General features: G+C 74.7%; 42 protein-coding genes (1 of these 42 running past the window's edge). 24 read left to right on the top strand and 18 right to left on the bottom strand.

Annotated elements, in window-relative coordinates:
• The 3 genes from OSB71_RS08780 to uvrA form a co-directional block, all read right to left on the bottom strand.
• Positions 1-615 carry the beginning of a phosphodiester glycosidase family protein gene (locus tag OSB71_RS08780; protein WP_265946147.1) on the bottom strand. The gene continues 1,647 nt to the left of window position 1, outside the view, so 615 of the gene's 2,262 nt are visible here — the first part of the coding sequence; its start codon is at positions 613-615; its stop codon lies beyond the left edge, outside the window.
• A gap of 350 nt (positions 616-965) precedes the next feature.
• On the bottom strand, positions 966-1,391 hold the full coding sequence (locus OSB71_RS08775) for a Rieske (2Fe-2S) protein (RefSeq protein WP_265946146.1): 426 nt from the start codon (positions 1,389-1,391) through the stop codon (positions 966-968).
• Positions 1,388-4,297 (bottom strand): excinuclease ABC subunit UvrA, encoded by a 2,910-nt coding sequence (uvrA, locus tag OSB71_RS08770; RefSeq protein ID WP_265946144.1) that lies wholly within the window; start codon positions 4,295-4,297, stop codon positions 1,388-1,390. The genes OSB71_RS08775 and uvrA overlap by 4 nt, the downstream gene beginning before the upstream one ends.
• 270 nt (positions 4,298-4,567) lie before the next feature.
• On the opposite strand from uvrA, the gene OSB71_RS08765 reads away from it, so the two are divergent.
• The 13 genes from OSB71_RS08765 (at position 4,568) to pgi (ending at position 17,927) form a co-directional block, all read left to right on the top strand.
• Positions 4,568-5,398 (top strand): maleylpyruvate isomerase family mycothiol-dependent enzyme, encoded by an 831-nt coding sequence (locus OSB71_RS08765; RefSeq protein ID WP_265946141.1) that lies wholly within the window; start codon positions 4,568-4,570, stop codon positions 5,396-5,398.
• 38 nt (positions 5,399-5,436) lie between these two features.
• Positions 5,437-6,090 (top strand): MBL fold metallo-hydrolase, encoded by a 654-nt coding sequence (locus tag OSB71_RS08760; protein WP_265946139.1) that lies wholly within the window; start codon positions 5,437-5,439, stop codon positions 6,088-6,090.
• Between the two features lie 202 nt (positions 6,091-6,292).
• Complete coding sequence (locus tag OSB71_RS08755; RefSeq protein ID WP_265946138.1) at positions 6,293-6,592, top strand: DUF6342 family protein; 300 nt, start codon at positions 6,293-6,295, stop codon at positions 6,590-6,592.
• Between the two features lie 203 nt (positions 6,593-6,795).
• Positions 6,796-8,787, top strand: a complete 1,992-nt coding sequence (uvrC, locus tag OSB71_RS08750; protein ID WP_265946137.1) for an excinuclease ABC subunit UvrC — start codon at positions 6,796-6,798, stop codon at positions 8,785-8,787.
• A 44-nt stretch (positions 8,788-8,831) separates the two neighbouring features.
• Positions 8,832-9,899, top strand: a complete 1,068-nt coding sequence (rapZ, locus tag OSB71_RS08745) for an RNase adapter RapZ (RefSeq protein WP_416237227.1) — start codon at positions 8,832-8,834, stop codon at positions 9,897-9,899.
• The gene (locus OSB71_RS08740) at positions 9,896-10,918 is read left to right on the top strand and encodes a gluconeogenesis factor YvcK family protein (protein ID WP_265946133.1); all 1,023 of its coding nucleotides are present in this window, start codon (positions 9,896-9,898) and stop codon (positions 10,916-10,918) included. Before rapZ ends, OSB71_RS08740 begins: the two co-directional genes overlap by 4 nt.
• Positions 10,909-11,886 carry a DNA-binding protein WhiA gene (gene whiA, locus OSB71_RS08735; protein ID WP_265946132.1) on the top strand — a complete coding sequence of 326 codons (978 nt, stop codon included), beginning with the start codon at positions 10,909-10,911 and terminating at the stop codon, positions 11,884-11,886. The genes OSB71_RS08740 and whiA overlap by 10 nt, the downstream gene beginning before the upstream one ends.
• 281 nt (positions 11,887-12,167) lie before the next feature.
• Positions 12,168-13,172, top strand: coding sequence for a type I glyceraldehyde-3-phosphate dehydrogenase (gap, locus tag OSB71_RS08730; RefSeq protein WP_265946130.1), 1,005 nt, complete (start codon positions 12,168-12,170; stop codon positions 13,170-13,172).
• Between the two features lie 119 nt (positions 13,173-13,291).
• Positions 13,292-14,515 (top strand): phosphoglycerate kinase, encoded by a 1,224-nt coding sequence (locus tag OSB71_RS08725; protein WP_265946128.1) that lies wholly within the window; start codon positions 13,292-13,294, stop codon positions 14,513-14,515.
• Positions 14,516-14,520: 5 nt separating this feature from the next.
• Positions 14,521-15,297: a triose-phosphate isomerase gene (tpiA, locus tag OSB71_RS08720; RefSeq protein ID WP_265946126.1), complete on the top strand. Its 777-nt coding sequence runs from the start codon at positions 14,521-14,523 to the stop codon at positions 15,295-15,297.
• A 131-nt stretch (positions 15,298-15,428) separates the two neighbouring features.
• Positions 15,429-15,653: a preprotein translocase subunit SecG gene (gene secG / locus OSB71_RS08715; RefSeq protein ID WP_265946361.1), complete on the top strand. Its 225-nt coding sequence runs from the start codon at positions 15,429-15,431 to the stop codon at positions 15,651-15,653.
• A gap of 162 nt (positions 15,654-15,815) precedes the next feature.
• Positions 15,816-16,151 carry an RNA polymerase-binding protein RbpA gene (locus OSB71_RS08710; protein WP_265946125.1) on the top strand — a complete coding sequence of 112 codons (336 nt, stop codon included), beginning with the start codon at positions 15,816-15,818 and terminating at the stop codon, positions 16,149-16,151.
• 135 nt (positions 16,152-16,286) lie between these two features.
• Entirely contained in the window at positions 16,287-17,927 is a 1,641-nt protein-coding gene (gene pgi / locus OSB71_RS08705) for a glucose-6-phosphate isomerase (RefSeq protein ID WP_265946123.1), read from the top strand.
• Positions 17,928-17,996: 69 nt separating this feature from the next.
• On the opposite strand, the gene OSB71_RS08700 is transcribed toward pgi, so the two are convergent.
• The gene (locus OSB71_RS08700) at positions 17,997-18,623 is read right to left on the bottom strand and encodes a helix-turn-helix domain-containing protein (RefSeq protein WP_265946122.1); all 627 of its coding nucleotides are present in this window, start codon (positions 18,621-18,623) and stop codon (positions 17,997-17,999) included.
• A 738-nt stretch (positions 18,624-19,361) separates the two neighbouring features.
• On the opposite strand from OSB71_RS08700, the gene trxA reads away from it, so the two are divergent.
• Complete coding sequence (trxA, locus tag OSB71_RS08695) at positions 19,362-19,694, top strand: thioredoxin (protein WP_265946121.1); 333 nt, start codon at positions 19,362-19,364, stop codon at positions 19,692-19,694.
• A gap of 137 nt (positions 19,695-19,831) precedes the next feature.
• Entirely contained in the window at positions 19,832-21,289 is a 1,458-nt protein-coding gene (locus OSB71_RS08690; RefSeq protein ID WP_265946120.1) for an NAD(P)/FAD-dependent oxidoreductase, read from the top strand.
• A 357-nt stretch (positions 21,290-21,646) separates the two neighbouring features.
• Here OSB71_RS08690 and OSB71_RS08685 read toward each other — a convergent pair whose 3' ends face one another.
• From OSB71_RS08685 to OSB71_RS08670, 4 genes are all read right to left on the bottom strand, one after another.
• Positions 21,647-22,789, bottom strand: a complete 1,143-nt coding sequence (locus OSB71_RS08685; protein ID WP_265946118.1) for an acyl-CoA dehydrogenase family protein — start codon at positions 22,787-22,789, stop codon at positions 21,647-21,649.
• Between the two features lie 84 nt (positions 22,790-22,873).
• Entirely contained in the window at positions 22,874-23,617 is a 744-nt protein-coding gene (locus OSB71_RS08680; RefSeq protein ID WP_265946116.1) for a thioesterase II family protein, read from the bottom strand.
• Positions 23,618-23,622: 5 nt separating this feature from the next.
• A complete protein-coding gene (locus tag OSB71_RS08675; protein ID WP_265946115.1) occupies positions 23,623-25,248 on the bottom strand; it encodes a GMC family oxidoreductase in 1,626 nt (541 codons plus the stop codon).
• Positions 25,245-28,481 carry a non-ribosomal peptide synthetase gene (locus tag OSB71_RS08670; protein ID WP_265946114.1) on the bottom strand — a complete coding sequence of 1,079 codons (3,237 nt, stop codon included), beginning with the start codon at positions 28,479-28,481 and terminating at the stop codon, positions 25,245-25,247. The genes OSB71_RS08675 and OSB71_RS08670 overlap by 4 nt, the downstream gene beginning before the upstream one ends.
• 508 nt (positions 28,482-28,989) lie before the next feature.
• Here OSB71_RS08670 and OSB71_RS08665 point away from each other — a divergent pair.
• The gene (locus OSB71_RS08665) at positions 28,990-29,577 is read left to right on the top strand and encodes a flavoprotein (protein ID WP_265946113.1); all 588 of its coding nucleotides are present in this window, start codon (positions 28,990-28,992) and stop codon (positions 29,575-29,577) included.
• Positions 29,578-29,652: 75 nt separating this feature from the next.
• Positions 29,653-30,117: a group II truncated hemoglobin gene (locus tag OSB71_RS08660; protein WP_265946112.1), complete on the top strand. Its 465-nt coding sequence runs from the start codon at positions 29,653-29,655 to the stop codon at positions 30,115-30,117.
• 293 nt (positions 30,118-30,410) lie between these two features.
• Here the strand turns inward: OSB71_RS08660 and OSB71_RS08655 are convergent, their stop codons facing one another.
• Positions 30,411-31,295: a class I SAM-dependent methyltransferase gene (locus OSB71_RS08655; RefSeq protein ID WP_265946111.1), complete on the bottom strand. Its 885-nt coding sequence runs from the start codon at positions 31,293-31,295 to the stop codon at positions 30,411-30,413.
• A gap of 139 nt (positions 31,296-31,434) precedes the next feature.
• Positions 31,435-32,397 carry an NAD(P)/FAD-dependent oxidoreductase gene (locus OSB71_RS08650; protein WP_265946109.1) on the bottom strand — a complete coding sequence of 321 codons (963 nt, stop codon included), beginning with the start codon at positions 32,395-32,397 and terminating at the stop codon, positions 31,435-31,437.
• Positions 32,398-32,859: 462 nt separating this feature from the next.
• Here OSB71_RS08650 and OSB71_RS08645 point away from each other — a divergent pair, with 462 nt between their 5' ends.
• Together OSB71_RS08645 and OSB71_RS08640 are read left to right on the top strand one after the other, a co-directional pair.
• Complete coding sequence (locus OSB71_RS08645; protein WP_265946107.1) at positions 32,860-35,661, top strand: helix-turn-helix transcriptional regulator; 2,802 nt, start codon at positions 32,860-32,862, stop codon at positions 35,659-35,661.
• 73 nt (positions 35,662-35,734) lie between these two features.
• Complete coding sequence (locus tag OSB71_RS08640; protein ID WP_265946105.1) at positions 35,735-36,757, top strand: COX15/CtaA family protein; 1,023 nt, start codon at positions 35,735-35,737, stop codon at positions 36,755-36,757.
• Between the two features lie 218 nt (positions 36,758-36,975).
• Here OSB71_RS08640 and OSB71_RS08635 read toward each other — a convergent pair whose 3' ends face one another.
• Both OSB71_RS08635 and OSB71_RS08630 read right to left on the bottom strand, forming a co-directional pair.
• Positions 36,976-37,359, bottom strand: a complete 384-nt coding sequence (locus OSB71_RS08635; protein WP_265946103.1) for a hypothetical protein — start codon at positions 37,357-37,359, stop codon at positions 36,976-36,978.
• A 75-nt stretch (positions 37,360-37,434) separates the two neighbouring features.
• Positions 37,435-38,379, bottom strand: coding sequence for a heme o synthase (locus tag OSB71_RS08630; RefSeq protein WP_265946102.1), 945 nt, complete (start codon positions 38,377-38,379; stop codon positions 37,435-37,437).
• An 800-nt stretch (positions 38,380-39,179) separates the two neighbouring features.
• Between OSB71_RS08630 and tkt the strand changes: the two genes are divergently transcribed.
• Genes tkt through pgl form a run of 5 tightly spaced genes read left to right on the top strand, consistent with a single transcriptional unit; the run spans position 39,180 to position 45,775 of the window.
• Positions 39,180-41,261: a transketolase gene (gene tkt, locus OSB71_RS08625; RefSeq protein WP_265946101.1), complete on the top strand. Its 2,082-nt coding sequence runs from the start codon at positions 39,180-39,182 to the stop codon at positions 41,259-41,261.
• Positions 41,262-41,302: 41 nt separating this feature from the next.
• A complete protein-coding gene (gene tal / locus OSB71_RS08620; protein WP_265946100.1) occupies positions 41,303-42,421 on the top strand; it encodes a transaldolase in 1,119 nt (372 codons plus the stop codon).
• A gap of 5 nt (positions 42,422-42,426) precedes the next feature.
• On the top strand, positions 42,427-43,971 hold the full coding sequence (gene zwf, locus OSB71_RS08615; protein ID WP_265946099.1) for a glucose-6-phosphate dehydrogenase: 1,545 nt from the start codon (positions 42,427-42,429) through the stop codon (positions 43,969-43,971).
• Positions 43,968-44,996, top strand: coding sequence for a glucose-6-phosphate dehydrogenase assembly protein OpcA (opcA, locus tag OSB71_RS08610; RefSeq protein ID WP_265946098.1), 1,029 nt, complete (start codon positions 43,968-43,970; stop codon positions 44,994-44,996). The genes zwf and opcA overlap by 4 nt, the downstream gene beginning before the upstream one ends.
• Entirely contained in the window at positions 44,993-45,775 is a 783-nt protein-coding gene (gene pgl, locus OSB71_RS08605) for a 6-phosphogluconolactonase (protein WP_265946097.1), read from the top strand. The genes opcA and pgl overlap by 4 nt, the downstream gene beginning before the upstream one ends.
• Before the next feature lie 64 nt (positions 45,776-45,839).
• Here pgl and OSB71_RS08600 read toward each other — a convergent pair whose 3' ends face one another.
• From OSB71_RS08600 to OSB71_RS08575, 6 genes are all read right to left on the bottom strand, one after another.
• Positions 45,840-47,051, bottom strand: a complete 1,212-nt coding sequence (locus OSB71_RS08600; protein WP_265946096.1) for an MFS transporter — start codon at positions 47,049-47,051, stop codon at positions 45,840-45,842.
• An 81-nt stretch (positions 47,052-47,132) separates the two neighbouring features.
• Positions 47,133-47,339, bottom strand: a complete 207-nt coding sequence (locus tag OSB71_RS08595) for an MbtH family protein (protein ID WP_265946094.1) — start codon at positions 47,337-47,339, stop codon at positions 47,133-47,135.
• Positions 47,340-47,451: 112 nt separating this feature from the next.
• On the bottom strand, positions 47,452-49,050 hold the full coding sequence (locus OSB71_RS08590) for an amino acid adenylation domain-containing protein (RefSeq protein WP_265946092.1): 1,599 nt from the start codon (positions 49,048-49,050) through the stop codon (positions 47,452-47,454).
• On the bottom strand, positions 49,047-52,517 hold the full coding sequence (locus OSB71_RS08585; RefSeq protein ID WP_265946090.1) for a non-ribosomal peptide synthetase: 3,471 nt from the start codon (positions 52,515-52,517) through the stop codon (positions 49,047-49,049). The genes OSB71_RS08590 and OSB71_RS08585 overlap by 4 nt, the downstream gene beginning before the upstream one ends.
• On the bottom strand, positions 52,510-54,306 hold the full coding sequence (locus OSB71_RS08580; RefSeq protein WP_265946088.1) for a carbamoyltransferase family protein: 1,797 nt from the start codon (positions 54,304-54,306) through the stop codon (positions 52,510-52,512). The genes OSB71_RS08585 and OSB71_RS08580 overlap by 8 nt, the downstream gene beginning before the upstream one ends.
• A gap of 1 nt (position 54,307) precedes the next feature.
• Positions 54,308-57,671: non-ribosomal peptide synthetase (locus OSB71_RS08575; RefSeq protein ID WP_265946086.1), on the bottom strand; the 3,364-nt coding region annotated here is incomplete at its 5' end.

The following is a 57,671-nucleotide window of genomic DNA, read 5'->3' as shown; positions in this document are numbered from 1 at the left end:
GCCGATGCCGTCCTCGGGCACGTCGGCCGCGTCGTACCCGCCGAGCGGCAGCTCGGCGCCGTGCGGCAGGTGGACGGTGCCCGCGAGGAGGAGGTCGAGCACGCGGCCGCCGCTCCTGGGGCCGAAGCCGACGGCCCGGGTGTGGCCCCGGCTGCCGGAGTGCCGCAGCACGCCGTCGCGCAGGCCGGGGCCGAGCGGGGCGCCGGTGCCGCCCAGGTCGAAGAAGTCCCCGTTGAGCGCCGCGACGGTACGGCGTCCGGCCCCGGGCGCGTGCGCCGCCGCCAGCTCGCTGACGGTGCGCCGCTCGGCCACCGAGGCGGGGGCGAGGTAGTCCACGCGGGCGCCCGCGGCGAGGTCCACGGTGAGCGCGCCCGCTCGCAGCGGCGCCACCGCGTCGGGTTCGTCCCAGGAGGTGAGCGTGACGCCGGGGGCGACCGGCAGGCTGCGCCGGTCGCCGGAGCTGGAGCCGGAGGGGGCCCGGGGCCCGGGCCCGGCCTCCGGCGCCGAGGCCGGCGGCGCCGGGTGGGCCGGAGGTGCGGGGCGGGCCGGTGCGGCCGTCGCCGTCAGCAGGAGCGAGGTGGCCAGGGTGAGCAGGAGGCCGCGTAGGGCTGTCACGCCGGACAGGGTGGCAGCCGGTCCCCGCGTCCGCGTGCACGGCGTGCGGCGCGCCCGGGTGATCTCCGCGCCCCGTGGGGCGGCTTGAGGGCGAGTGGCTCCGTGCCCATCGTCGCGGGATGGGACGTGACCCGCCAGGCCGCGGGCGGAGCCGCGGAGCCGCACGCGGACGGAGGGGGACGAGCGTGCGCGCGGCCGTCTCGGGGCGGGACGCGGGCCCGGCCACCGACGGCGGGCCCGGCCGAGGCCGGGCCCGCGGCGTCCCGACGTACCGCGCGGGCGGCGGTCGGACGCCCCGGAGGACCGCACGGACGGACAGCCCCGGGGCCGCGCGAGCGCCGCGGCGTCGGCTAGCCGGCCACCAGGTCGTCGCCCTGGGCGCGGACGGGGACTTCCGGGAGGGGGTCGCGGGCCGGGCCCTGGCGCACCGCGCCCGTCGTCGCGTCGAAGCGCGAACCGTGGCAGGTGCACACGACCTCCAGGCGCTCCACGAAGGCCATCGGGCACTGCCGGTGGGTGCACACCGCGCTGAACGCGCGGTAGGCGCCCGGTTCCGGCTGCGCGACGACGACGTGGTGGTCGGGGAAGACGTGCGCCTCGCCCACCGGAACCCGGGCCGCGCGGCCCAGCGTCACCGGCTCCTCGGGCGGGGCGGGCGCCGGCTCCTCCGGGCCCGCGCAGCCTGCGGCGCCGAGCCCGGCCGCACCGGCCACCGTCGCGGCGGCGCCCCGGAGCACGGCCCGGCGGTCGGGCCGCGTCCGTGCCGGGTCGCTCATCGCCGGGCCGCCTTCTTGCGCGGGCTCCGCGCGCGCGGAGCCCGCGCCACCGGGGCGTCGCTGACCCGGTCGCCGAGCAGCTCGCGCAGGAACTTGCCGGTGTGGCTGGCCGGTACCGCCGCCACCTCCTCGGGCGTGCCCTCGGCGACGACCAGGCCGCCGCCGACGCCGCCCTCGGGGCCCATGTCGACCACCCAGTCCGCCGTCTTGACGACGTCGAGGTTGTGCTCGATGACGATGACCGAGTTGCCCTTGTCGACCAGGCCCTCCAGCACGCTGATGAGCTTGCGGATGTCCTCGAAGTGCAGTCCCGTCGTGGGCTCGTCCAGCACGTAGACCGTCCGCCCGGTGGAGCGCTTCTGCAGCTCGGAGGCGAGCTTGACGCGCTGCGCCTCGCCGCCGGAGAGCGTCGGCGCGGACTGGCCCAGCCGCACGTAGCCCAGGCCGACGTCGGTGAGCGTGCGCAGGTGCCGGGCGATCGCGGGGACGGCCTCGAAGAAGCCGAGCGCCTCCTCGATCGGCATGTCCAGCACCTCGGCGATGTTCTTGCCCTTGTAGTGCACCTCCAGCGTCTCCCGGTTGTACCGGGCGCCGTGGCAGACCTCGCACGGCACGTAGACGTCGGGCAGGAAGTTCATCTCGATCTTGATCGTGCCGTCGCCCGAGCAGTTCTCGCAGCGACCGCCCTTGACGTTGAAGGAGAAGCGCCCCGGCAGGTAGCCGCGGACCTTGGCCTCCATCGTCTCGGCGAACAGCCGGCGCACGTGGTCGAAGACGCCCGTGTAGGTGGCCGGGTTGGAGCGCGGGGTGCGGCCGATGGGCGACTGGTCCACGTGCACGACCTTGTCCACCAGGTCGTCGCCCGTCACCCGGGTGTGCCGCCCGGGCACCGTCTTCGCGCCGTTCAGCTCGCGCGCCAGGTGGGTGTAGAGGATGTCGTTGACCAGGGTGGACTTGCCCGAGCCCGAGACGCCGGTGACGGCCGTCAGCACGCCGAGCGGGAACTCGACGTCGATGTCGCGCAGGTTGTGCTCGCGTGCGCCGACGACGGTGAGCTTGCGCCCCTCGTCCACCGGGCGGCGCTTGTCGGGGGTGGGGATGCTGCGCCGCCCGGCGAGGTACTGGCCGGTCGTCGACGCGTCGTTGGCCAGCAGTTCGGCCAGCGGGCCGCTGTGCACGACCTCGCCGCCGTGCTCGCCCGCGCCGGGGCCGATGTCGACCACCCAGTCCGAGGCGCGGATGGTGTCCTCGTCGTGCTCGACGACGATGAGCGTGTTGCCCAGGTTCCGCAGCCGCACCAGCGTCTCGATGAGCCGGTGGTTGTCCCGCTGGTGCAGGCCGATCGACGGCTCGTCCAGCACGTACAGGACGCCGACGAGGCCGGAGCCGATCTGCGTGGCCAGCCGGATGCGCTGCGCCTCGCCGCCGGAGAGCGTCCCGGCCGCGCGGTTGAGCGAGAGGTAGTCCAGGCCGACGTCGACGAGGAACCGCAGCCGCTCGTTGACCTCCTTCAGCACCCGCTCGGCGATCTTCTTCTCGCGCGCGGTGAGCTCCAGCTCGCGCAGGAAGTCGGCGCACTCGCTGATGGACATGGCCGAGATGTCGGCGATCGACCGCCCGTGCACCGTCACCGCCAGCACGATCGGCTTCAGCCGGGTGCCCTCGCACGACGGGCAGGGCACCTCGCGCATGTAGCCCTCGAAGCGCTCGCGGCTGGTGTCCGACTCGGCCTCGGAGTGCCGGCGGCGCACGAACGGCACCGCGCCCTCGAAGGCGGTGGTGTAGGAGCGCTCCCGCCCGTACCGGTTGCGGTAGCGCACGTCGATCTGGGTGCGGTGGCCGTTCAGCAGGGCCTTCCTCGCGCGCTGCGGGAGCCCGGCCCACGGGATGTCGGTGCGGAAGCCCAGGGCGTCGGCCAGCGCGCCGACCAGCCGCCCGAAGTACTCCTTGTTGTGCCCGTGCGACCACGGGTGGATCGCGCCCTCGTCCAGCGACTTGTCCGGGTCCGGGACGATGAGGTCGGGGTCGACCTCCATGCGGGTGCCGATGCCGGTGCACTCCGGGCAGGCGCCGAAGGGGGAGTTGAAGGAGAACGAGCGCGGTTCCAGCTCCTCGAACGACAGGTCGTCGTGGGGGCAGTACAGGTGCTCGGAGAACATCCGCTCGCGCTGCGGGTCGTCCTCGTCCAGATCGACGAAGTCCAGGATGACCATGCCGCCGGACAGGCCCAGCGCCGTCTCGACCGAGTCCGTCAGCCGCCGCTTGGCGCTCTCCTTGACGGTGAGGCGGTCCACGACCACCTCGATCGTGTGCTTCTCCTGCTTCTTCAGCTTCGGCGGGTCCGAGAGCTGCACCGTGGCGCCGTCGACGCGGGCGCGGCTGTAGCCCTTGGTCTGCAGGTCGGCGAAGAGGTCGGCGAACTCGCCCTTGCGCTCGCGCACCAGCGGCGAGAGCACCTGGAAACGGCTGCCCTCGGCCAGCGAGAGCACCTTGTCCACCACGGCCTGCGGGGACTGCCGGGCGATGGGCCGGCCGCACTCGGGGCAGTGCGGCTTGCCGATCCGGGCGAACAGCAGCCGCAGGTAGTCGTAGACCTCGGTGATCGTGCCGACCGTCGAGCGGGGGTTGCGCGAGGTGGACTTCTGGTCGATCGACACCGCCGGGGACAGGCCCTCGATGAAGTCGACGTCCGGCTTGTCCATCTGGCCCAGGAACTGCCGTGCGTAGGACGACAGGGACTCCACGTAGCGCCGCTGGCCCTCGGCGAAGATGGTGTCGAACGCGAGCGAGGACTTGCCCGACCCCGACAGCCCGGTGAAGACGATGAGGGAGTCGCGTGGGAGGTCGAGCGAGACGTTCTTCAGATTGTGCTCGCGAGCGCCACGCACGATGAGACGGTCGGCCACGCCGGTCGGCACCTTTCGTTGCGGGGAGAGGGCACGGGCAGGCGGCCCCCCTCCCAGGGTATGGGGGCCGCCGCCGGAATGTCGTCGAGATGCCACTCGCGCGAGCTTATAGCACGCACATTCGATTCGACGCCGTCCCGCGCCCCCCGTGCCCGATATCACCCGAACGTGGCGGGCGCGGGCCCCGGCTCCCGCGCGCACCCGGCGGCCCCGCGGGGCCGGAGCGTCCCGGCATCCCCGGCCGGGGCGGGTTCGGCGTAGCGTTGGATCATGACTTCCTCCGCGTCCGAGACCCCCGAGACCGCCGGCACCCCCGGCACCCCCGCGAACGGCGCCCCAGCGAACGGCGCCACCGCGCCGGAGCACGACGTCGCCGTCCTGCGGGAGTCCACCGGCACGCTGCTCGCGGCGGTCGCGAAACTTGCCCCCGCCGACGCCGCCGGAGCGGCCCCGGAGGCGGCCGTCACCGCCCCGTCCGCCCTGCCCGGCTGGTCCCGCGGGCACGTGCTCACCCACCTCGCGCGCAACGCCGACGCGCTGGTGAACGTCCTCGAAGGCCGCCCCATGTACGCCAGCGCCGAGGCGCGCGACGCCGACATCGAGCGCGGCGCCGCCCGCCCGCTCGGTGAGCAGCTCGACGACGTCCGGGAGACCGCCGAGCGGCTGGACCGCGCCTTCGCGCGCTACCGGGGCGAGGAGTGGCAGCGCGAGGTGGAGCTGCGCAACGGCGTGCGCGACCGCGCCGCCGCCATCCCCTTCCGCCGCCAGGTGGAGATCGAGCTGCACCACCTCGACCTCGACGCGGGCCGCACCCTGGACGAGCTGCCCGCGGAGTTCACCGGCCGGCTCATCGCCTACCTGGCCAAGCGCTTCACCGGCAACTCCGAGGTCCCGGCCACCGAGCTGCGCGACGACGCCGGCCGCACCTGGCGCACCGGGCGCCCGATGAACCCCGGCGGCCCGGACGGCGAGGGCGACGCCACCGGCCCCGTCGTCGTCACCGGGTCCGCCGCCGCGCTGGCGGGCTGGCTCGCCGGGCGCACCCCCGGCACCGGACTGTCCACCGACGGCGGCCGGCTCCCGCTGCTGCCGCCGCTGTGAACCGCGCGCACCCGCCCCACCCGCCGCAAGGAGCGCACATGCCCTACACCGGAAAGGTCACCGTCGGCGGCCCCGCCGACGTGCACGAACTGGCCGACCTGATGATCTCCAAGGTCGCCGTCGGCCCCATGGACAACAACGCCTACCTGCTGCGCTGCCGCACGACCGGGGAGCAGCTCCTCGTCGACGCGGCCAACGACCCCGAGACGCTGCTGCACCTGATCGGCGGCGACGGGATCACCGGTGTGGTCACCACCCACCGGCACGGCGACCACTGGCAGGCCCTGGAGGAAGTGGTCACCGCCACCGGCGCGCGCACCTACGCGGGCCGGGAGGACGCCGACGGCATCCCGGTGCCCACCGACGAGCCGCTGGACGACGGCGCCACCGTGTCCTTCGGCGCCTGCCGGCTCACCGTCCGCCACCTGGTCGGGCACACCCCGGGCTCCGTCGCGCTCGTCTACGACGACCCGCACGGGCACCCGCACCTGTTCACCGGCGACTGCCTCTTCCCCGGCGGTCCTGGACGGACAACACAACCGGAGGAGTTCAACTCCCTGATGGATGACCTGGAAGCCAAGGTGTTCGGCGCCCTCCCCGACGAGACGTGGGTCTACCCCGGTCACGGTAACGACACCACCCTCGGGGCGGAGCGCCCCCATCTCCCGGAGTGGCGCGCACGAGGCTGGTAGCCACATGCATCCTGCTCCGCCGGCCGCACCCGCGCCCTCGGGTGGCCTGCACGCTGATTCGAGACACCTGAGGTCGAGATTCGGCCATACGCAGGCACCGTCAGGGGCGACACCTGCGTTGTCCGCATAGGTTTAGCTGCGGCGCAGGCGCCCCGCAGTACCTGCGCCGAGAGCCCACATACCAGCAAAAGGGGGAAGTCGCATGGCTGACATCGATCTCGGGGTAGCGACGGACTGGGACGAGGGAGACACCCACGGCCGCATCCGGCTGCGGCAGAACCAGGTCTACCCGAACTCGCCCAAGAAGGACGTGCTCATCAGCTCTCCCGTGAGCATCGAGCTGTCCGTGAACTCGAACTACTCCACCTCGCAGGAGGCGGACAAGATCTACTTCACGACCCATCACGGTTCGACGAAGAAGATCATCGCCGTGCTCGACTCCGAAGGCAACCTGCACATCGCCGGCCGCCTGATCACCGAGCAGCGGGACCTCCGCTACTAGTCGTCAGTCAGGGCGCGCCCGTCTCCGCGCACAGAACAAGGGCCCACGCGACCGTGCAGGTCGCGTGGGCCCTTTCAGGTCACGCGATCAGCCGCAGCCGACACAGCCTGGGGCCCGGCGCTCACTTCCCCCCCTGCGGCTGGGGTGCGGCGGACGGGGGCGGTCACCGCGGACCGTCCCCGCCCGCACGTAGGGTGTCCGACATGGCAGATCCGTCCAGCTACCGGCCCGAACCCGGCCAGGTCCCGGACTCGCCCGGCGTCTACCGCTTCCGCGACGAGCACCGCCGGGTGATCTACGTGGGCAAGGCCAAGAGCCTGCGGCAGCGCCTCGCCTCCTACTTCCAGGACCTGGCCGGGCTGCACCCGCGCACCCGCACGATGGTGACGACGGCGGCCTCCGTGGAGTGGACGGTCGTCGGCACCGAGGTCGAGGCCCTCCAGCTCGAGTACACCTGGATCAAGGAGTTCGACCCCCGGTTCAACGTCAAGTACCGCGACGACAAGAGCTACCCGTACCTGGCCGTGACGCTGAACGAGGAGTACCCCCGGGTACAGGTCATGCGCGGCGCCAAGCGCAAGGGCGTGCGCTACTTCGGCCCCTACAGCCACGCCTGGGCGATCCGCGAGACCGTCGACCTGCTGCTGCGGGTCTTCCCGGTGCGCACCTGCTCGGCCGGCGTCTTCAAGCGCTCGGCGCAGATCGGCCGCCCCTGCCTGCTGGGCTACATCGACAAGTGCGCCGCGCCCTGCGTCGGCCGGGTCAGCGCCGCGGAGCACCGCGAACTGGCCGAGGAGTTCGCCGACTTCATGGCCGGGCGCACCGGCGCCTACCTGCGCCGGCTGGAGGAGGCGATGGCGGAGGCGGCCGAGGAGATGGAGTACGAGCGGGCCGCCCGGCTGCGGGACGACATCGGGGCGCTCAAGCGCGCCATGGAGAAGAACGCCGTCGTCCTCACCGACGCCACCGACGCCGACCTCGTCGCGCTGGCCGAGGACGAGCTGGAGGCGGCGGTGCAGATCTTCCACGTGCGCGGGGGCCGGGTGCGCGGGCAGCGCGGCTGGGTCACCGACAAGGTCGAGGCCGTCACCCGGGCCGACCTGGTCGAGCACGCGCTCCAGCAGCTCTACGGCGAGGAGCGCGGGGACGCCGTGCCCAAGGAGGTGCTCGTCCCCGCCCTGCCCGACCCGGCCGAGCCGGTCGGCCAGTGGCTCACCGAACGCCGCGGCTCCCGGGTCAGCCTGCGCGTGCCGCAGCGCGGCGACAAGCGGGCGCTGATGGAGACCGTCGAGCGCAACGCGCAGCAGGCCCTGGCCCTGCACAAGACCAAGCGCGCCTCCGACCTGACCACCCGGTCCCGCGCCCTGGAGGAGATCGCCGAGGCGCTGGAGCTGGACAGCGTCCCGCTGCGCATCGAGTGCTTCGACGTCTCCCACCTCCAGGGCGAGGACGTCGTGGCGTCCATGGTCGTCTTCGAGGACGGCCTCGCCCGCAAGAGCGAGTACCGGCGCTTCCAGATCCGGTCCTTCGCCGGCCAGGACGACGTGCGCGCCATGCGCGAGGTCGTCGGCCGCCGGTTCCGCCGCTACCTGGCCGAACGCCGGGAGACGGGGGAGTGGACGGTGCCCGAGGAGGACGGCGAGGACGACCCCGCGGAGACCGGCCCGCGCACCGCCGAGGGCAGGCCCAGGCGCTTCGCCTACCCGCCGCAGTTGGTGGTGGTCGACGGCGGCCGACCGCAGGTGGCCGCGGCCCGCGCCGCGCTCGACGAGCTCGGCGTCGACGACGTGGCCGTCTGCGGCCTGGCCAAGCGGCTGGAGGAGGTGTGGGTGCCCGGCGAGCACGACCCGGTGGTGCTGCCGCGCAGCAGCGAGGGCCTGTACCTGCTCCAGCGGGTGCGGGACGAGGCCCACCGGTTCGCCATCCGCTACCAGCGCGGCAAGCGCTCGCGCGCGCTGAGGACGGGACCGCTGGACGCCGTGCCGGGGCTCGGCGAGGCCCGAAAGCAGGCGCTGGTGAAGCACTTCGGCTCGGTCAGGCGGCTGCGGTCGGCCACCGTGGAGGAGATCTGCGAGGTGCCCGGCATAGGCCGCAAGACCGCCGAGACGGTCGCCGCCGCCCTGGCCGCGCGGCCCCGCGGCGTCCCGGCGGTCAACACCGCCACGGGCGAGATCATCGACGATGATGGAACGTAGACGTGCCCGGCACGCGTACCGACACCGATCCGGGGGAGCAGAAGATGGGCAGCCACGAACCGAGAGGCGCCACGGGCGCGGCCCGTGACGCGAGCGCGGCCGGCGCCGGCACGCCGGACGGCGGACCGGGCACGGGTCACCCCACCCGGCCCGCGCCGGACCCGGCGCACGGACCGGCACACCCCACGCACGAGACGGGAGCACAGGTGGACACGGGCACGGCGGCCGAGGCGGAGGGCCCCGAGGCGGCGACGATCCCGGAGCTGGTGATCATCTCCGGCATGTCAGGCGCGGGCCGCAGCACGGCGGCCAAGTGCCTGGAGGACCTCGGCTGGTTCGTCGTGGACAACCTGCCACCCGCCCTGATCCCCACCATGGTCGACCTCGGCGCCCGCTCGCAGGGCAACGTGGCCCGCATCGCGGTCGTCGTCGACGTCCGGGGCCGCCGCTTCTTCGACAACCTCAAGGAGTCCCTGGCCGACCTGGAGGCCAAGCACGTCACCCGGCGCACCGTCTTCCTGGAGGCGTCCGACGACGCGCTGGTGCGCCGCTTCGAGTCCGTGCGCCGCCCGCACCCGCTGCAGGGTGACGGCCGCATCGTCGACGGCATCGCCGCCGAGCGGGACCTGCTGCGCGAGCTGCGCGGGGACGCCGACCTGGTCATCGACACCTCCAGCCTCAACGTGCACGAGCTGCGCGCCAAGATGGACGCCCGGTTCGCCGGCGAGGAGGAGCCCGAGCTGCGGGCCACGGTGATGTCCTTCGGCTACAAGTACGGCCTGCCCGTCGACGCCGACCTGGTGGCCGACTGCCGCTTCCTGCCCAACCCGCACTGGGTGCCCGAGCTGCGCCCCTTCACCGGGACGAGCCCGGAGGTGGCCGACTACGTCTTCGACCAGCCCGGCGCCAAGGAGTTCCTGGACCGCTACACGGAGCTGCTCGGGCTCGTGGCCACCGGGTACCGGCGCGAGGGCAAGCGCTACGTCACGATCGCCATCGGCTGCACGGGCGGCAAGCACCGCAGCGTGGCGATGAGCGAACGGCTGGGCCGCCGGCTGTCGGCCGAGGGCGTGGAGACGGTCGTCGTGCACCGGGACATGGGCCGCGAATGAGTTCGGTCACCGGCCGCTCCCTGCGCCTGCGCCGCCGCAGACTCCTGCCCGGCAAGGGCCAGCCCAAGGTCGTCGCGCTGGGCGGGGGCATGGGGCTGTCCGCCTCGCTCACGGCGCTGCGGCGGATCACCGGTGACCTCACCGCCGTCGTCACCGTCGCCGACGACGGCGGCTCCAGCGGGCGGCTGCGCGCCGAGCTGGACGTCCTGCCCCCCGGCGATCTGCGCAAGGCGCTGGCCGCGCTGTGCGGGGACGACGAGTGGGGGCAGACCTGGGCCCGCGTCGTCCAGCACCGCTTCGCCGGCGAGGGCGAGCTGCACGGGCACGCCGTGGGCAACCTGCTGATCGTGGCCCTGTGGGAGCAGCTCGGCAACCACGTCGCCGCCCTCGACCTCGTCGGCAAGCTGCTCGGCGCGCACGGGCGCGTGCTGCCCATGTCCGCCGTGCCGCTGCGGCTGCAGGCGCAGGTGCGCGGCCACGACCCCGCTCGGCCCGACCGCGTCACCACCGTCGTCGGCCAGGCCACCGTGGCGCTCACCCGGGGCGAGGTCCTCCAGGTGCGGCTGGACCCGACCGACCCGCCCGCCGTGCCGGAGGCCGTCGAGGCGGTGCTGGACGCCGACTGGGTCGTCCTCGGGCCGGGCTCGTGGTTCTCGTCGGTGATCCCGCACCTGCTGGTCCCCGAGCTGCTCCAGGCCCTGGCGGAGACGCGGGCGCGCAAGGTGCTGTCGCTGAACCTCGCCCCCCAGCCGGGAGAGACGGATGGTTTCTCCCCGCAGCGTCATTTGGAGGTTTTGGCCCGACACGCCCCTAAACTCACCTTCGACGTCGTGCTGGCGGACGAGGATGCTGTGCCCGACCAGCCGAGTCTGCGCGAGGCCGCCGAGCGGCTGGGCGGCACGGTGGAGCTGGCGCGGGTGGCCGCGGCCGGTCACACCGCCCGTCACGACCCGGAACGGCTGGCCGCCGCGTACGACCGTATTTTTCGGATGCATGGAAGGATCGGCCCATGGCGATGACGGCAGCGGTGAAGGACGAGATCTCGCGGCTTCCCGTGACGCGGACCTGCTGCCGGAAGTCGGAGGTCTCCTCCATCCTGCGGTTCGCCGGCGGGCTGCACCTGGTCAGCGGGCGCATCGTCATCGAGGCCGAGCTGGACACCGGCATCGCGGCGCGGCGGCTGCGCAAGGACATCCTGGAGATCTTCGGACACTCCTCGGACCTGGTGGTCATGGCCCCCGGCGGGCTGCGGCGCGGCAGCCGCTACGTCGTGCGGGTGGTGGCCGGCGGGGACCAGCTCGCCCGGCAGACCGGCCTGGTCGACGGCCGGGGCCGGCCGATCCGCGGGCTGCCGCCCCAGGTCGTCTCCGGCGCCACCTGCGACGCGGAGGCGGCCTGGCGCGGCGCCTTCCTCGCCCACGGCTCGCTGACCGAGCCCGGCCGCTCCTCCTCCCTGGAGGTCACCTGCCCCGGCCCGGAGGCGGCGCTCGCCCTCGTGGGCGCGGCGCGGCGGCTGCAGATCGGGGCGAAGGCCCGGGAGGTGCGCGGCGTTGACCGCGTCGTCGTCCGTGACGGTGACGCGATCGGCGCGCTGTTGACGCGGCTGGGCGCGCACGAGTCGGTGCTCGCCTGGGAGGAGCGCCGCATGCGGCGGGAGGTGCGGGCGACGGCGAACCGGCTGGCGAACTTCGACGACGCGAACCTGCGCCGCTCGGCGCGCGCGGCCGTGGCCGCCGGCGCCCGGGTCCAGCGCGCGCTGGAGATCCTCGCGGACGACGTGCCCGAGCACCTGGCCGCCGCCGGCCGCCTGCGCATGGAGCACAAGCAGGCCTCGCTGGAGGAGCTGGGCGCGCTGGCGGACCCGCCGCTGACCAAGGACGCGGTCGCCGGGCGCATCCGCCGCCTGCTGGCCATGGCCGACAAGCGCGCCTCCGACCTGGGCATCCCGGGCACGGAGGCCTCGCTGACGGAGGAGATGGTGGGCTGACCCCGCCCGGCGGGCGCGTCCGGCCCGGCGTCCCGGCCCCCGGCACGGGGCCGGTCCAAAGCCTTTCCCGGGCCAAGGGAGGGCGCCGCGCCCACGGCCCGCGCCGGGCCTCCGCGCGCCGCCCGTGCCGACCGAGGCGTGCGCCCCCGGCGCTGACGCGCTCCACCCGCCGGTCGATGTCACCGGGCCCATCCCGGCGCGGTAGGGTCGGAGGTGGTCGGGGACATCCCAAACACGCTCGCCGGAGATCTTCACCGGCGCACCAACGAGGAGATCGGTTCGTGACGATCCGCGTAGGCATCAACGGCTTTGGCCGCATCGGTCGCAACTACTTCCGCGCGCTGCTGGAGCAGGGTGCGGACATCGAGATCGTGGCTGTCAACGACCTGGGTGACACCGCGACCACCGCGCACCTGCTGAAGTACGACTCCATCCTCGGCCGGATCAAGGACGAGGTGACGCACACCGAGGACACCATCACCGTCGGCGACAAGACCGTCAAGGTCCTCTCCGAGCGGAACCCGGCCGACATCCCGTGGGGCGAGCTGGGCGTCGACGTCGTCGTCGAGTCCACCGGCATCTTCACCAAGCGCGACGACGCCGCCAAGCACCTGGCCGGCGGCGCCAAGAAGGTCCTCATCTCGGCCCCGGCCAAGGACGAGGACATCACCGTGGTGATGGGCGTCAACAACGACAGCTACCGGCCGGACGAGCACCACGTCATCTCCAACGCCTCCTGCACCACCAACTGCGTGGCGCCGATGGCCAAGGTGCTGGACGAGAGCTTCGGCATCGTCAAGGGCATGATGACGACGGTCCACGCCTACACCAACGACCAGCGCATCCTGGACTTCCCGCACAAGGACCTGCGCCGCGCCCGCGCCGCCGCGGAGAACATCATCCCCACCTCCACCGGCGCCGCGAAGGCCACCGCGCTGGTGCTGCCCCAGCTCCAGGGCAAGCTGGACGGCATCGCCATGCGCGTGCCCGTGCCGACCGGCTCGGTGACCGACCTGGTCGTCGAGCTGGACCGCGAGGTCTCCAAGGACGAGGTCAACGAGGCCTTCCAGCAGGCCGCCCAGGGTCAGCTCAAGGGCATCCTGGAGTACACCGCCGACCCGATCGTCTCCTCCGACATCGTCAACTGGCCGGCCTCGTGCACCTTCGACTCCTCGCTCACCATGGTGATGGGCAAGCAGGTCAAGATCGTCGGCTGGTACGACAACGAGTGGGGCTACTCCAACCGCCTGGTCGACCTCACCGTCTTCGTCGGCAACCAGCTCTGAGACCGCGCGCGGTCGCAGGGCACGAGAAGTGACCGGGACGGGGCCCGCGCGGCGCACCGGCGCGCCGCGCGGGCCCCGCGCCATGTCGCAGGGCTGATCTCAAGGAGCCACCCACCACCATGAAGACGATCGACGAACTCCTCGCCGAAGGCGTCGGCGGCCAGCGGGTCTTCGTCCGCGCTGACCTCAACGTCCCGCTGGACGGGGACACCATCACCGACGACGGCCGCATCCGGGCCGCCGTCCCGACGATCAGGCGCCTGGCCGACGCCGGCGCCCGGGTGGTCGTCGCCTCCCACCTCGGCCGTCCCAAGGGCGAGCCGGACCCGCGCTTCTCCCTCGCCCCGGTCGCCCGGCGGCTGGGCGAGCTGCTGGGCGCCTCGGCGCGCGGCGGCGTCGCGTTCGCGACGGACACCGTGGGGGACAGCGCGAAGGCCACCGTCGCCTCTCTGGGCGACGGCGGGGTCACGCTGCTGGAGAACCTCCGCTTCAACCCGGGCGAGACCAGCAAGGACGACGCCGAGCGCGGTGCCTTCGCCGACGAGCTGGCCGCCCTGGCGGACGCCTACGTCGGTGACGGCTTCGGCGCGGTCCACCGCCGGCACGCCTCGGTCTACGACCTGCCGGCCCGGCTGCCGCACGCCGCCGGCGGACTGATCGCCACCGAGGTCGGCGTCCTCAGGAAGCTCACCGACGAGGTCGAGCGGCCCTACGCCGTCGTGCTCGGCGGCGCGAAGGTCTCCGACAAGCTCGGCGTGATCGAGCACCTGCTGGAGAAGGCCGACCGCATCCTGATCGGCGGCGGCATGGCCTACACCTTCCTCAAGGCGCAGGGGCACGCCGTGGGCGACTCGCTGCTCCAGGAGGACCAGGTGCCGGCCGTGCGGGAGTACCTGCGGCGCGCCGAGGAGCGCGGCGTGGAGTTCGTCCTGCCCGTCGACGTCCTGGCCGCCGACGGCTTCCCCGACCTGAGGACGAAGGCGCCCGCCCACCCGGTGACCGTCGCCGCCGACGCCATCCCCGAGGGCCTGCAGGGCCTGGACGTCGGCCCCGAGACGCGGAAGCTGTACGCGGCGAAGCTCGCGGACGCGGCCACCGTGTTCTGGAACGGCCCCATGGGCGTCTTCGAACACCCCGACTACGCCGAGGGCACCCGCGCGCTCGCCCAGGCCCTGCTCGACAGCCCCGCGTTCACCGTCGTCGGCGGCGGGGACAGCGCGGCCGCCGTGCGCATCCTGGGCTACGACGAGAACGCCTTCGGCCACATCTCGACCGGTGGCGGCGCCAGCCTCGAGTACCTCGAGGGCAAGACGCTGCCCGGCCTCGCCGCACTGGAGGACTGAACCGCATGAGTTCGCGCACGCCCATCATGGCGGGCAACTGGAAGATGAACCTCAACCACCTGGAGGCCATCGCCCACGTCCAGAAGCTCGCCTTCGCCCTCGCGGACAAGGACTACGACGGTGTCGACGTCGCCGTCCTGCCGCCCTTCACCGACCTGCGCTCGGTGCAGACCCTGGTCGACGGCGACAAGCTGAAGATCAAGTACGGGGCCCAGGACATCTCCGCGCACACCTCGGGCGCCTACACCGGCGAGGTCAGCGGCCCGATGCTGGCCAAGCTGAACTGCACCTACGCCGTCGTCGGCCACTCCGAGCGCCGCCAGTACCACGGCGAGACCGACGAGCTGTGCAACGCCAAGGTGAAGGCCGCCTTCGAGCACGGCCTCATCCCGATCCTGTGCGTGGGCGAGGGCCTGGAGGTCCGCAAGGCGGGCGACCAGGTCGCGCACACCCTCGCCCAGCTCGACGGCGCGCTGGCCGGGGTGGCCGCGGAGGACGCCGCCGCCATCGTCATCGCCTACGAGCCGGTGTGGGCCATCGGGACGGGCGAGGTGGCCACCCCCGAGGACGCCCAGGAGGTCTGCCAGGCGATCCGGGGCCGCCTCGCCGAGCTGTACGACGAGGGACTGGCCGACGGCGTCCGCATCCAGTACGGCGGGTCCGTGAAGTCCGGCAACGTGGCCGCGATCATGGACCAGCCGGACGTCGACGGCGCCCTGGTCGGCGGCGCCTCGCTGGACGTGGACGAGTTCGTCAAGATCGTCCGCTTCCGCGACCAGTAGGCCCCGCCGCGCGCTCCCCCCGGCCCGGTCCGGCCGGTTCCGCGGCCGGGCTGGGCCGAGGGGGCGCCCGCGTCGTAGGCTGTCTCACCACCGTCCGTTCACCGAAGCCGAGAGTTGGTCCAACCGTGGAACTGGGTCTGTCGATCGCCCTGCTCATCTTCAGCGGGCTGCTGATGCTGCTGGTCCTGATGCACAAGGGCAAGGGCGGCGGCCTGTCCGACATGTTCGGCGGCGGCATGCAGTCCTCGGTCGGCGGCTCCTCGGTCGCCGAGCGCAACCTCGACCGGATCACGGTCGTCGTCGGCCTCGTCTGGTTCGCCCTCATCGTGGCGCTCGGCGTCATGATGAAGGCCTGATCCGGCGGTCGGCGCGGACGCGGTGCTGACAGGGGCGGCCGCTTGCTGCCTATCATGAGGACCGCGTTCCGCGCGGAGGGGTAACTCCGGCCAGGGGACGCGCGTTGGGCCCTACGTAGACTGGGGCGACTTCGCAGCACCGTGAGGCAGGGAGTGACGACCGTGGCAGGTGGCAACGCGATCCGGGGCAGCCGGGTGGGTGCCGGGCCGATGGGGGAGGCCGAGCGCGGCGAGTCCGCGCCCCGGCTGCGCATTTCCTTCTGGTGCTCCAACGGGCACGAGACGCAGCCGAGCTTCGCCAGCGACGCGCAGGTGCCCGACACGTGGGACTGCCCGCGGTGCGGCTTCCCCGCGGGGCAGGACCAGGACAACCCCCCGGCGCCCCCGCGCACGGAGCCGTACAAGACGCACCTGGCGTACGTCCGGGAGCGGCGCAGCGACGCGGACGGCGAGGCCATTCTCGCCGAGGCGCTGGCCAAGCTCCGCGGCGAGCTGTGACGCGCTCCGGGCCCTTGGCGGCGCCCGCGCGGTGGTGAGCCCCGCGCAAGGCGGGTCACGGCCCGCGGCGGCGCGCGGCGCCCTCTAGAGTCGTCACCGGCGGGGAACGACGATCACGAGGGGCTTCCACCACACATGAACGGCGAACGCCTGGACCGACTGCCGGAGTGGGCCGCACTGGCGGAACACCGCGAGCAGGTCGGCGCGCCGCACCTGCGCGGCCTGTTCGACGCCGACCCGACACGCGCGGAGCGCTACCGCCTCCAGGTCGGCGACCTGTACCTGGACTACTCCAAGCACCTGGTCACCGACGAGACGCTGGCCCTGCTGCGCGCCCTCGCGGACGCCGCCGGGGTCGCCGCGCTGCGCGACGCCATGTTCCGCGGCGAGAAGATCAACACCACCGAGGGCCGGGCGGTCCTGCACACCGCGCTGCGCGCCCCGCGCGACGCGGTCGTCGAGGTGGACGGCGAGAACGTCGTCCCGGCGGTGCACGCCGTGCTCGACGCGATGGCCCGCTTCGCCGAGCAGGTGCGCTCCGGCGCGTGGACCGGCCACACCGGCCGCCGCATCCGCACCGTCGTGAACATCGGCATCGGCGGCTCCGACCTCGGGCCCGCCATGGCCTACGAGACGCTGCGCCCCTACACGCTGCGGGAGCTCGACTTCCGCTTCGTCTCCAACGTGGACGGCGCCGATCTGCACGAGGCGGTGCGCGACCTCGACCCGGCCGAGACGCTGTTCGTCGTCGCCTCCAAGACGTTCACCACCATCGAGACGATCACCAACGCCCACGCCGCCCGGGCCTGGCTGCTCGACGGGCTCGGCGCGGGCGAGGAGGCCGTGGCCCGGCACTTCGTCGCCGTCTCCACCAACGCCGGCGAGGTCGCCGCGTTCGGCATCGACACGGCGAACATGTTCGAGTTCTGGGACTGGGTCGGCGGCCGGTACTCCTACGACTCGGCGATCGGCCTGTCGCTGATGGTGGCCATCGGCCCGGAGCGGTTCCGCGAGATGCTGGACGGCTTCCGCCTCATGGACGAGCACTTCCGCACCGCGCCGGCCGAGGACAACGCGCCGCTGCTGCTGGGCCTGCTCGGCGTCTGGTACGGCGGCTTCCACGGCGCGCAGGCCCACGCCGTGCTGCCGTACTCGCACTACCTGTCCAAGTTCACCGCCTACCTCCAGCAGCTCGACATGGAGTCCAACGGCAAGTCCGTGGACCGCCAGGGCCGGCCGGTGGACTGGCAGACCGGGCCCGTGGTGTGGGGCACGCCCGGCACCAACGGGCAGCACGCCTACTACCAGCTTCTGCACCAGGGCACCAAGCTCGTCCCCGCCGACCTGATCGGCTTCGCCGAACCCGTCGCCGAGCTCGGGCCGCTGCGCGACCAGCACGACCTGCTGATGGCCAACCTCTTCGCGCAGGGCCAGGCCCTGGCGTTCGGCAAGACGGCCGAGGAGGTGCGCGCCGGGGGCGTGCCAGAGGAGCAGGTGCCGCACCGCACCTTCCCCGGCGACCGGCCCACGACGACGATCCTGGCCTCCGCCCTCACCCCGGCCGTGCTCGGGCAGCTCATCGCGCTCTACGAGCACAAGGTGTTCGTGCAGGGCGCGATCTGGAACATCGACTCCTTCGACCAGTGGGGCGTCGAACTGGGCAAGGTCCTGGCCAAGCGCATCGAACCGGCGCTGACCGAGGGCGCCGAGGTGCCCGGGCTGGACGGCTCGACGTCGGCCCTGGTCGCCCGCTACCGCGAGCTGCGCGGGCGCTGACCGGCCGCCGGCCGCCGAGCGGGCGGGCCGGTGCGGCCCGCCCGTCCCGGCCCGCCCGCCACGGCCGGGTCAGCGGGCGGGCTCCTCGTGGCCCTGGCGCTCCTCGCGCTTGCGCGGGCGGGCGCGGGTGTGGATGCGTTCGCCCTGCCGGCCGAAGAGGCTGAGCAGCTCGACGGGGCCGTGGCCGGTGGTGCCGAACCAGTGCGGCAGCCGGGTGTCGAACTCGGCCGCCTCCCCGGGGCCGAGGACGACGTCGTGGTCGGCCAGGATCAGCCGCAGCCGCCCGGAGAGCACGTAGAGCCACTCGTAGCCCTCGTGCGTGCACACCTCGGGCGTGCTGCGGTGCGCCGGAATGATCATCTTGTAGCTCTGCAGCGGTCCCGGCTGACGCGTCAGCGGGAGCACGGTGTTGCCGTCGACCTGGTGGGACGTCAGCCGGATGCGCGGGTCCCCGACCTCCGGGGCCCCGACGAGTTCGTCCAGCGGTACCTGGTGGGCCTGGGCGATGGGCAGCAGCAGCTCCAGGCTGGGTCGGCGCTGCCCGGACTCCAGCCGGGACAGCGTGCTCTTGGAGATGCCGGTCACCTCGGAGAGCGCGGCCAGCGTCACGCGTCGCGCGGTGCGCAGCCGCTTCAGGCGAGGGCCGACCTCGGTGAGGGCGCGGGCTATGGCGGCTGAGTGATCCACGCGGTCCATTCAACGTGGCCGTCCCGGAAACGGCAACAAGAATTGCCTGGGAACCCCGTCGGTCGCACCCTGTTGACGTAGGTACGCCGTCATCCGGTACCGCGCCCCGGCCACCGGCCGCGGCGCCGCGTCCCGGGCCGGTGGACCGACACGACCCCGGAGCACCGGCCGCTCCGGGCCAGCGCACCACCCAGCACACCGGTTCCCGCGCCCGGACCGCCGACCCGGAGCCCGCGGCCACGGCGACGAGGAGTTCCGTCAGCATGTCCCCTCCCCGTGGAGCAAGCGCCGCCGAGCGGGCTCCGCACCCCGTGCACGCGGGTGCGGGCGCGTCAGCCCGCCCCGCACCGGCCCGCGCGGCCCGGGTGCCGGCGACGTGCGCGGCGGTGGCTTCGGCCCCGCCCGCGGCCCCCGCCGGGGGGCGGACCACCGCGGTGGCGCGAGCGGCGGAGGCACGGACCCGCGCGGGAACGCCGGGCGGGGCGGCGGCCGGCGCCCCGGGTGTCCGCGGGACGACCGCTCACCACCTGACCTCCACCGCGCCCGCGCCCGCGCCGCCCTCGCGCCGCGCACCCGCCCGCGCGGCGGCACCGGCGGACGGATGAGCCGTCCGACGCCCCGCCGCGCGCGGCGGCCGCCCACGCCGCGCGCCGACCACCCACACCGCGCCCGGCGACGGCCCACGCCGCTGACGGCGCCCCACGCCACCGACGGCAACGCCCACCGATGACACAGGAGGAACCACCCATGGCCCCCAACCCCGTGGACAGCGTCACCGAGGAGACGTTCTCCGACCGCGTGCTGCACTCGGACAAACCCGTCCTGATCCAGTTCTGGGCCCCCTGGTGCGCCCCGTGCCGCATGGTCACCCCGATCGTGGAGCAACTGGCCGCCGAGCAGGCGAAGGTCCTGGACGTGGTCAAGGTCAACGTCGACCAGGAGCCCGGCGTCGCGGCGCAGCACGGGGTCTCCTCCATTCCGGCCTTCGTGATCTATTCCGGGGGAGAAGCCCGGGAAGGCTGGGTCGGTGCCGCTCCGAAACCCGCCCTGGAAAAGAAACTGGCTGCATACCTCGGGTAATTGCCGTTTCCGGGAATTCTCTTGGCGCGCGGTCTCCGGCCGTGCCATTCTCCCGCTAGCCGCGAACATGCCGGCCCGGCGTCGCAGACGCCGGGCCGACGTGTGCGTGGAAACGACCTCGGGAGAACGGATACGGAATGAGTGTCAGACAAGGCGCAGAATCCCGCTCTTTTGATGTTCTCGTCGTCGGAAACGGAGCCTTGGGCCTGTCCCTGGCGCTGGTGCTGACGCGGCGCGGGCAGCGCGTCGGGCTGCTGGGGCAGCCGCACCGCCCGTGGGCGGGCTCGACGGCCGCCGGGGCGATGCTCGGCAGCTTCGGCGAGGTCACCACGTCCCTGGTGGCCAGCCAGTACGGCAGGCAGAAGCTCGAACTCGGCATGAAGGCCACCGCGATGTGGCCGGAGTGGCTGGCGGCGCTGGAGGCGGAGGTCAGCGGCGCCGACATCAAGACGGCCGAGGGCACCACCGTGATCCTCAACGCGATCGGCACCTCGGAGATCGACGACGCCAACTTCGCCGTCATCCGCGAGGAGCTCGACCGCTACGAGCAGCCGTTCGAGGACATCGACCCGGTCGACCTGGACTGGGTGGACGCCGAGCCCATCTCCCGGCCGCTGCGGGCGTTCCAGATACCCAACGAGCACGCGGTGAACTCCGCCGCGCTGCTGGAGCGGCTGGAGGCGGCGTTCGTCAAGACGGGCGGCACGCTCGTCACCGAGCTCGCGGCCGAGGTCACCCACACCGGCGACCAGGTCACCGGCGTCACGCTGGCGAACGGGGAGCGGCTCACCGCCGGGCAGGTCGTCCTGGCCGCCGGCGCCCGCACCCAGAAGCTGCTGGACACGCTGCCCGTGGGGCCCCGCATCCCGCGCCTGGTCAGCGGCTACGGCGTCTCCGCGCTGATGCGCACGGCGGACGGGACGGCGCCGCGCAGCGTCATCCGCACGCCGAACCGCTCCTTCGCCTGCGGCCTGCACGTCGTGCCCCGCGGCGAGGGGCAGGTCTACCTGGGCGCCACCAACATCCTCTCCCCGGAGCCCCGCGTCGACCCCGAGATGCGGGACCTGGTCTTCCTGCTCCAGTGCGCGCACCGCCAGGTCCGGCGCGGGCTGTGGGACAGCGAGGTCGCCAAGGTCCAGGTCGGCAACCGGCCGGTGTCCGTGGACGGCTTCCCGCTGCTCGGCGAGGGCGGCATGGAGAACCTGTGGATCATGACCGGCACCTACCGGGACGGTCTGCACCTCTCCCCGCTGCTCTCCCAGGAGATCGCCGCCCGGATGCTGGGCGAGGAGCCCACCGTCGACCTCGACACGTTCACCCCGGTGCGCCAGCCGCTCCAGGCGTGGACCCGCGAGCAGGTCATCCAGGACGTCGTGGACCACACGATCGGCATCGGCTACGAGCAGGACTGGACGATCCCGGTCGACTGGCACGGCTGGATCGAGAAGGACCTGCACCCGGCCACCGCGGCGTGGGCCGAGGAGCTCGACGCGGAGTTCACCCCGCCCGCCGAGCTGCTGTTCCTCTCGCGCCTCAGCCCCGAGGTGGCGACCCTGCTGCGGGACTACTACGCCGTGTGCCGCAAGAACCGCTGACCGGCCCGCGGTGCCCGCGCGACCTGGTGTCGTGCGGGCACCGCACCGGCCCGCACCGGCCCGCACCGGCCCGCACCGGCCCGCACCGGCCCGCACCGGCCCGCACCGGCCCGCACCGGCCCGCACCGGCCCGCCGGCCGCGTCCGGCGGCCGGCGTCCCGGGACGGGCGTTCGGCGGTCGGTGGGCCGACGGCGGGCGTCCGGCGCCCGGCGGGGGCCCGGCGCGACCGGGCGGCTCCCGCCCGGCGCCCGCGCGCCCGTCCGCGGGCTTCGTCCCGACCCGTACACGGCGAACGCCGCCGCCGCACCCCCTCGGTGCGGCGGCGGCGTTCGCCGTGTACGGGACCGGCCGGCGGGTCACAGCCCCAGCGAGCGGCCGATCATCTCCTTCATGATCTCGGTGGTGCCGCCGTAGATCGTCTGCACCCGGCTGTTGGCCCAGTCCTTGGAGATCCGGCTCTCCTTGAGGTAGCCGTAGCCGCCGAAGAGCTGGAGGCAGTGGTGGGCCACCTCCACCTGCAGCTCGGTGGTCCACCACTTGGCCTTGGCGGCGTCCACCACGGTGAGCTTCCCGGCGTTCAGTTCGCCCATGCAGTGGTCCAGGAACACCCGGGCGATGGTGACCTGGGTGTCCATGGTGGCCAGCTTGAACCGGTTGTGCTGGTGGGAGCCGATGGCCTGGCCGAAGGCCTGGCGCTGCCGCGCGTACTCCAGGGCGTCGGCCAGCATGCGCTCGGCGGCCGCGACGGCCACCGTGGCGATGCTGAGCCGCTCCCGGGGCAGGCCGGCCATCATGTACGCCATCCCGGCGTTCTCCCGGCCGACGAGGTTGTCCACCGGCACCCGGCACTCGTCGAAGAACAGCTCGCAGGTGTCGCTGGCCTGCCAGCCCAGCTTCTCCAGCCGCCGGCCCCGCTCGAAGCCCTCGGTGCCGCGCTCCACCACCAGCAGGCTGATGCCCTGCGCGCCCCGCTCGGGCGCGGTCTTGGCGGCCACGAGCACCACGTCGGAGTTCTCCCCGTTGGTGATGAAGGTCTTCTGCCCCTTCAGCACGTAGCTGTCCCCGTCGCGCACCGCGGTGGTGCGGATGTCGGCGACGTTGGACCCGGCGTCCGGCTCGCTCATCGCGATCGCCGCGACCAGCTCCCCGGAGCACAGCCCGGGCAGCCAGCGCTCGGCCTGCTCGGGCGTGGTGCGCGTGGCCAGGTAGGAGGCGACGACGTCGTTGTGCGCGATGAGCCCGGGCGCGGTCACCTGGGCGCGCACCAGCTCCTCGGCGAGCACCGCGTGGTAGCGGAAGTCCGGCTCCCCGCCGCCTCCGTACTCCTCCGGCACGCCCATGCCCAGCAGCCCGGTCTTCCCGGCCTTTCGCCAGAATTCCCGGCTGATGATCCCCTCCTTTTCCCACGCGTCGTGGTACGGCACCGCCTCACGGGCCAGGAATTCCCGGCACATACTGCGGAAGTCCTCGTGCTGGGACGTGTACACGCCGTTTCCCACGGTCACACTCCTCGTTTTCGCGTTGTGTCGCGCTGAATTCCGCACAGCCGCACGGCCGGGCGGCGGTGCGGCTGTGCGGTGGATTCAGCCCCGGCCCGGCCACACGGCGTCGGCCACGATTCCGAGGGTTTTCCGCGGGTCGCGCATCGCGGCGAAATGCCCGCCGTCGATCTCCACCCGGCGGCAGTCGGCCGTGGTGTGCTCCGACCACCGCCACACCTCCTCGGGGCGGGCGTGGACGTCCTCCCGCGCGGCGACCAGCGTCAGCGGGTAGTCCACCCACGGTGTGTCGTCGCGCGGGAACTGGCCCCGGATCACGTAGTCCTCGCGCATCATGCGGACCACCATCTGGGCCATCGTGGCGTTGGCCAGCAGCCCGGGCGGGGTGCCGCCGTCGGCGATGATCTTCGCCAGCAGCTCCTCGTCGCTCAGTCCGATCGTGTCGTCGTCCGGGCGCAGCCGGGGCGGGACGGCGGCCGACAGGACGGCCGCGGCCGGCGGCTCGCCGAGCGTGCGGGCCACGGCGGCCCCCACGACCAGGCTGAGCGTCGCGCCGAAGCTGTGTCCGAACGTCGCGTAGGCCAGGTCACCGCGCTCCTGCCGCGCCTTGGTCACGTCGGCGATCACCTCCTCGGCCAGCGACCGCACCAGCGCGGGGAAGTCCGCGATGCGCGGCTCGCGGGCCCGGGGCCCGCGGCCGGGCTGGTCGACGCCCACCACCTGGAGCGGTGCTCCCTCGGGCGCCGTCCAGTTGCGGTAGACCATCGAGCTGGACCCGGCGTGCGGGAAGCAGTACAGCCGCACCGGAGGGCGGGAGGCGTGCGGCACGGCGCTCACCCCTTCCCGCCGGAGGCCACGCGCTCGGCCAGCATCAGCGTCGTGAGGTTGGTCGGCACGCTGGGGATGGAGGGGAAGACGGAGGCGTCCACCACGCGCAGGTTCTCCACGCCGTGCACCCGGCAGTCCTGGTCGACGACGGCCATGGGGTCGGAGTCCGGGCCCATGCGGCAGGAGCCCACCGCGTGCCAGCCGGGGTTCATGATGTTGCGGACGCCGTTGCGCAGCACGATGTCGTTGCCGATCATCGAGTCCGTCCAGAACTGGGTCTGCTCCAGCTCGTCGGCGATGGCGCTGGAGCGCAGCACGCGCCAGGCCGTCCGCACGCCGTGCATGAGCCGGTCCACGTCCTCGCTCTCGCTGCCGAGCCCGAGCTCGATGACCGGGGCGCTGCGCGGGTCGGCGTCCTCCAGGAAGACGCGCCCGCGCGACTTCGGCCGCATCAGCATGATCGAGAAACCGACGACCATGGGCCACCCCAGGCGGTCCACGAAGCCCGGGATCGTCGTGCTGACCACGTTGTTGAGCAGCCCGAGCTGCACGTCGACGTCGTCGTCGTACCCGCTGCGGGTGCGCGCGGCGATCTGCCGCCAGGGCAGGCCCGGCTTGCACACGCCCGGCTTGGGCAGCGACCAGATGACGACCGAGGGGTGGTCGGCCAGGTTCTCGCCGACGCCCGGCAGGTCCACCACCGGCGTCAGGCCGAGGACGGCCGACAGCCGCGCGTCGCCCACCCCCGAGCGCTGGAGGATGACCGGCGTGCCGATGGCCCCCGCGCTGAGCACGATGTTCTTCGCCCGCGCGATGGTCAGCCGGCCCTCGCGCACCACGACGACGCCGACCGCGCGCGTGCCCTCGAACAGCACCCGGGTGGCCCGGGCGCCGGTGCGCACCTCCAGGTTGGGCCGGGTGCGCGCCTGCGCGAGATACGCGGTGGACGCGTCCACCCGCTCGCCGCCGAGCGCGTTGGCGGGCACGGGGCCGACCCCGGCCTCGACCCCGCCGTTGAGGTCGGGCAGGTCCGGCACGCCCAGCTTGTTGCACTCCTGCCAGAAGGCGGTCTCCAGCTCGTGGAGCTGCTCGGGCCCCGGGCGGCGGACGGGCACCGGGCCGCCGGAGCCGTGCTGCCCCCCGGGGAAGTCCGCGTCGTTCTCGATGGCCCGGTAGTAGGGGAGCACCTGCTCCCAGGACCAGTCCGGGTTGCCGCGCGCCACCCAGTCGGCGAAGTCGCGCGGCAGGCCGCGCATGGCGATGGCGCCGTTGACGGCCGAGGAGCCGCCCACCACCTTGCCGAGCTGGTAGGGGAAGCGGTTCCACAGGGCGCGCGAGCGGCGACCGGCGGCCGAGCCGGACTCCGGCTCGGGGCCCGGGCGTCCGTCGAGCAGGTTCTCCCGCCGCTCGCTGGAGCGCAGGTTGGCGCGGTAGTCCCAGTTGTAGCCGCTGAGGATCAGCCGGCTGGCGTCCTTGAGGGGGTTGTCCTGGCCGGCCGGCGGCTGTTCGTCACCGGCCTCCAGGAGCAGGACGCGCTGGGTGCCGTCTTCGGACAGGCGCCGGGCCAGGACCGAACCGGCCGCCCCCGCCCCGACGATCACGTGGTCCCACTCGGTCTCCGTGGCAGTCATTCCGCCGACTCCTTGCTGGACGTGATGATCTCGGCGAACGAGGAGATGCTGGCGTTCATGAACAGCCCCTCGATCACCTCCTGTTCCGCCGAGGCGTCGATGCCGAACTCGGCGCGGAGCTGGCCGAGGATGCCCACGGCGTGCAGGGAGTCGCCCCCGACGTCGAAGAAGCCGTCCTCGATCCCGAAGTCGTCGTGCCCGAGCTGCTGGGCCCACAGCGCGAGGAGCCGCTCCTCGACGGGGTTGCGGGGCCGCACGCGGGCCTCCGGCTGGGAGCCCTCCTCCCAGGGCTGGGGGAGCGCCGCTCGGTCGATCTTCCCGTTGCCCGTCAGCGGCAGCGCGTCCAGCGCCAGGTAGTGCGAGGGCACCATGTAGCCGGGCAGCAGGTCCTCCATGGCCTTGCGCAGCACCGCCGGGTCCACGGCGGCCGGTTCCTCGGCGACCAGGTAGGCCGTCAACTGCCGCTGTCCGGTGCGCGGGTGGGCCGGTGCGGTCACCATCACCTGGCGCACGCCGGGCTGCCGGGAGAGCGCGGCCTCGATCTCGCCCAGCTCGACGCGGTAGCCGTTGATCTTCACCTGGAAGTCCTCGCGGCCCAGGATCTCGATGTCGCCGCCGGGCAGGTAGCGGCCCAGATCGCCGGTGCGGTACAGCCGCTGCCCGGTGCGCGGGTGGGTGATGAAGCGCTCCGCGGTGCGCGTGGGGTCGGCCCAGTAGCCCTGCGCCACCCCGGTGCCGCCGATGTGGATCTCACCGGTCACGCCGACGGGGGTGGGCTCCAGCCAGGTGTTGTAGACGTGCAGCGTCTGGTTGGCCAGCGGCGTGCCGTAGGGGATGCTCGTCCAGGTCTCGGGCACCTCACCGATGGGGTAGTGGACCGACCAGATCGACCCCTCGGTGGCGCCGCCGAGGCTGATCAGCCGGACGCTGGGCACCTTGCTCCGGACGGCGTCGGGCAGGTCGACGGGAATCCAGTCGCCGCTGAGCAGGGCCAGGCGCAGGGTGGCCGCGCGCGCCGCGTCGTCGGGGCCCAGCGAGTCGCCCCACAGCCGCATCGGGGCCGGCACGCTGTTCCAGATGGTCACGCCGTGCCGCTCGATCAGCTCGGTCCAGTGGGCGGTGTCGTTGCCCCGGCCCGGTGCGGGCACCACCACGGTGCCGCCCGCTCCCAGCACGCCGAAGATGTCGTAGACGGACAGGTCGAAGCCGGTCGGCGCCAGCGCCAGCACCCGGTCGTGCTCGTCGACGTCGAAGCGCCGGTTGATGTCCTGCACGGTGTTGGCGGCGCTGCGGTGCGCGATCATGACGCCCTTGGGCTCGCCCGTGGAGCCGGAGGTGAAGATCACGTAGGCGAGGTCGTCGGGCCCCTGCACCGGCTCCGGCGCCCGGGTCTCGCACGCCCGGGTGGCCTCGTCGTCCAGGGTGACGACCTCCAGCCCCTCGGGCCACGCCAGCCCCGTGCGCAGGTCGGGCTCGGTGACCACGGCGGTGGCCCCGCACCGGTCCAGCAGCCGGTGACGGCGCTCCTCGGGCAGCTCGGGGTCGATGGCGACGTACGCGGCTCCGGAGTGCAGGACGCCCAGCAGCGCCGATATCTGCGCCGCGCCCGGCCGCATGGAGACCGCGACCAGGGTGTTGGGCCGGACGCCGCAGCCGGTGCGCAGGCGGTGCGCCAGCCGGTGCGCGTCCTCGGTCAGCCGGCGGTAGGTGGTCTCGGCCCCGTCGGCCGCGACCGCCACCGCGTCCGGGCGGCGGGCGGCGGCCTCGCCGACCAGGTCGTGCAGCCGGCGCGCCGGGATGTCCTGCGCCGTGGCGTTGGCGGCGTCCCGCTCGGCGCGCTGGGCGGCGGGCAGCGGCACGACGCCGGCCGTCTGGTCCCACACCGACGCGTCGTCCACCAGCCGGTCCAGCAGCGTGCGGTAGGCGTCGAACATCGCCTCCAGCACGCCCGCGGGGAAGAGCCCGGCCACGGCGTTCCAGGACAGCACGAGCGCGCCGTCCGCCTCGAAGACCTGGTTCTCCAGCCACACCTGCGGGGTCTGGCTGGCCTCGTGGACCACGCGCCCGAAGGCGCTCAGCGCGTCGCCGCCGGCGTGCTCGGGGCCGTCGAGGGTGTTGGTGAAGACCACGGGCATCGCCACGCTGCGCCCGTCGCCCCGGGCGCGGGTGAGGTCGCGCAGGACGCGCACGCCGCCGTGGAGCGCGTGGCGCAGGTCCTCCTGCCGCTGCCGGCGCACGGCCGCGGCACGCTCCAGGAACGACTCGCGGGGGTCGCCGGAGACGGCCAGCAGGGAGGGGGAGAGGAAGTCGCCGATGATCTGGCCGACCTCCGGGTGCAGCGGCAGCCGGTTCAGCAGGCTCAGCGTCACGGTGAAGTCCTGCCGCTTGGACCAGGTGCGCAGCACCTCGCAGTAGGCCGCGAGCAGCACGTCGGAGGGGTCCAGGCCGTGGCGCGCGGCGCTGCGGCGCACTGCGTCCCAGCGCTCGGCGGGCAGCACCGTGCGGTGCCGGACGAACGCGGGGCGGCCCAGCTCCTCGGGGGTGGCCGCGAGCGGCAGCTCGGGGGCGGGCGGCAGGGCGTCGAGGCGGGCGCGCCAGTACTCGGCCGCCCGGGCGCCCGCCTCGCCGTCCTGGAGCTCCTGCTGGGCCAGCAGGTAGTCGCGGAAGGAGAGGGTGAGCGGCGCGGGGGACCACTCGGGCTCGTCGTAGAAGCGCCGCCACTCGTGCAGCAGGAGCAGGAAGCCGTGCGTGTCGGCGAAGAGCAGGTCGAAGCTGACGTGCAGCCGGACGAGGTCCCCGGGCAGCAACGTGGCGCGGACGTCGAAGGGGAAGCCCTGGTCGGCGGGGAGCACCTGGCTCTCCAGCTCGGCGCGCAGGTCGCCGAGCGCCCGGGTGCGCTCCTCCTCGGAGACCGCGCGCAGGTCGGTGGTGGCGATGTGCGGCGCCGGCACGTGGGCGCGCACGCGCTGCCGGCTGTCCGCGTCCACCACCGCGCGCAGCATGCCGTGGCGCTTGACGACCTGCCCCAGCGCCGTGGTGAGCCGCGGCACGTCCAGCCCCGGGCCCTCGAACTCGAAGTAGAAGTGGCTCGACACGCCGCCCAGGGCGAGCCCCTGGTGACGTCCGATCAGGTACGCCTGCTGGATGTCCGCGAGCGGGAACGGCTCGTGGCGCGCCGCGCGGTCCGGTTCGACGCTCGGCAGGTCCTGCGGATCGGTCAGGAGGTCGTTCATGGAAGTCGAAGCCTCTTTTCCGTTCGGTGCGGCGGGGTCTCTCGCACGGGGTGACACGGGGTTTCCGGCCGGCCGGACCGCCGTTACCGGCCCGGCTCCGGCACGAGGGGACGCGTGGTGCGGGATGCGCCGAGTCCCTGCGGAGGGCATGGGGAGGGCATGGGGAGAGCGTTTTCCGGCCAGTCCCGGAAGGGCGCCGGTGCCTCCCGTGGGAAACCTATGGGGCGGGCCGTCGGGTGCTCAATGCGGTGGCCCCGTAGAACTGACCGAAGGGTTCCGGGGAATGCACCGAAGGGTTCTCCCGAGGGGCCGGATCAGCCTGGACGGGCGGGGAATACCTCGCTACGTTGGCTGCCGCCGGGGGCCGTCTCCCCGGCTTCTCCGGGTTCCCCGGTGTACCGGTCGTAACCCCGGCACGGCGGGTGGGAGACATCCGGAATCGGGCGCTCCCGTTCAACTCGTCCGCGTTCCCGCACCGCACGGGCCGACGTTTCCCAGAGGATTGCCCATGGAAGAGCCAAGTGCGCAGCGCGCTTCGCACAAGCGCATACTCGTAGCGGCCACCGGGTCGGTGGCCGTGACGTCACTTCCCACGTACCTCGGCGCCATGCGCGAGGCACTCGGCGGCACCTACACGGTGCTGTTGACCCACACCGCCGCCGCGTTCGTCCGACCCGAGGCGCTGCGGCTGTTCGCCGAGCGGGTCGTCCACGGCGAGTCGCCGGCCGACTGGCCGACCGACAAGCCGTCCCGGCTGGCCGCGGACCACGACATCGTGGTGGTGCTCCCCGCCACCGCCAACACGCTCGCCACCGCCGCCGCGGGCGCCGCCCCCAACCGGCTGGGCGTCGTCATCCTCTCCGCCTCGGTGCCCGTCGTCTTCTTCCCCGTGATGGGTGCCGCCATGTGGCAGAAGCCCGCGGTGAAGCGGAACATCGCCCAGCTCAGGGAGGACGGCCACCACATCCCCGAGCCGGTCTGGCACGACAGTTACGACGTTTCCTCGGGCAACTACTCACACCACCCCGCCCTGCCCGCCCCGGAGGAGGCCGCACGCGTCGTGGGCGAACTCCTCGGGCTGCGGCATTCCGGTTGACCGCGCGCGACCCCCGGCAGGCGTCCGGTGGCGGGGACGTACTTCAACGGAACAGGACTATCGAGAGGTGTCGTCATGGCCGAATCGGTTCCCACGATCTACGAATGGGCCGGTGGCGCGGAGGTGATGGACCGGCTGACCGAGGAGTTCTACCGGCGCGTCCGTCAAGATGAACTGCTCGCTCCGCTTTTCCAGTACATGACCGACGATCACCCGCACCACGTCGCCCTGTGGCTGGGTGAGGTCTTCGGCGGCCCGCCCGCCTACACCGAGGAACTCGGCGGATTCCACCGCATGCTCAAAAGCCACCGCGGCAAGGCCATCGAGCCCGAGCAGCGGCAGCGCTGGGTGAAACTCATGATGGAGGCGGCCGACGAGATCGGCCTGCCCACCGACCCGGAGTTCCGCTCGGCGTTCGTGGCCTACATCGAGTGGGGCTCGCGGCGCGCCATGGCCAACTCGCAGCCCGACGCGCCGCCGTCCAAGCGGGACACCGTGCCCGTCTGGGGCTGGGGCCAGGCGCCCCCCGGCACCGCCTAGCCGGGCCCGGGCCCGCGCGGCCCGCCCGGGGGAGCGGCCCCCACGCGCCTCCGGGGCCGCGCCGCCGGACCCGCTGCCGCGGTGGCCGCTCCCCCGGCCCCGGCGGGCACCGAGCGGGTCCGGCCGCGCCGGCACCGTCTCGCGCCGCGGGCGCCGCTCCGGCTCCGTGCCCGCGGCGCGCCGGCACCGTCTCGGGCGCGCGACGGCGTCCGGTGGCACCGTGTCGGCGTCCGGCGGCGTCCGGCGCGGCCGGTTGGCGGCCGGTCGCGGTCGGCTGGGGGAGTGGCCGGGGCTCAGGCCCGGCGGCAGGTGCGCGCGGTGTGCACGGTGAGGGCGGCCAGGTAGAAGGCGTCGGGGCGCCACAGGATGCCGGTGCAGGCGTCGCCGTCCAGCAGGTGGTTCAGCGTCTCGCGGTCCGCCGGGTCGAGCCGGCCGCCCACCTGGTCGCGCAGCCAGGTCAGGTGGTCGTACAGGTACTCGCGGGCCGGCAGGTCCAGCGGGGCCGGCACGTCGACGAGGAAGGTGCGGCTGCCGGTGGGCACCAGCCCGGCGCGGGCGAGCAGCGCCGGCCAGTCCTCGACCACCGTGGTGCAGCCCGGCAGCCGTGCGCGCTGGGCGGCGAGCTCGTCGTCGACCGCGCAGTCCAGCCGTGCCTGGAGCCCCGGGCGGCCCATGCCGATCTCCCGGGGCAGGAACCGGGGGGCCAGCCCCGGCTCGACGACGGCGAGCAGGCCCCCGGGCCGCAGGGCCGCGGCCAGCCGGTCCAGCGCCGCCTGCTGGTCGCCCGCGTGCTGGGTGACGTCGCCGCCCCAGATGACGTCCGCGTCCGCCAGCGGGGCCACCTGGAACGGCTGCCCGACGCGGTGGGTGCGCACCCGCGTGCCCAGGTGCTCGCGTCCGGCCCGCGCCGCGACCCGGGTCAGCCGCTCGGCGCAGCGGTCGACGGCGACGACCTCGGCGTTGGGGAAGAAGCGCGCCAGCAGGCAGGTCGCCGTGCCGGTGGCGCCGCCGACGTCGAGCACGCGGCGCACCGCGCCGTCGCGCCCGTCGGCGGTGCGCAGCAGGTTGCGCAGCCAGTCCACCGCCGCCTCCAGCGCCGGCAGGTGCAGCTCTGCCGCCCGCTCCCGCTGGTCGGGGCGGTCCTGACCGTCGATGCTCCCGGTGGGGTGGGGGTACACGGCTTTCTCCTCTGGCAGAGCGGCTCCGGGGGTTGCGCGGAGCGCCGGGCCGCCGGCCCGGCGGTACCGCGGAATGCGCCCGCCCGGACGCGTCCCGACGGGGGACGGGAGAGGCGACCGGGCGGGCGCGGCGGGGAGGTCACCAGACGGCACCGGGGACGAGTGCCGGTGGGACCTCGGGTGTGCGGTGCTCCTCGACGGCCCGCTCGACGTCCTCTTCCACCAGGTCGTGGTTGAGGGCGAACGCCGCGGCCGAGCCCATTCCGGCGGAGCCGGCCACCAGGGCGCGCGGGTCGACGACGTTGCCGACCGCCCACAGCCCGGGCACCCGCGTGCGGCCGGTGCGGTCCGTCGGCACGAAGCCGTCCTCGGCCCGGACGCAGCCCAGGCTCGTGAGCAGCTCGTCGCGCGGCACCATCCGCGGGGCGACGAAGACGGCCTCGCGCGGGATGCCGCGGCCCTGGGCCAGCTCGACGCCGCGCAGCCGGTCGTCCTCGACGACCAGGCGCTCGACGGTGCCCTCGGCGATGTGCACCCCGCGCGCGGTGAGGCGCTCGCGCTGCGCGTCGGTGAGCGAGAGGGTGTGCGCGAAGAGGACGACGTCGCGGGACCACTGGCGCACCAGCAGCGCCTGCTCCGGGGCGGCGGGCGAGGTGCCCAGCACGCCCAGCGGCCGGTCACGCACCTCGTAGCCGTGGCAGTAGGGGCAGTGCAGCACGTCCCTGCCCCACCGCTCGCGCAGGCCGGGGAGGTCGGGCAGTTCGTCGCGCAGGCCGGTGGCGACCACGAGGCGGCGCGCCGCGAGCACCGCTCCGCCCGCCAGCCGGACCCGGAAGCCCGGCTCGACGGCCACCGCCTCGTCCGTGACCAGCTCCACGCCGTAGCGGGCGAGTTCGCCGTGGCCCGCGTCCAGCAGGGCTCGCGGGGCCATGCCGTCCCGGGAGAGGAAACCGTGCAGGTGGGCCGAGGGGGCGTTGCGCGGCGTGCCGGAGTCGACCACCGCGATCCGGCGCCGGGAGCGGGCCAGGACCAGGGCCGCGTTCGATCCGCCGGCGCCCGCCCCGACCACCACCGCGTCGTACAGCGCATCGTTGGATGACATCTCCGGCCTTCCCATCGTCTTCCGCGCCTTGCAGGGCACGCGCCGCTGCCACCGCAGCGACGCCGCCACGGCCCACAGCGTGCGTCCGCCTCCCCCGGGAGACAACTTTCGTTGCCGTTTCCGGGAAACGCCCGGTGGGACGCGCCTGGGGAGCCGTTCCCCGGGACCACCTGCTCAGTGGCCGAAAGTCGGCCACCGGATGGAGTGCATGTTCGATAGGAACTTTCAGCGGTGGGGATTTGCGTGGTAGTGTCAAAAAAGTTACGCACGGTATCTGTTTCATGCGGGATCTGACAACACACAGACCTCAGTTCAGGACCGCCGCACGGCGCGGGGACTCTGACCCAGTCCCCCCGGAGCCGGCCGCGGTCGACTGAAAAGTGCTCCGACGACCGGCCCGGCCACGCCCGGGAGGGGCGGCGTGGGCTGCTGGAGCGTTGATCAAGGGGGGCGCAGGAACCGGTGGCCAGGAAGTTGTTCGGCCGCGACGCGGAGTCGCGGACCGTCTTAGGGATGCTGGAGGCGGCGCAGGCGGGCACGGGGACGACGGGCCTGGTCGAAGGCATCATCGGAACCGGCAAGACGTCGCTGCTGCGGTGGGCGGAGGAGACGGCGAGGGAACAGGGCATGCTCGTGCTCTCGGCCACCGCCTCGCCCACGGAGCAGAGCCACCCCCTGGGGATCGTGCGCCAGCTCCTGGCCTGCCTGGAGGGCTCGCCCCCCACGCTGGCCGCCTCGCAGCACGCCGCCGGCGGGCTGCCCGACTTCCCGGAACTGGACGCCTGGTTCGCGCTGCTGAGCCACGAGGCGAAACGCACGCCGCTGCTCGTCACGGTGGACGGGCTCCACTGCGCCGACCCGCAGTCCCTGCTGTGGCTGGGCTACCTGAGCCGGCGCATCGACCGGCTCCCGGTGGCGCTGCTCACCAGCCAGCGCTGCGGGGACCCGGTCAGCGACCAGAACCTCCTGGTGGAGCTGTTGGAACGGGTCTCGCCCGACCGGCACATGCGGTTGCGCGACCTCAGTTCCGAGGCCGCGCGCGAACTCGTGGCCGCCCTCGGCGAAGGCACCGCCCCGGGCGCCGACACCCTGATCGCCGACAGCGGCGGCAACCCCTACCTGCTCTCCGAGCAGTTCCTCACCCACACCCGGCCCACCCGGGCCGACCGCACCGGCTCCTGCGCCCAGGGCGCGGAGCTCCCCGCCCGGCTGCGCGCGGTGCGGGAGCGGGTGCTGTGCCTGCTGCGGCGGCTGAGCGACCACGCGCTGCCCGCCGCCTACGCCGCCAGCCTCATCCGCACCGACGTGCACGCCGACCTCGTCGCCGAGCTGTACGGCATGGGCGCGCCGGAGGCCTCCGAGGCGCTGGACCGGCTGGTCGAGGCCGGCCTGCTGCACGGCTCCGACCTCACCTTCCGGCACCCGGTGCTGGCCCACCTGCTCTACCAGGACATCGCCTCCGCCCGCCGGGCCGAGCTGCACCGCAGGGTGGCCCACCACCGGCACCGCCGGGGCGAGGAGCCGGAGGCGATCGTCTCCCACCTGCTGCGGGCCGACCGGCTGGACGCCCCGTGGATGGCCGCACTCCTGCTGGACACCGCGCGGGAACTGGTCGCCCACGACGCCGCGACGGCCATGAAGCTGATCGACAAGGTCGTCACCCACGGCGTCCCGGCCCGCCTGAGCGCCAGCGCCGAACGGCTGCGCGTCCAGGCCCTGGTCGGGCTGAACCTCCCGGCGTCCGTGCGCGCCCAGTCGGCCCTGGTGGACCACGCCGTCGGGCACCGGGAGCGCGCCGAGGAGTCGCTGCGACTGGCCGACATCCTGCTGCGCCTGGACGAGCCGGTCGAGGCACGCCGGGTGCTCCAGCAGGCCTACCGCCTGGTCCACCCGCACGACGCCTCCGTCGCCGCCCGGCTCAGCCGCCACCTCACCCACGTGTGCGTCCTGGACGGCGGCTGCGCCGACCCCAGCATGACGGCCGAGCGGCTGGAGTCCATCGTGCTGGTGCGCACCGCGCGCGGCACCGGCGCCGGTGCCGTGCGGCGCATCGCGCGCACCATCCTGTCCGTGCCGCGCGCCCCCTACGGGTCCCCCTCCTGGTACTACGCCGTGCTCGGCCTGCTGTGGGCGGGGGACTTCACCGAGGCCCAGCGCTACGTCGACACCGAGGCCGGCCTCGCCCGCGCCGACGGGCGGGTCACCCGCATCGCGGAGGCGCTGGCGGTGCGCGGCCTGGTGTGCCTCCACCGCGGCCTGCTCGGGTGCGCCACCGGCGACGCCGAGCAGGCGCTGGCCATGCTCGGCCGGATCGGCGCCGCCCGCCACCACGTCGGCGCCCTGGCCAGCAGCGTGCTCATCGAGGTGGCGCTGGAGAAGGGCCGCATGGCGGACGCCGCCGAGCTGGTCGACACGGCCCTCTCGCGCCCCGTGCAGTCGGCCACCTGGTGGCACCTGCACCTGTGGCGCAGCGCCGCGCAGGCACTGGGGCGGCTGGGCGAACCGCTGCGCGCGCTGGAGCTGGTCGCCTCCTGCGGACAGGAGCTGGAGCGCCGCGGCGTGCACAACCCGGCGGTCGTGCCCTGGCGGTCGACCAAGGCCCTGCTGCACGCCGGAATGGGTGACCGCGCCAGCGCCCGCACCCTGGCCCGCCAGGAGGTGGAGGCCGCCCGCCGCTGGTCCGCGCCCTTCGCCACCGGGCGCGCCCTGGTGGCACTGGCCACCGTCAGCTCGGGCAACGACGCCCTGCGCTACGCCCAGCAGGCCGTGGACGTGCTGGAGCCGCAGGACGCCCCGCTGCTGTTCGCCCGCTCCCTCTACGTCGCCGGGCAGGGCCACGGGCGCACCGGCAACGCCGCCCGCGCGCGGGCCCTGCTGCACCGGGCGAACGAGGTGAGCGTCTCGCTCGGCGCCGACGGCCTGGTCGAGCAGGTGCACGCGGCGCTGCGTCACGCCGGCGGCCGGCCCGATCCCCGCAAGGCCTCCGCCGAGGCGCTGCTCACCCGGTCCGAACGCCAGGTCGCCGAACTCGCCTCGCGCGGGATGAGCAACCGCACCATCGCCCGGTCCCTCCAGGTCAGCATCCGCAACGTGGAGTCCCACCTGACGCACTGCTACCGCAAGCTGCGCATCAGCGGACGTCGGGAGCTGTCCGCCTACTTTCCCGAAGACGAGGACGAAGGCAAGGTCGCCCCATCCGTCCCCGCCCCCCGAAAGCTCCCCCTGAGCCCGGGGGTGGCCCCGCTGCGTCCCCGGGTGGGGTAGCGGCCCGCGCGGGGAGGGTGGCGGGCGCGGCCCCGGGGGCCCTCGTGAATGGACGCACAAGCTCGCGCTTACCATGGAGCCCGTGCCCAAACTCCTCGAAGCCGCGCGTAACCCCCTCGCGTACGTCGCCGCCCGCTGGACGCCGCCCCAGCGCATCGTCGAGCGCGCCACACTGGCCGCCGTGGTCATGAGCGTCGTCATCGTCGTCACCGGCGGAGCCGTCCGGCTGACGGGCTCCGGGCTCGGGTGCGACACCTGGCCCAAGTGCACCGGCGACAGCCTCTTCGCCACCCCCGAGATGGGTGTGCACGGCGCCATCGAGTTCGGCAACCGGCTGCTCACCTACGTGCTGTGCGCGGCCGTGGGCTGGGCCATCGCGGCCATCCGCAGCGCCGTCCCGCTCCGCCGGGGCCTGCTCCGGCTGGCGTGGGCGCAGTTCTGGATCGTCCTGGCCAACGCGGTGCTCGGCGGCATCACGGTGCTGCTGGCCCTGAACCCCTACACCGTGGCCGGGCACTTCCTGCTGGCCACCGCGCTCATCACGGTCACCGTCGTCACCTGGCTGCGCGCACGGGAGGGCGACGCCCCGCCCCGGCCGCTGGTCGGCGCCCGGGTGCGCCAGCTCGGCGGCGCGCTGGTGGCGGCCACGGCGCTGCTCGTCACCGTCGGCACCCTGGTCACCGGGACCGGCCCGCACGCCGGGGACAGCAGCGACGTGCCGCGCATGGAGTTCGTCGGCTGGGAGACGATCACCCGGGTGCACGCGGCCTCCGCCTGGCTGGTCGTCGCCCTCACCGTGGCGCTGTGGCTGGCCCTGCGGGCGCTGGACGCCCCGGACGGCCCGCGCGCCCGCGTCCGCGACCTGCTCCTGGTGCTGGCCTCGCAGATGGTCGTCGGCTACGCCCAGTACCTGACCGACGTGCCGGAGCTCCTGGTGGGCGTCCACCTGTTCGGCTCCACGCTGGTGTGGATCGCGGTGCTCCGGGTCTGGCTCGGCCTGCGCGAGCGCGGCGCCCCGCCCGCCCCCGGCGAGCCCCGGACCACCGAGCCCCCGGTCGCCGCCGCCCGCCCCGCCCCCGCCGGCTCCACCGCGTAGCCGCCACCGCGCGGCAAACGCGGTGCCGTCCGCGGGGCGCGCGGCCGCGCCGCGCGGGTCCGGGCGGCGTCGCGCCGTCGGTGCGCGGGGTCCGGTGCGGCGTCGTCGGGCGTGCCGCCTCCCCGCCGCGTGCGCCCGTTCCGGGGGCGCGGGGGCGATGTGCTCCCTACCGGCCCCGGACGCCTTCCCCGCCCGCCCCGGGGGCGGGCCCCGCGGGGTCAGGTGTTGCTCGGGCCGCCGACCTGGATGCCCGCCATGCGCGACCACTCGTAGGGGCCGGTGCGGACGCGGGCCGCCATCTCGCCGTCGAAGTGCTCCCGCACGGTGATGCCCGCCCGCCGCACCGCCTGCTCGGCGATGCCGTGGTGGGGGGCCATCAGGTCGCCCCAGGTGCCGTCCCGGCCGACCAGCACGATGCGCACTCCGCGCTGTCCCACGTAGGAAAGCTGCCCCTCCGCGCTGCCGCCGTGCCGTTCGGCGAACGCGGTGATCTGCTTGGTCAGCCGGGCCACGTGCCGTGCGGCGCGCTTGGCCGCGGCCGGGGCCTCCGGCTCGGCGGTACCGGTCGTGTTCGTCGTCCCGTTGTCCTGCGTCTCAGCCATACCCCGATGCTACTCGCCGGTATCGCCGAGGGCGCACGTGGCGTGGACCACGCCGTCCGGCCGGAGCGCGCGGCGTCAGCGCAGGAAGGGGTCGACCGCCACGGCGATGAACAGGAGCGAGACGTAGGTGATGGACCAGTGGAACAGGCGCATCTCCTTGAGCCCCGGGCCCGTCACCCCCGACTTGGCCCGCGACTGCAGCGCGTGCGCCTCCCACAGCCACCAGCCGCCCGCGGCCAGCGCGACGGAGGTGTAGAACCAGCCGACGTACCCCAGCGGCCACAGCAGCAGCGAGACGCCGACCATCACCCAGCTGTAGAGGACGATCTGCCGGGCCACCACCCGGTTGGAGGCGACCACGGGCAGCATCGGCACGCCGACGCGCGCGTAGTCGTCCTTGACCTTCATCGACAGCGGCCAGTAGTGCGGCGGCGTCCAGAAGAAGATCACCAGGAAGAGCACCACGGCCGCCCAGCTCACCTCGTTCGTCACCGAGGACCAGCCGATCAGCACCGGCATGCAGCCGGCGATGCCGCCCCACACGATGTTCTGCGTGGTCCGCCGCTTCAGCAGCATGGTGTAGACGACGACGTAGAACAGCAGCGCGCCCAGCGACAGCGCGGCCGAGAGCCAGTTGACCAGGAGGCCGAACCACAGCGTGGAGACGACCGCGAGCGCGAGACCGAAGACCAGGCCTTCCCAGGGCCGCAGGACCCCGGTGACCAGCGGGCGGTGTGCCGTGCGCGTCATCAGGGCGTCGATGTCGCGGTCGATGTACATGTTCAGCGCGTTCGCGCCGCCCGCGGACAGGTAGCCGCCGACGCAGGTGGCCGCCACCAGGCCCAGGTCCGGCACGCCCCCGGCGGCCAGGAACATCACCGGGACGGTGGTGATCAGCAGGAGCTCGATGATGCGCGGCTTGGTGAGGGCCACGAACGCCTTCACCCGGGCCGGGAACGGAGCTCGGCCCTTCTGGTCCGGCGCGAGCACCCCCGCAGGGCGGGATTCGACGGCCGTCACGAACACCCCTGATCACAAGTGACATCCGCGGCTCGCGCCGCGCGGAACGGGCGAGGCCTCCGGGGGCGCCCGGACGGCTCTCACGTACCACGCCACTTTAGACGGCCGCCATACACGGGCCGCTCGGGGGGTGGCCGTGTTGGGCGGTATGCGCCGGAAGCGGTACCGGCGCCCGCGCACCCGCCCACGGTCCGGACCGTGACGCGGCGGCGTCCGGGAAAGGGGCCGCGGGCCGGCGGGTGCGGCGGCACGGAGCGGGCGGGAGGGCGGCTCCGTCCGGCGGCGGGCGAGGAGCGGCGGGCGAGGAGGAGCGGCGGGCCTGCGGCGGGCCGCGACGGCGCACCGTGGAATGCGGCACGGCGGTCGGGTGCGGCGCATGCGGACCGGACCGCGGCCCGCGGGCGCGGGACGAGCGGTGCGCCGCCGGGTGCCCGGCGGCCCGGCGGGCGGGAAGCGGGGGCACGCCTGCGGCGGGTCGTGCGGGCACCGCGACGCGGCGGCCCGGGATGCCGGCGCGCCCGGACGCGGACCGCAGCGCGATGGCGGGCGCGGCGGCGCGGACCGGGACGACGGCGCGCGGTGGCGCGAGCGCCGGTGCGGGGCGGGGGCAGGGGGTGGAGGAGGGACGGGGAAATATCGGGCGGGAGGTGAGGGTTGCCCAGGAAAGGGGTAACCGTGGGGCGGTGACCACGGATCGAGTACCTGCGAAGGCGGCGGCACGGTCGGCGGTAGGCTCGGCAGCGCGCGGTGAAGGGACAGGTCACCGGCTTTTTCGTACGCGAGAGGAGCCCTGAGCCAGGGTGAGCACCAAGCCGACCACCACAGAAGCCGAGACGTTCTCTTGGACCGACCTCGACCAGCGGGCCGTCGACACGGTCCGGGTCCTGGCCATGGACGCCGTCCAGAAGGTCGGCAACGGCCACCCGGGCACGGCGATGAGCCTGGCCCCGGCCGCCTACGTGCTGTTCCAGAAGCTGATGCGCCATGACCCGGCCGACTCCCACTGGACGGGCCGGGACCGTTTCGTCCTCTCCGTCGGCCACTCCAGCCTCACCCTCTACATCCAGCTCTACCTGGCCGGCTACGGCCTGGAGCTGGACGACCTGAAGGCCTTCCGCACCTGGGGCAGCAAGACGCCCGGCCACCCGGAGGTCCACCACACCACCGGCGTGGAGACGACCACCGGCCCGCTCGGCCAGGGCATCGGCAACGCGGTCGGCATGGCGATGGCCGCCCGCTACGAGCGCGGCCTGTACGACCCGCAGACCCCCGCGGGCCAGTCGCCGTTCGACCACACCGTCTGGGTGCTGTGCGGCGACGGCGACCTCCAGGAAGGCGTGGCCGCCGAGGCGTCCTCGCTCGCCGGGCACCAGAAGCTCGGCAACCTCGTGATGCTGTGGGACGACAACCACATCTCCATCGAGGGCGACACCGAGACGGCCGTCTCCGAGGACACCCTCAAGCGCTACGAGGCCTACGGCTGGCACGTGCAGCGCGTGGAGCAGGCCGAGAACGGCGACCTGGACCCGAAGGCGCTGTTCGAGGCGTTCAAGGCGGCCAAGGCGGAGACCTCGCGGCCCTCGCTCATCGCGGCGCGCTCCATCATCGCCTGGCCCGCGCCGAACGCGCAGAACACCGAGGCGGCGCACGGCTCCGCGCTGGGCGCCGAGGAGGTGGCGGCGACCAAGCGGCTGCTGGGCTTCGACCCCGAGGCGAGCTTCACCGTCGAGGAGGAGGTGCTCGCGCACACCCGGCAGGCCGTGGAGCGCGGCGAGCGGGCCAAGGCCGCGTGGGAGAAGGAGCTGGCCGCCTGGCGCGGCGCCAACCCCGAGCGCGCCGCCACCTGGGACCGCGTCCGCGAGCGGCAGCTCCCCGAGGGCTGGCGCGAGGTGCTGCCCACCTTCGAGCCGGGCAAGGACGTGGCCACCCGCAAGGCCTCGGGCGCGGTGCTCAAGGCCCTGGCCCCGGTGCTGCCCGAGCTGTGGGGCGGCTCCGCCGACCTCGCCGGCTCGAACAACACCACCGTCGCCGAGACGTCCTTCCTCCCGGAGGGCAACAAGCTCCCCGGCGCCGACCCCTACGGCCGCACCGTGCACTACGGCATCCGCGAGCACGCCATGGGCGCCGTCATGAACGGCGTCGCCCTGCACGGCAACACCCGGATCTACGGCGGCACCTTCCTGGTGTTCTCCGACTACATGCGCGCCTCCGTGCGGCTCGCCGCGCTGATGAAGACCCCGGTCACCTACGTGTGGACGCACGACTCGATCGGTCTGGGCGAGGACGGCCCCACGCACCAGCCCGTCGAGCAGCTCTCCGCGCTGCGCGCCATCCCGGGCCTGAACGTCGTCCGCCCCGCCGACGCGAACGAGACGGCGGCGGTGTGGGCGGAGATCCTGGAGCGCCACGCGCTCCACCCGGCGCCGCACGGCCTCGCCCTCACCCGGCAGAACGTGCCCACCTACGCGCCCGACCCCGACGCGGCCAAGGGCGGCTACGTGCTGCTGGAGGCCGAGGGCGGCGAGCCGGACGTGCTCCTGATCGGCACCGGGTCCGAGGTGCAGCTCGCCGTGGCCGCGCGCGCGGAGCTGGCCGCCGAGGGCATCCGGGCCCGCGTGGTCTCCATGCCCTGCGTGGAGTGGTTCGAGGAGCAGGACCAGGCGTGGAAGGACGCCGTCCTGCCGCCGTCGGTGCGGGCCCGCGTCGCCGTCGAGGCCGGCGTGGCGCAGTCCTGGCACCGCTACGTGGGGGACGCCGGCCGGATCGTCTCGCTGGAGCACTTCGGCGCCTCGGCCGACTACCAGACGCTGTACCGCGAGTTCGGCCTGACCGGCCAGGCGGTGGCCGCCGCCGCCCGCGACGCCGTCCAGGCCGCGCGCTGACGCACGTACCCGACAAGCGACAAGCAGGAGATGCAATTCCCATGACAGACGCACTCAAGCGCCTGAGCGACGAGGGCGTGGCGATCTGGCTGGACGACCTCTCGCGCGGGCGCATCACGTCCGGCCACCTCGCGGAGATGCTGGACCAGCAGCACGTCGTCGGCGTCACCACCAACCCGTCGATCTTCCAGAAGGCGATCTCCGCGGGCGAGGGGTACGAGCAGCAGGTGGGCGACCTCGCCTTCCGCCGGGTCTCCGTCGAGGAGGCGCTGCGCATGATCACGACCGCGGACGTACGGGACGCGGCCGACATCCTGCGCCCCGTCCACGAGGCCACCGGTGGCCGGGACGGGCGCGTCTCGATCGAGGTCGACCCGCGCCTGGCCCACAACACCCGGGCCACGGTCGCCGAGGCCCGCCAACTGGCCTGGCTGGTCGACCGGCCCAACACGCTGATCAAGATCCCGGCCACCCTCGCCGGGCTGCCCGCCATCACGCAGACGATCGCCAGCGGCATCAGCGTCAACGTCACGCTGATCTTCTCGCTGGAGCGCTACCGCGAGGTGCTGGACGCCTACCTGACGGGTCTGGAGAAGGCCGACGCCAAGGGGCTGGACATCTCCCAGATCCACTCCGTGGCGTCGTTCTTCGTCTCCCGCGTGGACACCGAGATCGACCAGCGGCTCGACGCGCTGGGCACCGACGAGGCGAAGGCGCTGCGCGGCAAGGCCGCGCTGGCCAACGCCCGGCTGGCCTACCAGGCCTACGAGGAGGTCATCGCCTCCGACCGCTGGCAGGCGCTGGAGACCAAGAACGCCAACCGGCAGCGGCCGCTGTGGGCCTCCACCGGCGTGAAGGACCCGGCCTACCCGGACACGCTCTACGTCACCGAGCTGGTCGCCCCCGACACCGTCAACACCATGCCGGAGGCCACCTTGGAGGCCGCCGCCGACCACGCCGAGATCACCGGCGACACGGTGCGCGGCACCTACGAGCGGGCCCGCGCGGACCTGGACGCCGTCGAGCGGCTGGGCATCTCCTACGACGACGTCGTCGCCCAGCTCGAACGCGAGGGCGTGGAGAAGTTCGAGGCGTCCTGGAACGACCTGCTCGCCTCCACCCAGGCCGAGCTGGAACGTCTCGCCCCGAAGGAGCTGTAACGAAGGTGAGCAGCGACGCAGCCGCGGCAGCCGCCGGCAACCCGCTGCGTGACGCACAGGACCGGCGGCTCCCGCGCATCGCGGGGCCGTCGGGCCTGGTCATCTTCGGCGTCACCGGTGACCTCAGCCGCAAGAAGCTCATGCCGGCCGTCTACGACCTGGCCAACCGCGGGCTGCTGCCGCCGGGCTTCTCGCTCGTCGGCTTCGCCCGCCGCGACTGGGAGCACGAGGACTTCGCCCAGGTCGTGTACGAGGCCGTCAAGGAGCACGCCAGGACGCCGTTCCGGGAGGAGGTCTGGCAGCAGCTCGCCCAGGGCATGCGCTTCGTGCCCGGCGTCTTCGACGACGACGCGGCCTTCGAGGTGCTGAAGACCACCATCCACGAGCTGGACAAGGAGCGCGGCACCGGCGGCAACTTCGCCTTCTACCTCTCGGTGCCCCCGCGGTTCTTCCCCACCGTCGTCCAGCAGCTCAAGAAGCACGGCCTGTCCGACGCGCCCGCCGGGTCCTGGCGCCGCGCCGTGGTGGAGAAGCCCTTCGGGCACGACCTGGCCAGCGCCCAGGAGCTCAACGAGGTGATCCACGGCGTCTTCCGCGCCAGCGAGGTCTTCCGCATCGACCACTATCTCGGCAAGGAGACGGTCCAGAACATCCTCGCGCTGCGGTTCGCCAACACCATGTTCGAGCCGCTGTGGAACCGCTCCTACGTCGACCACGTGCAGATCACCATGGCCGAGGACATCGGCATCGGCGGCCGGGCGGGCTACTACGACGGCATCGGCTCCGCGCGCGACGTCATCCAGAACCACCTCCTCCAGCTCCTGGCGCTCACCGCGATGGAGGAGCCCTCCTCCTTCGACGCCAAGGCGCTGGTGCTGGAGAAGCTGAAGGTGCTCAACGCCGTGCGGCTGCCGTCCGACCTGGGCAAGCACACCGTGCGCGGGCAGTACACCGCGGGCTGGCAGGGCGGCCGGAAGGTGCTCGGCTACCTGGAGGAAGAGGGCATCGACCCCAAGTCCAAGACGGACACCTTCGCCGCGATCAAGCTGGAGATCGACAACCGGCGCTGGGCGGGCGTGCCCTTCTACCTGCGCACCGGCAAGCGGCTCGGCCGCCGGGTCACCGAGATCGCCGTGGTCTTCCAGCGCGCCCCCTACTCGCCCTTCGACGCCACCGACACCCAGGAGCTCGGCCAGAACGCCCTGGTCATCCGGGTGCAGCCGGACGAGGGCGTCACGATCAGGTTCGGTTCCAAGGTGCCGGGCACCTCGATGGAGATCCGCGACGTGACGATGGACTTCGCCTACGGCGAGTCCTTCACCGAGTCCAGCCCGGAGGCGTACGAGCGGCTGATCCTCGACGTCCTGCTCGGGGACGCCAACCTCTTCCCGCGCCACCAGGAGGTCGAACGGTCCTGGGAGATCCTCGACCCCGTGGAGGCGTACTGGGACGGGCACGGCAAGCCCGAGCCGTACACCGCCGGGACCTGGGGGCCCAAGGCGGCCGACGAGATGCTCGCACGCGACGGTAGGAGCTGGCGCCGGCCATGAACATCGACCTCACGCACACCACGTCAGGGCAGGTCAACGCGGCGCTGGTCAAGGCGCGGCGGGCGGCCGGGTTCCCGGCCGTCGGCATGGTGCTGACCCTGGTCATCGTCACCGACGAGGGCAACCACTACGACGCGCTGAAGGCCGCGAGCGACGCGTCGCGCGAGCACCCCTCGCGCATCCTGGTCGTCATCCGCCGCCCGGGCCGCTCGCCGCGCGACCGCGCCCAGGCCCGCCTGGACGCCGAGGTGCGCCTCGGCGGCGAGTCCGGCACCGGCGAGACCGTCCTGCTGCGGCTGCACGGGGAGCTGGCCGGGCACGCCTCCTCCGTGGTGCTGCCGCTGCTCCTGCCGGACGCGCCCGTCGTCGTCTGGTGGCCCGAGGACGCGCCCAGCAGCCCCGCGGCCGACCTGCTGGGCACGCTCGCCCAGCGGCGCATCACCGACAGCGCCGCCGCCGAGGACCCGGTGGCCACCCTGGCCCACCGCGCCCAGACCTACGCGCCCGGCGACACCGACCTGGCCTGGACCCGGATCACCCCCTGGCGCAGCGTGCTCGCCGCCGCGCTGGACCAGCAGCCGCTGGGCCGGCAGCGCCCCCGGGTCACCGCGGCCGTCGTCGAGGGCGAGGAGTACAACCCCAGCACCGAGCTGCTGGCGCTGTGGCTGGCCGACCGGCTCGGCGTCCCGGTCGAGCGGAACGTGTCCGAGGGGCCCGGCATCACCGCCGTGCGCCTGGCCACCCCGGACGGCGAGATCTGCCTCGACCGGCCCGACGGGCGGCTGGCGGCGCTGGCCGTCCCCGGGCAGCCCGACCGGCACGTCGCGCTGCACCGCCGCTCCACGGCCGAGCTCATCGCCGAGGAGCTGCGCCGCCTGGACCCCGACGAGGCCTACCACCACGCCCTGTGCCACGGCCTGGAGAACCTGGGTGCCCCCGCGGCCGTTCAGGCCGCGCCCAGCGGGGAACCCGCCCGGTCCAGGCGCTCGGGCAAGTCCACTACGGGAAAGGCGGCAGCGCGATGACGCTCACCCCGCAGGTCGTGGTCCACAGGGACGAGCAGGAGGTGGCCCGGGCCACCGCGGCCCGGCTCGTCACCGCCCTCGTGGCGGCCCAGAGCGAACGCGGCGAGGCCTCGGTCGTCCTCACCGGCGGCGGCACCGGCATCGCGGTGCTCGCCGCGCTGGCCGCCTCCCCGGCGCGCGACTCCGTCGACTGGGGGCGGCTGGAAGTGTGGTGGGGCGACGAGCGCTTCCTGCCCGCGGGCCACGCCGACCGCAACGAGACCCAGGCCCGCGAGGCCCTGCTGGACGCCGTCCCGCTGGACCCGGCCCGGGTGCACCCGATGGAGCCGGCGGGCGGCACGTTCGCCGACGACGCCGACGCGGCGGCCGAGGGGTACGCCGCCGAGCTGTCGGCGGCCGCGCTCCCGGAGGACGGCGGCCCGGTGCCCGCCTTCGACGTGCTGCTCCTCGGCCTCGGCCCGGACGCCCACGTCGCCTCCCTCTTCCCGGGGCTGCCGGGCGTGCGCGAGCGCGAGCGCACGGTCGTCGGGGTGCACGACTCGCCCAAGCCGCCGCCCACCCGCGTCTCGCTGACGCTTCCCGCCATCCGCGCGGCGCGCGAGGTGTGGTGCGTCGTCGCCGGGGAGGCGAAGGCCGAGGCGGTCGCGCTCGCGCTGGGCGGAGCCGACGAGGTGCGGGCCCCGGCGGCCGGCGCCCGTGGCCGCGAGCGCACGCTGTGGCTGGTCGACGAGGCCGCCGCCGCCCGGCTGCCCGCCGAGCACGCGCCCACCCCGTCCTGACCACCCGCGTCCGCCCCCGCCCCGCCACGCGGTGGGCCGGGTGCGGACGCGCGTGGGGCGCCGCTCACGCCCGCTCGTCCGCGTCCGCCAGCGAGGGCACCACCTCGGGGGCCGTGACGCGGCGCACGAGCAGGGAGAGCGCGCACCCCAGGGTGGCGACGGCCATCACGCCGTACAGCACCCGGTAGTCCACCATCCCGATCACCGCGGCCCCGGCGGCCAGGGAGAGCGACTGCGCCCCGTCCCGCGCGGTGTTGACGACGGCGTTGACCCGGCCCTGCATGCGGGCGGGCGCGTACAGGTGGCAGGCGGTGCCCAGCACCACGGCGAGCAGCGGCAGCCCCACGCCGATGAGCGCGGCGCCCGCCAGGAACGGCGCCTCGTGCCGGGTGACGCACAGCAGCAGCCCGGCCGCGATGACCGCGTACCCCACCACGCTCGTCCCCACGTCCCCGAACCGCCGGGCGAGCCGGGCGGCGAGCAGCCCGCCCAGCACGGAGCCGACGCCCTGGACCGAGGCGAGCACCCCGATGAACGCGGCCGGCCGCCCCAGCCCCTGGTCCACGGCGGCGAAGGCGGCGGTCTCCAGCATGCCCACGACGCCCAGGAAGAGCACCATGGCCAGCGTCAGCCGGAACAGCAGCGGAACCCGCGGCAGGAACCGGAACCCGGCGATCACCGCGGTGCGGAACCGCTCGGCGGGCTCCGGCTCGGACTCCACCACGTGGACCGAGGCCAGCAGCAGCGCCGCCACGACCAGGGTCAGGGCCCCCAGGACGGCCAGCGCGCCGCCGCCGAACGCGACGTACACACCGGCGCCCGCCACCGGGGAGAGGATGCGCACGCCCTCCCGGGTGGCGATGAGCAGCGCCCTGGCCTCCACCGCCTGCGAGGAGCGCAGCAGGTCCTTGAGCAGCGCCTGCCGCGCCGGGGTGGACACGAGCACCCCGTAGGCGACGGCGACCACGTAGATGATCCACAGCTCGCCCGCGTCCCGCACCGCCAGCAGGGACAGCACGAGCACCGCCATGGCGCCGTACATCCGCAGCAGCAGCGGCTTGCGGCGCACCCGGTCCACCAGGTGGCCCAGCAGCGGGGCGGCCAGCCCGGGCACGGTCAGGGCCAGCACGACGGCCCCGGCGGCGGCGTCCGAGCCGGTGAGGTCCTTCGCCCAGATGGCCAGGGACAGGAACATGGCGCTGTCTCCGAAGCTGGAGACGGCCTCGCCGGTGAACAGCCGGCGGAACTGCGCGTTGTGGCGAAGAAGCGCCCACACGGCTGTCCTCCACGAGTCTCGGCGGCGGTCGGGCGCCGGGCGCCGCGTGCGGCGCCCGGCGCCCGACCGGTCGGTGTCGGTTCAGCCCTCGCCCATGGCGACGCGCAGACTCTTGGGCCGCATGTCCGTCCACACCTCCCCGATGTGGGCCAGGCACTCGTCCTGGCTGCCGGTGACGCCGGTGGCGTGCCAGCCGGCGGGCATCGGCCGCCCCTCGGCCCAGATGCTGTACTGCTCCTCGTCGTTGCGGACGACCTGGTAGCGGGTCTCGGTGGTGGGCTCGCTCATCGCTGTGCTTCCTTTTCGTCGGTGTCGGTGTCGGTGTCGGTGTCGGTGTCGGTGTCGGTGTGCGGGGGTGCGGGCGGGGCCGGGCCGGGCGCCGGGGGCGCGCCGGAGGGCGTCAGGCGGGGCCGGGCGGGCCGGGGCGCAGGTGCTCGTCGACCAGGCGCCGGACGTCGGGCCTGCTGGTCTTGCCCGCGCGGTTGCGGGGCAGGCCGGGGAAGAACAGCAGGCGCCCCGGGCGCATGGCGACGGGCAGCTCCCGGTGCAGCCGCTCCCGCAGCGCGCTCTCCAGGGCCCGGGCGCCCTCGGGACCGGCCGCCTCCCGCGGGTCGGCGACGACGGCCAGGTGCAGTTCGGGACGCCCGCGCAGCACGTCGGAGAGCACCGCCACCGCCTGCGCCACGCCGGGCACCCGCTCGGCGACCGTCTCGATCTCGCCCAGCTCGACGCGGTGGCCGCGGATCTTGACCTGGTCGTCCGCCCGGCCGTGGAAGGTGAAGCGGCCGTCCGGGCCGACGCGCACCAGGTCGCCGGTGTGGTAGGTGCGGGTGCCGTCCGGTTCCGTGGTGAAGGACCGGGCGGTCAGCTCCGGGCTGCCGACGTACCCGCGGGCCACCGCGACGCCGGACAGGCACAGCTCGCCCACGGTCCCGTCGGGCACCGGCCGCCGGTCGGCGTCCAACACCCGCGCGCGCAGTCCCGGGACGGGCTCGCCGATCGGCAGCGGGTCGCGGTGGGGCGGCTCCAGGCGCGCGCACAGCGCGCACACCGTGGTCTCGGTCGGCCCGTAGGCGTTCCACAGCGTGCCCGTGACCGCGTCCAGCTCCGTGGCCAGGGCGGCGGACAGCGCCTCCCCGCCGCTGAACAGGTGGGTGAAGACCCGGGCCCCGGCCAGGAACGGCAGGAGCAGCCGGAGCTGGCTGGGCGTGGCGAACGCCACGCAGGCGGGCCGCTCGCGCAGCCAGCGGGCGAAGAACTCCGGGTTGCGGGCGCACCGTTCGGGCGCGACGACGAGGGTGCCGCCGCTGGTCAGCGGCATCAGCATCTCGGGCACCGACATGTCGAACACCACGCTGCTGTGCGCGAGCATCCGCCCGCCGGGGCCCAGCTCCGCCAGGCCCGAGAAGTGGTCGAGCATGCCGAGCAGCCCGGCGTGCCCGATCTCGACGCCCTTGGGCAGTCCGGTGGAGCCGGAGGTGAACAGCACGTACGCGGCCGGCTCCGTGCCGACCGGCTCCGCGCCGAGGGACGCCGCGCCGGCGGGCCCGGCGGCGGCCTCTGCCTCGGCGGCGGCGGCGGTGTTCCGGGCGACGGCCTCCCGCACGACGCCGTCGGCGTGCGCGCCGGTGACCGCCGCGCGGCAGTCGGCCCGCCGGACCTGGTAGCGGCGCCGCTCGGCCGGGGACGCCGGGTCCAGCGGCACCGCGACGGCGTCCAGCAGCCAGGTGGCCAGCAGGCTCACGACGTACCCGGTGCCGTAGCCGCGCTCGACGGCCACCCGGAACCCCGGCCGCACGCCCTCCGCCGCCAGCTCCCGCGCCCGCGCGCGGGCGGCCGACCGCAGCGCGGCGTAGGTCAGCGTGGTGCCGTCCGCCTCCTCCACGGCGACCTGGTCCGGGCGCTCGTGCGCGTGCCGCAGGAACCGGCGCACGGTGGCGGGCGGCGTGGGTCCGGGCACCGGGCGGGCGGCGTCCGTCAGCGGGGTGGGTGTGGTCATCGCGCGTCCTTGGGGTCGAGGTCGGCCCGGACGAGCCCGGTGAGGGCCGCCAGGGTCGGCTCGGCGAAGAAGTCGGCCAGCTCCACCTCGGCGGCCAGTTCCTCGTCCAGCCGGGCCAGCAGGCGCAGCGCCTTCAGGGAGTGGCCGCCGAGCCGCAGGAAGTCGTCGCCCGGTGCGGCCCGGTCGGTGCCGAGCACCTCGCGCCACACGGCGGCGACGGCGGCGGCCAGCGGGTCCCGCCCGTCCTGCGCGGGGCCGGGTCCGTCGTCCCGTGCGGGGTCGGGCCGGTCGAGCAGGTCGCGCAGCGCGGCGTGGTCGGCCTTGCCGTTCGGCGTCACCGGGACCCGCTCCACGACCCGGACGGCCGGGACCAGGTACGGCGGCAGCTCCTCGCGCAGCCGCTCGCGCAGCTCGGCGGCGTCCAGCGCGGCCCCCGCCCCCGGGGTGACGCACGCGGTCAGCTCGGTGCCCTCGGGGCCCGGCCGGGCGAGCACCACGGCGTCGGCCACGCCGGCCAGCCGCCGCGCGGCGTGCTCGATCTCGCCCGGCTCCACCCGGTGGCCGCGCACCTTCACCTGGCCGTCCAGCCGGCCGACGTACTCCCGGCGGCCGTCGGGCAGCACCCGCACCTGGTCGCCGGTGCGGTACAGCCGGCCGCCACCGCCGCCGAACGGGTCGGGGACGAACGAGGCGGCCGTCAGCTCCGGGGCGCCGAGGTAGCCGTGGGCCAGCCCGTCCCCGCCCACGTACAGCTCGCCCGTGCCGCCGGGCGGCACCGGCCGGCCGGCCTCGTCCAGCACGTGGGCGGTGCTGCGCGGCAGCGGCGCGCCCAGCGGCACCACGTCGTCGGCCAGGTCGTCGGGGGTGACGGTGTGGGCGGTGCTGAACGTGGTGTTCTCGGTCGGCCCGTAGCCGTTGACCACCCGCCCGGCCGGCCCGGCCGAGAACAGCCTCCGCAGCCGCCGGTTGTCCTGCTTCTCCCCGCCGAACACCAGCACCCGCAAGGAGGCGAAGGCGTCCGGCGCGAAGTCCACGAGCTGGTTGAGCAGGGTGACGGTGAGGAACATGACGGTGATGCGCTCGGCCGCCAGGAAGGCGCGCAGCCGGGCGGGGGAGAGGAGGACGTCGCGGTCCGCGATCACCAGCGTGCCGCCGCCGGTCAGAGCGCCCCACATCTCGAAGGTGGCGGCGTCGAACGCGGGGTTGGCGACGTGGGCGACCCGGTCCGCGGGGGTGAGGGCCGCGAAGTCGGCGTCGGGCACCAGGCGGCTGACGGCCCGGTGCGGCACCAGCACGGCCTTGGGCCGACCGGTCGAACCGGAGGTGCTCATCACGTAGGCCACGTCCTCGCCGGAGACGGCCACCGGCTCCCCGGGCGCGCCCGGGGCCGCCTCCAGGTCCGCCAACCGGTAGGTGGGCACCACCCCGGACAGCGGCTCCGCGAGCGCGCTCTGCGCCGGGACGAGGGCCGCGTCGGCGGCCGCGCGCAGGATCTCCCGGGCGCGCGCGGCGGGCTGCCCCGCGTCCACCGGCAGGTAGGCGCAGCCCGCGTAGAGCACGCCGAGGCAGGCCACCACGGCCGGGATGCCGCGCTCCATCGGCACCGCCACGACCGCGCCGCGGGCGTGCCCGGCCCGGCGCAGGCCGGTCGCGACGGCGGCGGCGCGCCGGTCCAGCTCGCGGTAGGTCAGCTCGTGCCCGGCGTGCCGCACGGCCACCGCGTCCGGCCGGGCGGCGGCCTGCCGCCGCACCCGCTGGTGGATTCCGGCGTCCGGCCGCGCTTCCCGCGGCCGCGCGCCGGCGGGGGCGGCCGCGACCGGCTCCGCCCCGGGGGCGCGCGCCCCCGCGGGGGCCGTCCCGGCCGCGCCGGCCAGGGGCAGGGGGTCGTCGGGGCGGGCGAAGGCGTCCCGGACGGTGCGCAGCAGGCGCCGGTGGATCTCGGCGCCGCGTTCGGTGCCGCACAGGTCGGTGGAGAACTCCAGCTCGCACACCGTCTCCTCGGCGCGCCGCGTGACCGACCACAGCAGCTCGTACTTCGCCGTCCCCGTGGCGAACTGCTCCCGCTCGGCGTGGTGGCCCGCCAGGCGCAGCCCGCGCCCGGCCGTGTCCAGGTAGGTGAGGGCCGTCTGCGCGAGCGGTGCGCGGGAGCGGTCGTCGGCGGACCACAGCGCGTCCACGAGCGTCTGGAAGGGCACCGGGTGGGCCAGGGCCCCGGTGACCACGCGCCGCACGTGCCGCAGCAGGTCCCGTGGCGTGGCGCCGGGGGCGAGTGTGACGCGCAGCGGCAGGATGTCGACGAACATGCCGACCTCGGCGGCCTGTTCGGGGGTGCGCGAGGACAGCGGCACGCAGACCACCACGTCCCGCTCGCCGGTCACGGCGGCCAGTCCGGCGACGTAGGCGGCCGTCCACGCCATGAACGGGCTGAGCCGCTCCTCCCGGGCCAGCGCCCACAGCGCCGCCGGCTCCCCGGGCGCGAGGCTGACGCGGTGCGCCGCGCCGCCGGTGCCCAGCCGGGCCGGGCGGGGGCGGTCGTGCGGCAGCGCCAGCCCCGGCGGGCAGTCGGCCAGCGCCGCGCGCCAGTGGGCCAGCGCCGCGTCGGCGCCCGGATTGGCACCCGCACCGGGGCCCGCACCGGGGCCCGCCGTGGCGTCCGGCGTGTGCGCGCGGGCCGGCCGCGGCGCCGGGGCGGTCCCCTGCGCCGCCCCGGCGGCCGCGTCGGTCGCGGGCGGCGCCGCGGGGTCGGCGTAGAGCCGTTCGACGTCGGCCTCCAGCAGCGCCAGCGAGAGCCCGTCGCACACCAGGTGGTGCGCGGTGAGGACCAGCCGGCCGCCCTCCTCGCCCCGGTCGACGACCAGCGCCCGCAGCAGCGGCGGACGCGCCAGGTCGAACGGGGTGCGCACCTCGTCGGCCACCAGGGCCGCCACCTCCGCCTCCGACACGCCCCGGGCGTCCACCCAGCGGCAGGGCACCTCGGCCTCGGGCACCGTGACGGCCCGGCCCGGCCGGACGAAGCCGCGCCGCAGCGCCTCGTGCCGCCCGGCCAGCGCCCGCAGCGCCGTCCTCAGCCGGGCCACGTCCCAAGCGACGGGGAACCGGTAGCCGACGCCGACGTGGTACACGGCCGTGCCCGGGTGGAGCTGCTCCACGGCCCACAGCCGCTCCTCCGGCCCGGTCAGCTCCCGTTCGCGCGCCCGTCCCGCGTCCTGCCCGGGGGCGAGGGCGGCCAGCAGGGCGCCGAAGCGCGGGTGGTCGTAGAGGATGTCGAGGTCGACCTCGGTGCCGGTCAGCTCGCGCACCAGCAGCGCGATCTCCACCGCCAGGACCGAGTCGCCGCCCTCGTGGAAGAAGTCGGTGTCCTCCGCGATGTCCGCCAGGCCCAGCGCGCTTCGCCAGGCGTCGGCGAGCGCGGCGCGCAGGCCCTCCGGGCCGGTGTCCGGGCGGCGGGTTCCGGTCGGCTCAGCCATGGCCGACCGCCCCCGTGCCCGCGCCCTCGACCCGGGTCACCAGCCGGTCGCCGAGCGCGAGGGCGTCCAGCGTCGAGCGGGCGAAGGTCGCCACCGCCTCGCCGGGCGTGCGCACGATGGGCTGGCCCCGGAGGTTGAAGGAGGTGTTGACGACCATGGGGATGCCCGAGTCGTCGCCCACCCGCCGGATCAGCCGCCAGAACAGCGGCGCGCTGGACCGGTCGACGGTCTGCACCCGCGCCGAGCCGTCCACGTGCGTGACGGAGGGCAGTTCGGCCCGCCACTCGGGACGCACCTGCGCGGTGAAGAGCATGTGCCGGTACATCGCCTCCCGCGCCGGGTCCACCTCGAAGTAGGTGTGCGCCTGCTCGGCCAGGACCGCCGGGGCGAACGGGCGGAACTCCTCGCGCTGCTTGACGACGGTGTTCAGGTGCGCCCGCATGCCCGGCGCCGTGGGGTCCGCCAGGATGCTGCGGTTGCCCAGCGCCCGGGGCCCGAACTCCATGCGCCCCTGGAACCAGGCGACCACCCGCCCGCCCCGGATCAGGGACGAGACCTCCCGCGTCAGCTCCTCCTCGGGCAGCCGCCGCACCCGGTGGCCCGGGCCCAGCGCGCCCAGCGCCGCGTCGAGGTCCGCGGGGCCGAACTCCTCGCCCCAGTACGGCATCGTCATCGCCGTGGGCGGCGCGGGAACGTGCCGGCGCAACTGCCACAGGGCGGCGCCCAGGGCCGTGCCGTCGTCGCCGGCGGCGGGCTGGACGAAGACCCGGTCGAAGAGCCCGCTGCGCGCGATCGCGCCGTTGGCGGTGCAGTTGAGCGCCACCCCGCCGGCCATGCACAGGTCCCGGGAGGCGGCACCGTCCTCGGCGCGCGCGGTGCGCAACACGTCGAGCAGGCTCTCCTCCAGCCGCCGCTGGAGGGTCGCCGCCACGTCCATGTGCCGGCTCTCCACCGGGGCCTCGGGGTGCCGGGCCGGGCCGAACAGCTCCTCCAGCCGCCGGATGGCCCCGCGGTGGGTCTCGCGCTCCGTCGGCGACTTGTCGTGCGCCAGGACGGGCACGGCCAGGCGGCCGCCGGCCGTGCGGCGCACCAGGTGCTCGGCCACGTCCGCGAACCGCGCCGCGTCCCCGTAGGGCGCCAGGCCCATGACCTTGTACTCGTCCATCCCGGGCAGGAAGCCCAGGTACTGGGTGACGACGCTGTAGAGGATGCCGAGCGAGGCGGAGACCGGGTAGGTGCGCGCGAACCGCAGGCCGGGCCCGTCGCCCGTCAGCACGGACGTGGACTCCGTCTCGCCCATCCCGTCCGCGACCAGCACCGTGGCCTCGCGGAAGCCGCTGAGGTGGTAGGCGCTGGCCGCGTGCGCCAGGTGGTGCCGCACCGGCACGAACTTGCGCTCCCAGTCCTGGTCCGGACGGTAGGCGCGCAGCACCTCGCGCTGCACCCGCGGATCGTAGACCTCGTCGAACCAGCGCCGGGCGAACGCGTCCCGCGCGAAGGCGGGGGAGCGCTCGTACCGGAAGCCGTGGGCCACGAAGTCCACGTCGTCCAGGGTCACCCCGGCCATGCGCAGGCACGCCTCGACGGCGTCCGCCGGGAAGGCGCCGGTGCCCTTGTCGCCGTCGTGGCGCTCCTGCGCCGACGCGGCCAGGACGCCGTCCTCGCTCACCAGGGCCGCCGCGGAGTCCAGCCCCTGCACGAGCCGCTGCTCGCGCCAGTCCAGACCGGGCAGCATCTCCCGCTTCACGGACGCCGACTTGTCGAGTCCGCTGATACCGAGCACCAGCACGTCAGGCTCCTTTCGTTTCGTTCGGGTCGGTGAGCGCGTCGGCGACGGCCGAGACCCACGGGTCGCGCATGAGCTGGTAGTGGTCGCCCTCGGCCGAGGCCACGTGCAGGGCGCCGGAGAGCGGACGCCACCCGGTGATCGCGGCGTCCCGGGCGCCGGGCGCCGCGTCCCGGGACAGGACCAGGTGGACGGGGCCGCCGAAGACCGCCGGGCGGTGGGCGGCGAGGCCGGAGAGCATGCCCTGCCAGAACCCCATGAGCGAGGCGACGAGCCGGCCGTCCAGCTCGGCCAGCGCCCGCGGGTCCACGCCGAGCAGTTCCAGCAGGCCGTGGGCGCCGTCCTCGGCCAGCAGCCGGGCGGGACCCAGTCGCTCGACCTTCGGCCGCAGCCGCCGCAGCGCCGCGGCGTCCGTCCGCGTCCGCCCGCCGTGGTGTGGCGCGGTGTCCACGACGACGACCCGTTCGGCCTCCACGCCCAGCTCGGCCAGCCGCACGGCGACCTCGTGGGCCAGGACGCCGCCGGCGGACCAGCCGGCCACCACCGGCCGCCGCCCGCGCAGCCGCGGCGCCAGCTCCCGGGCGTACCGGCGGGCCGTCGCGGTGAAGTCGGCCGTCCGCTCGCCGCCCGCCACGTCCCCCTGTACGTCGCCCTGCACGCCGAGCACCTCGAAGCGGTCCGCGACGCGGGAGGCGAGGCCGAGGTAGCAGAACAGCGTCCCGCCCAGCGGGTGCACCAGCACCAGGGGACGCAGCCCCGGCGTGCCGCCCAGCGGCACCACCCGGCGCCCGCCGTGTCCGCGCGCCCGGTGCCCGGCGGAGTCCGCCCCGGCCGCCGTGTCCAGGTAGGCGGCCTGTCCGGCCACCGTGGGCGTGCGGTAGAGCTGCCCGAGCGGCATGGTGGTGCCGAAGGCCGCGCCCAGCTCCGCCGCCAGCCGCACGGCCAGCAGGCTGTGGCCCCCGGCGGCGAAGAAGTCCTCGTGCGGGCCGGGCCGCGTGCCCAGCAGCTCGGCCCACACCCGGGCCACCCGGTGCTCGGTGGCCGACAGCGGGGCGCTCGCGGCCTCGTCCGCCGCTTCGCCCCCGGCCATGTCCGGCCCGGCCGCGTCGCCGGTCGCGTCCTGCGTGCGCAGGGCGCCGCGGTCGAGCTTGCCCGCCGGGGTCAGGGGGAGGGCTGCCACGGGCAGGACGAGCGCGGGGACGGCGGCGGCGGGCAGGTGGGCCGCGGCGTGCTCGCGCAGCCGCCGCTGGTCCGGCCGCGCCCCGTCGGCCGGGACGACGTTCGCCACCAGCCGTTCGCGCACCGCGTCGCGGCCGACCAGGGCGGCCGCCACGTCCGGGTGGGCCCGCAGGACCGCCTCGACCTCCTCCGGCTCCACCCGCTGGCCCAGTACCTTGACCTGGTGGTCGACCCGGCCGTGGAACTCCAGGTCCCCGCCGCCGGTGCGCCGGGCCAGGTCTCCCGTCCGGTAGAGCCGGGCGCCGGGCGGGCCCCACGGGTCGGGCACGAAGCGCGCGGCCGTGGCACCGGGGCGGCCCAGGTAGCCGCGCCCCACGCCGGGGCCGCCGATGTGGAGCTCGCCCACGGTACCCGGGGGCACCTCGTACCCGGCGTCGTCCAGCAGGTGCACCCGGGCGGTGGCGCACGGGGTGCCGATGACCGGCCCCGTCCCGTCCGTCACCGGGGCGACCGCCGCCTCGATCGTGGCCTCGGTGGGCCCGTAGGCGTTGTAGGCCGCCGGGCCCGGCCGGGCCGCGAGCCGCCGCCACAGGTCCGGCGGGCACGCCTCGCCGCCGAAGGTCACCACGCGCGGCGGGTGCGGCGCGTCCAGCAGCCCGTGGTCCACCAGGAGCTGCACCTGCGCGGTCGTCGCGTCCAGCACGTCCACCGCGCGCCGGGGGTCCTGCGCCCGGGCGACCAGCCGCGCCGGGTCGCGCCGCTCGTCGGCGTCGAGCACGCACAGGGTGTGGCCGTCCAGCAGCAGCAGGAGCTGGGCGAGGTAGAAGTCCGAGACGTAGGCGGAGGTGCCGGTCGCCACGCGCAGTGGGCCCGGCGACCCCAGCGACCGCACGCGGCGCAGCACCGAGCCCGTCGCCACGTCGGCCAGGCCCCCGTGTGCGATCAGCACGCCCTTGGGCCGGCCGGTCGTACCGGAGGTGAACATGACGTAGGCCAGGTCGTCCCGGTCCACGCGCGGCAGCGCCGCCTCGGGGGACGCCGCCGGCTCCGGCTCGCCGGGGCCGGGGGCCGCCGGGTCGAGCACGCGGTACTCCCGCGGCGCGGCGTGCGGGCCGTCGGCGACCAGCAGGACGGGCGCGGCGTCGGCCAGCATGGCGTGCAGGCGCGGGCGCGGCAGCTCCGGGTCCAGCGGGACGAACGCGGCTCCCGCCTTCCACACCGCCCACATCGTCACCAGCGCCGCCGTGCCCGGCCGCAGCAGCATGCCCACCAGGTCTCCCCGGCCCGCCCCGGCCCGGCGCAGCCGCCGCGCCAGGGCCTCGCTGCGCGCGTCCAGCTCGGCGAACGTCAGCCGCGTCGCCCCGTCCTCGACGGCCACGGCGTCCGGGGTGCGCGCCACCTGGCGGCGGAACAGCTCCGGCACCGGCGCCTCGGCCGGCTCGCCCGGCGCGCGCCGCCAGTCCGCCAGCCGGGCCCGCTCGGCGTCGTCCAGCAGGCGGGCCGTGCGGTGGTCGGCGTCGGCGTCCCAGGCCATCTCGGCCAGCGCCCGCAGGTGCTGGTCGCGCAGCCGGGCGGCCTGCGCGGCCGACACCACGCGCGGGTCGTACTCCACCTCCACCCGCATCCCGCCGGCCAGCGGCTCGCGGCTGAAGGTGACGCTGCACGGGAAGTCGCTCAGCGCCACGCCCGGCACGTCGGCCCCCGGGCTGCCGGTGCGCAGCGAGCCGGTCTCGGCGAGCGCGCCGTACTGGGCGAAGTCGTTGTAGGTGACGTTGGTCTCGAACAGCGGGCCGCCGCCCAGGGAGCGGCGCAGCGCGGCCATCGGGTACCGGCGGTGGGGCAGCATGTCCCGCTCCCGGCGGAAGACGGCCCGGGCGAGGTCGGCCCAGCTCCCCTCGGGGAGCGTGAGGCGGAAGGGGAGGGTGTTGAGGAAGAGTCCGCGCACCTCGGTGCCGTCGCTCTCCTCCAGCCGCCCGTTGGCCGTCAACCCCGTGACCACGTCCGCGCGGCCGGACACCAGGCTCAGCACCTTCAGGTGGGCGGCGAGCACGACGCTCTTGAACGGCACGCCGACCCGGGTGGCGAACGCCTCCAGGCCGTTCAGCAGGGACACCGGCACCATGGCGTGCAGGACGCCGTCCCCGTCCGGCTTTCCGTCTCCCTCGTGCCCCTCGTGCCCCTCGTCCCGG

The sequence above is a fragment of the Streptomyces marinisediminis genome, from assembly GCF_026262575.1.
GTDB lineage: Bacteria > Actinomycetota > Actinomycetes > Streptomycetales > Streptomycetaceae > Streptomyces > Streptomyces marinisediminis.
Note: the sequence above shows the minus strand (reverse complement) of the source record. Positions and strands in the feature narration are given on the sequence as shown.

Bases quoted from the DNA above. Each gene is read 5' to 3' on its own strand.
- OSB71_RS08775 (WP_265946146.1), bottom strand. From the start codon at position 1,391: ATGAGCGACCCGGCACGGACGCGGCCCGACCGCCGGGCCGTGCTCCGG.
- OSB71_RS08765 (WP_265946141.1), top strand. From the start codon at position 4,568: ATGACTTCCTCCGCGTCCGAGACCCCCGAGACCGCCGGCACCCCCGGC.
- OSB71_RS08760 (WP_265946139.1), top strand. From the start codon at position 5,437: ATGCCCTACACCGGAAAGGTCACCGTCGGCGGCCCCGCCGACGTGCAC.
- OSB71_RS08755 (WP_265946138.1), top strand. From the start codon at position 6,293: ATGGCTGACATCGATCTCGGGGTAGCGACGGACTGGGACGAGGGAGAC.
- uvrC (WP_265946137.1), top strand. From the start codon at position 6,796: ATGGCAGATCCGTCCAGCTACCGGCCCGAACCCGGCCAGGTCCCGGAC.
- rapZ (WP_416237227.1), top strand. From the start codon at position 8,832: ATGGGCAGCCACGAACCGAGAGGCGCCACGGGCGCGGCCCGTGACGCG.
- OSB71_RS08740 (WP_265946133.1), top strand. From the start codon at position 9,896: ATGAGTTCGGTCACCGGCCGCTCCCTGCGCCTGCGCCGCCGCAGACTC.
- whiA (WP_265946132.1), top strand. From the start codon at position 10,909: ATGGCGATGACGGCAGCGGTGAAGGACGAGATCTCGCGGCTTCCCGTG.
- OSB71_RS08725 (WP_265946128.1), top strand. From the start codon at position 13,292: ATGAAGACGATCGACGAACTCCTCGCCGAAGGCGTCGGCGGCCAGCGG.
- tpiA (WP_265946126.1), top strand. From the start codon at position 14,521: ATGAGTTCGCGCACGCCCATCATGGCGGGCAACTGGAAGATGAACCTC.
- pgi (WP_265946123.1), top strand. From the start codon at position 16,287: ATGAACGGCGAACGCCTGGACCGACTGCCGGAGTGGGCCGCACTGGCG.
- OSB71_RS08700 (WP_265946122.1), bottom strand. From the start codon at position 18,623: ATGGACCGCGTGGATCACTCAGCCGCCATAGCCCGCGCCCTCACCGAG.
- trxA (WP_265946121.1), top strand. From the start codon at position 19,362: ATGGCCCCCAACCCCGTGGACAGCGTCACCGAGGAGACGTTCTCCGAC.
- OSB71_RS08690 (WP_265946120.1), top strand. From the start codon at position 19,832: ATGAGTGTCAGACAAGGCGCAGAATCCCGCTCTTTTGATGTTCTCGTC.
- OSB71_RS08675 (WP_265946115.1), bottom strand. From the start codon at position 25,248: ATGACTGCCACGGAGACCGAGTGGGACCACGTGATCGTCGGGGCGGGG.
- OSB71_RS08670 (WP_265946114.1), bottom strand. From the start codon at position 28,481: ATGAACGACCTCCTGACCGATCCGCAGGACCTGCCGAGCGTCGAACCG.
- OSB71_RS08665 (WP_265946113.1), top strand. From the start codon at position 28,990: ATGGAAGAGCCAAGTGCGCAGCGCGCTTCGCACAAGCGCATACTCGTA.
- OSB71_RS08660 (WP_265946112.1), top strand. From the start codon at position 29,653: ATGGCCGAATCGGTTCCCACGATCTACGAATGGGCCGGTGGCGCGGAG.
- OSB71_RS08650 (WP_265946109.1), bottom strand. From the start codon at position 32,397: ATGTCATCCAACGATGCGCTGTACGACGCGGTGGTGGTCGGGGCGGGC.
- OSB71_RS08640 (WP_265946105.1), top strand. From the start codon at position 35,735: ATGGAGCCCGTGCCCAAACTCCTCGAAGCCGCGCGTAACCCCCTCGCG.
- OSB71_RS08635 (WP_265946103.1), bottom strand. From the start codon at position 37,359: ATGGCTGAGACGCAGGACAACGGGACGACGAACACGACCGGTACCGCC.
- tal (WP_265946100.1), top strand. From the start codon at position 41,303: ATGACAGACGCACTCAAGCGCCTGAGCGACGAGGGCGTGGCGATCTGG.
- opcA (WP_265946098.1), top strand. From the start codon at position 43,968: ATGAACATCGACCTCACGCACACCACGTCAGGGCAGGTCAACGCGGCG.
- pgl (WP_265946097.1), top strand. From the start codon at position 44,993: ATGACGCTCACCCCGCAGGTCGTGGTCCACAGGGACGAGCAGGAGGTG.
- OSB71_RS08595 (WP_265946094.1), bottom strand. From the start codon at position 47,339: ATGAGCGAGCCCACCACCGAGACCCGCTACCAGGTCGTCCGCAACGAC.
- OSB71_RS08590 (WP_265946092.1), bottom strand. From the start codon at position 49,050: ATGACCACACCCACCCCGCTGACGGACGCCGCCCGCCCGGTGCCCGGA.
- OSB71_RS08585 (WP_265946090.1), bottom strand. From the start codon at position 52,517: ATGGCTGAGCCGACCGGAACCCGCCGCCCGGACACCGGCCCGGAGGGC.